Here is a 57,039-nt window from a genome sequence, read left to right as displayed (position 1 = left end):
CCTCAAAGTTTCGAATCACGGGGAGATTGAGTGGGAAATTCTTGTAGGATTGGATCTTTTCACGTTTTAAATCAATGGAACGTATATACTGGGTCTGGCTATTTAATTTTGTCATTCTACCACCTCTAGAGATAAGTGTTTCGTCCTATTCTAATCCATAATTCTAAAAGGACAATCACCGCCATAGAAACGAAAAACATAAGAACCATGGTTTCCGTTGATCCACGAACAGCACCTATGTTCACTAGGCTCATGCCTGTATATAAGATATATTTCAGCACATGAATCCTCTCCTTTACTTCCTTACCTGTCGATCCGTCGGCATAACGATCGCAGCCACAATGTAAATAAGCCACGTCAAACCACCTGTAAAAAATCCCGATACAACCACGATGATCCTCAGGATGCTTACGTCTATGTTAAAAATTTCGCTAAGTCCACCGAGTACTCCAGACAGTTGGCTATCATTCGTGGAGCGATATAATTTCACCACTACTCTTCCCCTCTTTCATTTTTATTCAAAAATCCATTCAAAAAATGTAGTCACATAGTAGAGGCTGTAAAAATGCAACACTTGCAGCCCTAAAAATAAAAGCAATACAGCTACCGCCCGTTTCAGCGTAGGTTGTTTCAACTGAATGAAATATCCGAGTCCCCAGATCACATAGACCAATAGAATACTAAGGTTTTCACCTACATACGGATCATCCTGTTCTACGAAGTGAGTACCGAAATAAAGAAGAAATCCCCACGCTAACAAAAGCACGAATAAAATCAGATTAGTCATATGAATCTTCTGACGAATGGTCACCACTCCTTTCCTTAAGGTTCGCTGATCCCCATCGCAAGAAGAAGAAAACCCATAACAATCAAAACGCCGCCGTTCAATACGAATCCAGCCGTACCTGCGATGATTTTTTTAGATAGCACCGCACAGACGAGGCCTATGATAGAAAGAGAACTTTCAACGGCCACCACCAATGGCAGATCGACGTTTGGACCACGGAACATAAAAAATAAAAGGACATTAACGATTACCGTACCCAATGACATCCAAGCCCATTTGTTCATAGAACTTCTCTCCTCTACAAATTATCATCACTTCATCCTTTTAAAATTTCTAATGAAGCAATGTAATAAAAAGCCATTTCTTCTTTTATACGGTTGATCCTCCGCATGGGTTTCATCATTCCTCAATAAAAAAAGTACCTCCCTAAAAATGGGAGATACTCTCACCTTTTCTCATCAGACCATTCGGCAAAAAGATTTTCTTTCATGGCATAAATCGCCGCCTGTGTGCGGTCATGGACCTGCAGCTTGCTTAAAAGATTACTCACATGCGTTTTGACCGTTTTTTCTGTTATGTACAAGTCGCTCGCAATTTCTTTGTTGCTTTTACCAAGCGTGATTTGATAGAGCACATCTTTCTCCCTGTTCGTCAGCTTGAAATGGACGCCAGGTTCTTTCTTTTCCCCTCCATTACTCATTTGTTCCAAGAGTAGATTCGTTGCTTTCGGGTGCAGAAGTTTTTCCCCTTTGAACGCGGCTCTGATTGTTTTTACAAGTTCATCGGGATCGACATCTTTCAGCTGATAGCCGACAGCCCCGGCCTGCAGTGCCGGAATAACATGATCCTGATCAGAATAGCTTGTCAGGACGACCACCTTTGCTTCCGGATGGGCTGCGCGTAATTTTTTCGTCGCTTCTACTCCATCCATGACAGGCATCATCAAATCCATCAGAACAACATCCGGATTCCATTCTTTATAGGCGTTCAGTGCTTTCTCCCCATTTTCCACTTCACCGATGACCTCGATATCCTCCTGCGTATTCAGAAAAAATTTCAGCCCTCTTAACACGACGAGATGATCATCCACGAGCATCACTCTAATTTTCATCCTCATTCCTCCTCTCCATCCGGTACGGTAAAAAGACATCAATGGTCGTTCCTGCTCCCGGTTCGCTTCTCACAGCAAGTTTTCCACCTAATAGTTCCGCCCGTTCTCTCATACTGATTAGTCCGAGCGTCTGTCGCTCGTCATCCGCATCTATTTGAAATCCACTCCCATGATCCATCACAGTCATGCCCGCTCCTCCATTTGTATCAAAAAGGCGGACCGTGACCTCTTTCGTATTCGCGTGCTTCGCCACATTGTTCATCGCTTCCTGACTAATTCGCCACAGCGTTTCTTCTGCCTGGCGTGACCAGTCGGGGAGACGTTCCATTTCAAACTGAACACAGAGGCCGAGATGCTCTCCATATTTTTTCATGGCAGAAAGCAGCCCCTCTTCCAGTCCCACCGGTCGCAGCTGCCAAATCAATGAACGCATCTCTTTCAAAGATTGCTGGGACATGGACAACATGTCATCCATCAATTCTCCGAGTGACGAGTCATACTTGGACACGATTTCCTTTGCGCCCTTAGCCGTCAACGATAAGGAGAAAAGTTTCTGATTCACAGAATCATGCAGATCGCGGGCCAGGCGTTTCCGCTCTTCATGAAGCAGCAACTCCTGCCGTTTCTCTTTTAGGGTGATGCTTTCATAAACGAGCGTCAAATGCCGACCCAATGCCATGAGGAATTCACGGTCACTAGGCTGGAACGAGGTGCCCGCTGGTTCGATCCAAACTGCTCCTGTTACAACCTGTTGTCTTGTAATTGGTATGACCGCAAGACATTCTTCGACTCTGACTTCTTCCGCCAACGCAAAAGCAGGTTTCTTGCCCATTTGATTTTCTATGTAACAACCAACCGAAGACCAGCCAAAAATTTCCCGCCCGTCCTTCTCTAAAATCTCTTGCAAATCATAAAAATCATCCGCTGACCATAAAAACCCGGCAAGCTGATTTAATGCTTCAAAGCTTTCCGCTCGCCTCCGCTCATCTTGATACAAACGTGTCCTGCGTATGGCTGTCCCGATTTGAAAACCGAGCGATTGAAGCAAAGTTAATTCTTCCTGTGAAAATTTTTCCTTCCGAGGAGAAGCGACGTTCAACAACCCGAAAGATTCCTCCCCGTCCCCAAGAGGGATTGTCGCATGGTGGGTGATGCCATTCGTATCCCCCCAAGCGTGCTGAATCGCTTCATTCAGCCGCTTACATTCAATGATGTTGACCGGCTCCGTCAGCTTCCCATTGCGATAACGGCTCAAGCAGTAACAATCCCCACTGCACATCGGCTTGTACGCCCCCCACGATAAAGCTGGAGGAAGCCCATGATGAGCAGCGAGCACATACTCCTCAGGGCTGTCGATGAGAAATATCCATCCGGCTTCAAGCTTTGTCAGCTCGAGCAATTTTTCCAACACGGTCTGAAGCATCATCGTCATGTCATTACAACGGTTAAGCGTTTCGGCGATCACTTTCATAATGTTCAATTCTTCGACGCGTTCATATCCACTCATGGCTCTACCTCCTTCCGCTTAGTTGTGTCGAATTCTAAAATTAGTTTGTCGAATTCCTTAATAACCCGCTCAGATTCTTAAATAACGGAGTCGAATACTTAAATAACTTTGTCGAATTCTCAAGTAACACCCATTCAACTGCTCTTTACGTCCAAAAAGCGATCCGCCATAAATTCCGCTAACAACAAATCCAGCTTTTCTTCTATTTCCAATCTCAAACGATTCCCCTCAAAGTGTTCCGGATCAAAGATCAGCTGCCCGGGAGCGACGGCTGCGTAGAGTCCGCGTCCGACCGTGCGCATTTGATTCAGTGCATTGATGCCGCCTTTCCCACCTCCGGAAACAGCAAGCAGCAACGTCGGTTTCCTTTTAAAATGCGCCCCACTCAAAAACTCCAACGCATTTTTCAAAGCACCACTCATACCATTATGATATTCCGGCGACACCCAAATAAAACCGTCCGCTTCTGCGACAACCCTTCGCAGCCACTGGACCGATGGATGATCTCCCTGCGTTTCTTCTCCATTGAATAATGGAAGATCAAGCTTGCTTAAGTCGACCAACGTCCCATTCAATTTATGTTCTAAAGTCTGAGCGACAATCTTTGTCCGTCCATTCTTCCTCGGTGTTCCACTAAAAATCACGATACTCATTTTTCATAACCTCCTTACTTCTTAGGTTATGGGAAAAGGCATCGACTTGAATCCGAGAATGGAAGGAATATCATCTACACCATTGGTCTGAAAACGTACGTTCGTTCATAAAGGAAGGAAGTCATCTGGTTGAACGGTTTTGCCCGGCGGAAGTGGTTGAACATCCCCACCTTCACCTGGAGGAAGCGGGCGACTGTGAATGGAAGAATAAAAGAGATCGAAAAAGTCTTTTCTGGACATGGACATCGTTTCTTCGTCTACAAGCAAATAGACATTTTCCCGCTCCTCACCATAATAAATGTGAATCAGTTCTTCATTTCCAAAATCCAGCGTCCCTAGTTTCTCCCTTTTCGCCCATTCTCCTTTAATAGGTGAGGCTCCCTGTATCCCTTCAGTAATCGTCATGATCTCCTTAATGGATTCGACCTCTATCTTTCTTTGCATCTCTGAATCATAAAGAATGAGGTTTGATGGAAGTTGGGTGACGTCTAGGTGTTTCGATTTCTCCACCTCTATAGTGTCCTCTTTGACGACATAAGCATCCACAGGCATGGCACCAATCAGCACAAGCATCATGACGAGGGTCAACCTCTTCATCCACTCACCCTTCCTAGGATTTTATACAAAAAACACTTGAACCTTCACTGGATTCAAGCGTCTCTCGCTGCTATTTTTTGAATAAGGACATGATTTTACCAAGCGTTCCACGGGAATGTTTGACCGAATGTTCCAACCGTTCATTGAACTCACTTTGGGAGCGCCACACTTTCTTCTGTTCTTCCCGCATTTCCTGGAGCTCTTTTTGCAGATACTCTGATTTTTCCTGCTCCTGACGCAGTAATTCATCGTACTGTTCTTTCTGCTGCTGCATCATCTTATCCATTTTCGTATGCGTCTTTTGTGAAAAGTTTCCGACTCCGGAGCTGATGACATGGTGATCCTGTTTTAAACGGGATACGGTCGTTTTCAATTCATCCATATCATTTTTCAACTGGACGTTCATTTCTCTTGAGGCCGCAAGCTCACTGGCTAGAAAACGGAACATCTCTTTCATCTGATCAGAATCTTGCAAATCTGTTCCGTCATATGTATCCGAAAGTGCGAGTTCCCGAGACTCATAGCCTGCAAGAAGCTCCTGCTGTTCTTCTACAATTTCTTTTATTTTATCTTCTTTCGGCAATTCCGAATCGCGGATTTTTTTGAGAACCTCGACATCTGACCTTACAAAAATCCGCCGGTCGCCATCTTTGAAAAACTCATACCCGTTCTGTTCCAAAAGCTGCCCATACCGTCTGACCGTCGTTGTGGCGATCCCGACTTCTTCGGCTACTTCCTTCGTAGAGAAAGCGCGTTCGTTCGGTTGTATATCGTGTCGCATATCGGGCCTCCTTTTCTTTCTATATAATCGTATACAAACTTCACTACTTCTATTATAAGAGTTTTTCGACTTTCTGCCCATCCACATTCCGTTTTATTTTTGCTCTATTAAACTTCCGTGTTTGTTTCTCTTCACAAAAACTTCTCCATACGGATGTCGGCCCACTTGCTTCCGTTCCAATACGTAAAATCCGGGATTCTTGCAATCTCTTCATACCCGAGTTTCCTGTACAGCTTCTGTGCCTTCTCATTGAATTCGAACACCCCAAGCTCAACACGGTCCAACCCAGCCTCTTTGATCCGACCTTCCAGATAACGGATGGCTTCGAATCCGATTCCTTTCCCTCGACCGGCTGCCTCACCAATGGTAATTCCGATCCAGGCTGTATCTTGTTTTTTGCTATGTAGATGACCAGGGTTGATCATGTAATTCATTTCTCCAACAAGTTCACCATCCATATAAATAAGGAAAATCTCATGGTTCTTTAATCGTTGTTTCAAACTTTCCGCTGTCACTTCATACCTTTTTTCCAATGCGTCCTGATCAGGGTTTGGTCGGACCATCGGAATGAGCGATGTATCATTTTCCCATCGGTGGTATGCGGATGCGATTTGTGTCGTTGGCTCTGTCAGTTTTTCAAATGTAACCCCCATGACTGCTTCCCCTTTCACTACATAACCTGAATGATTTTCTCCGCCAAATTTCCCATGCTATAGTTTTCGGAATGTTTTCTATATATATGGGAGTCTCCATCTAATCGTTGTCCTTCTATTAAAACATATTCCATCCCTTTCAAGCATATATTTGTTGCTTTATACTTAGAAGAGTTTGAACTTCAGGAGGTTACATGTGAGGAAAACAATCATCGTGATCATCGTACTTCTCCCCTTGTTCGCCGGGTGCATGAATGAATCATCAAACAAGGAAGAAACGAAAGAAGAAAATAATAGAGCATACACAGCGGATAACGTCTACCAATGGCTCGACGAATCAAACCTGTTGGAAGGTGAGAAAGAGCCTTTATCTGAAAGTGTCCAGTCACATGAACAATTCGTAAACGGATACTCTACAGGAGATATCGACATCATCGAATACGAAACAGCTGAAGGAACTGAGCAACTCAAAGATCATCCGACCGCCCTTGTCCATGAAAATATCGTCCTCATGTTCCTCGGTCAGATGTCACAAAAAGATAGCTTCAAAGCCGTCCTTGACGATAGAAAGCCCCTTGAAGGACTCTATAGAGGCTACTTTAACTCTGCAGAACAACAGTCTTTTGTCCACCAATTCCGTGATGAGAAATTCAATGGATTCGAAGAAACGGTCGCCCATTTTTACAAGCTGGAAGATTCATTGAAGTCTGATACGTTCACAAGGTTCATGTATCAAAAAGAGGTGACATGGAAAGGCAGGCTCGTCCAAACGTTTCCTGACTTTCTCGTCGTCTATGCGGGCGGCACTTACAATGGAGAGAATTGGCTGAATATCGAGACTAACAGCACAGATATGCTGCCCTACACCTTTATCGTCGAAACCCAGAACCTCGAGGGACAATCATTGGATTTGAATTTGCAGAAAGGAGACTCCATTACTGTCAAAGGACAGATCCATAAACAAGGATCATTAGACAAGGAGACACATTGGGGGCTAGAAAACGGTCTGGTCATTCAATAAAGGGAATTCAGGCAATTTTCGAACTGGTTTATACTAACCCATTCGACTTAAAAATGAAGATGATGGTCAGGGTTTATTACTTGGTTACAATCCTATCCATCACCTTTTTCACGGAATAGGCACAGGGACGATCTCAAATAAATACGCGAAAAACAAAACACATGCCACCAAAGAAACGACTAGTTTCCGCTTTTTGAATTCAATGATTGCAAAAACTGCTATCGCGATAATCGTCAAACCATAAAAAACAAAATCAAACCAACGTGCCTCTATGAAGAAGGTTTTGGCTGTATATAAAAGCCAGTAGAACACAACTACATAAAGGTACCATTTATTTTGTTCAGGCTCTCTTTTCTCGTCTTTCGCTATCCTCCACCTCAACAACCATACGTTATAAAATGAAACTCATATAATCTACATAATGACCTTCCACTTTCAAGGCTCTCCGTTCTTTCTTTCATTTGGAATGACTTAATTTCAGGACTCATTCGTGTACTTGCGAAAACGCGGCTTGCTGAAATAAGCACCTGTTAGTAAGAACACCAAAGCTGCAAGGACCCCTGCGGCCGCCTGGTCAACAAATAAAGAAACAGGAACAATGATAGATGATAAAAGAAAAAAGAATTTCATCAATGTTATCCCTCCAATAAAATTTTCTTATGTGAAAAACACCTAAAAGGAAGCACGGTCAGCATCCATCGTATTGGCAAGAAGGATGTAAAGGAAGAGGGAGAAAGGAAGTGTAACGATAAACAAAAGGCGAATGGCCATAGGATAAAGACCAAGATGATGAGCTATCCCTGCACAAACCCCATGCAGGGAATGGTTCGTCACAGATCTTTTCATTTTTCATCCCTCCTTTCACTTCGAAAAGTCTTTAAAGCTCCACCCTCAAAGGGAAGGGAGTCTCATAGTTTTAATCATAACAACAAACCTGAAGACGATTCCCATCCAAATCATAGAAATCAAAATAATAGTTTTCCACGTCTCTATGCTTGTCCCCGACCTTCACCTTCTTCTCTTTCAATTGGTCATACGTTCCATCCAAATCCGTCGTGAAGAAGATTGGATAGTTCTGACTCGATGACTCCACGTTTCCTGTCTCTTCAATAGTCAAGGGTACCGGATGACTGCCGATGGACAGCACCCGGTACCCATCCCCTTTAAAAGAAACGGTAAATCCAAGCTTTTCCTCATACCATGTACCGGCTTTTTCTACGTCCTTCACCGCCAGACACATCGTATCGATCTTTTCAATCATAGCGAACTTTCCCCCTGCTCATATATTTTCCTCGCATTCGCCTTTTTCTGCGCCTGCCACGTTCGAATCATATTGGGAACCCCGACGCTCAAACTGACTAATAAACTCCACATCACGTAACGCCACTCCCCTGTAAATAAAGCGACGACAATAAAAAAAGCGAGCTGTCCCACAAGGGCAAACCATGAAGCAATCCAGGCAAACGTCAGGTTTTCTTTCATCCCATCCCCACTCTCTTATGGTAAATGATTCCTTTTACTCATCGTATCACAAAAGTGGTCAGACAGAACAAAAAAGCCACTGAATCTTTTCAGTGACTTTACTGGTGTTTACCACCAATATGAATATGGATAATAATACGGCCACCACCTGCGGATTCCCCAAAACGGAAAGCCAAAAAGCCCGAACGGCCCAAAGAACGGGAAAAACAGACGGCTGTCTTCCTCGTTGATGCCCCTATTCTGCCCCTGCTGGCTGGTGGGCATGATCAAATTCATTTGATTTTGATCATAGCTGTGCAATAGTCCGGTGTGTGTCTGCCCATCAGCCATTTCAATCTGTACCATTTGATAAAGGTGTTGTCTGCAGAAATCATGGACATTTTGAGGCTGGCTGCCGCTTCCCTGCATCTGTGGATTCCCTGTATTGTTCACCCCATCACCCTCCTCCGACTCCTCACATTTTATGCAACGCGCCCAGGAAGGTGATTAAAAAACGTTTACATTCACCTTTTTATCCTTCATCAGTTAATAACCTATATGGCAGAATTGTGGAAGACTCAGTTTCGAGACTTTTCGGGGTTCGTTTGACGTGTTGAGCGTTAGGGGTGGCTGGGAAGCTACTCGCTTTCCTGTGGGGGAGTGGCAAGCTTCCTCGGACTTCGTCCTGCGGGATCTCGCCTATCTCCTTTCTCCCACGGGAGTCTCGCAGCTTCCCAACCACCCCATTCGTCGTATGCGGGTAACGAACCTCTACACCGGGGGAGACTGTCTTCCATTGTCCTGGTATTATATGCATAAAACGCCCTATAGCAAGCTTTACGCACCCTAAATAGCCACCATGAGAGTTAGTTTTTCTTCTATTTTCACTGGGATAAAAGCTGCTTATTCTGGATGTGGTTTCGATGCACTTATGTGGTAAAGGGGCGGAGGGAAACGGTGAGACTCCTATGGGACGTGTGGGACAGGTGAGACCCCGGAAGGCGTAGCCTGAGGAGGCTCACCGCCCGCCCCATGGAAAGCGAACTGTTTCCCGGAGCCCCTAAACTCCAACAAAAGTCTCGAAACTGAGTCTTCCAGAATAGGGAGCTTTATTTACACTAGTTATTTTATTAAAAGTTTCCCGACTTTTCCTATAGGAGGCTGGCTGTCTAGAATTTCACCCTCGATCCATATGCTATACTCTCGGCCTTTTTCAAGAGATTCTTTTTCAACAGTCACGATGATTTCTTGTACTTTCATCTGTCCTTCTTCATTCCTCACAAGGACTTGATTGGAGGATAGTATATCAACTACAGGACCTTGAATGTCTGGAGGACGATTATCATTGACTGCAGGACTTCCACACGAGGTTAACAGTATAACGAGTAACAACAGCGTCGATAACCGCATATGTCTCCCCCTACAGAAAAAGATTTCTCAAGTACAAAATACCATAAATGACTCCACCCAGAAGCCCAATAAATAACCCGACCATAATAAATCCATAGGTAAACCCTTTGATCATCGAGATGAAATCAAGGGCCATGTTTTTTAATGTGCGTAAAATAAAACTCATGTGACGACTCCTTCTCTACTGCCATTTCTTAAATGCTTTCCAAAGTTTCTTCCACTTCTGCTCCACAGGCTTTTCTGATTCCGAGCGTTGTTTCTGCCATTCATTGTAACTTGCTATTCCGATCAGAACGAGCCCGGCAATCAATAGATAAACCCACCAAGGGACATTGCCCCAGTACGGTCGTGTCTGGTAGATGATGTTGAAAATGAGGACACCCATCCCGACAAGGAAGTACGATTTGATCCGGAGCTGCATACCGGCGACCATCGAAGCGAGCGATAAGCCCCCGATAATCCAGGCATCCCAAATGGTGTGGCTCTGGATGGCATCAACGACAAGGTAGCCTGAGATCAAAAGCAATGCAGCGAACTGAACATAACTCATCATCTCTGCAGACGCAGACCAGATGTTTTTTCTTAAAAAAGCGAGGACAATCAGAACCGGTAAAGCTTGAACCTCTGCAATGATCAAGTCAGGGATGTATTCACTATACGATGCAGTGATCATCAAGTAAGCTCCATACAAACTGACTGCCGCACCTGTATAAAAGACGCTCTGAAGAAATTTTTCGGAACATTTCTTTCCGCCAAGATAAAACCACAAGCTGAGCAGCACAACAGGGAGAATGCGTATCCAGACACTTTCATCCCACAAGGTGTACAAATTCAAATAACCGATATACAAGAGTGCTGTCCACGTATAGGCATCAGCATCGATCCCAGGGCCAAACAGTCTTTTTTGCAAAAGCTTGCCTGATCCAAGAAGAACGAGGATACCTAAAACAAGGACAAGGATCATGTCCATATCGGTCCAAAACACCCGCAGCTTTTCCCATAACCCGAAGGTCAAGATCAATGGAACGAAGCGGACGAGCGACCATGACCTCTGATGAAGGAAGAAAAGGTTGAAGACAATGTAGCCGATCACCAGCAGCCATTCTCGTTCCGCCTCTAAAGGAACGTCACTGATCACGACGAACAGACCTAAAATGGAAAATGGAATGATGTACCACTCTATGCGCTTTTTCCACTCGGCAGAGACGAAGAACCAGAGAACTGCATACAAGAAACTGCTGGCCAAAAACGCATATTCATAAGGGACCTCACCCCATCCGAGTTCTTTCGGTAGTGCGGCAACAAAAAGGTACCCAGTCGTCAGAGCAGCATACAGCATCGTTTTTGTTCCCGATTCTCTTCCTGCTTTCAAAGCACTGAAGACGTACACCGCTAATGGAATCATCAAAACAGCGGGGTGAACATTTTCCCGCCCCAGCTGATTCAGAAGAATGAGAAGGACAAGGAACGGCTGAACGATATGTCCCAGCATATAGAAATGCGGCCGCATCCCTTTGGATTTCTTTTCTCCCCATTCTCCAATGGCGATCAAGACCACAGGAGCGAAGATCATATACATCAGTACGTTAGAAAATGAATCGATTCGCAATGGGTCGATCAATGATGTATAAAAAGCGAGTGACGCGACAGATACGAAACTCCAGTAGTACGTCTTTTTTGAATAGCGGACAAGCAGGTACACCATCCCGATGCCTGTGAGCAACAAGAGCGGCCGGACAAGAATCGGGTCCACTCCGTCATCTACGAGCAGAATCAGCATGGCAGCCACGTAGGTGCCCTCGGCGATATAAAACGTCGACATCGCAAAATCGTCTTCTTCCGGCTTTTTCCATACATAGTGGAGACCGAGTAGAAGGACGCCTGTCAAAGCGATATGGAATGAAATCGAATACCCTTCGCTGTAGGCAGGTACCCATTCGAGAAGCTTTTGATAAAAGATGGCGGAAGCAGCCACCAAGCCTGACGGAAGCACCCAGACCGCCGTACTCTTCATATCGGCATGGGCGGAACTCTTTTTCACAAAATAAGAAAGCACACTGACGATGAGCAGCATGATGGCACTATACCCATATTGCAGGTCATATAGGGCGTAATATAAACATCCCGTCAACACAAATAAAGACGTGTAAAGATTGCTATCCTTCAATACCTGCAGCCACTTGACTTTTGTCCAGATTCCTCCGTATAGAAAAAGGAGAGATGCAGCTGTGAACAAGAAGAAGAACCAGGGGCCCGATTGAATCAAATCCCATAGCTGGGCCATGGAAACAAAAAAGAACACAGGAGCTAAATACGTAAAAATCACATATTTTGTCACATTAGAAAGGACGAGATAATTGACCATAATGACAACATAGGCGGCAAGCAAGAGCCATGAGCTGCTTTGCTCCTGGATAGAAATGCTTTCATAAGTGATATAGATGAATGCTGAAAAAGAAACAATCCCGCTCGTCAATCGGAACACCTTTTCAATGAATGTATGGTTCCGGAACGCATACGCAAACCCGATGTAAAGCACGCCGACAAGCGCATATACGAGTGAATCGACGGCATACAACGGCGTATTCTCAACGAGTTGGTACACCGCATACACGAGCATCACAGAAAAAACAAACTGATATTCTTTCGTTTTGTAAACAAAAACCATCGCCATATAGACACTGGCTGTCAGCAGCAGGTTGAAACTGTAAAACACTTCATTTTCAAAGAAAAACAGCATCAACAAGGTGGAAATGACTAGATTCAACTGGGCGAATAATGGCACCTCTTTGATAAATAACTGGAGGTGATTCCTATTTTTAAACCGGATATAAGCGACAAGCAACCCGGCATTGTACAACATCAATCCAAGATAAAAAGCATCAAGGGATAACGGGAGCGCTCCAAGCATGAACCCTACAGAAAGCGATAGAAACAAAAGTGCAATCCATACATAAAGGCGCGAACGATGGACGAACGCATGCCTTACGTATAAAGGAAGCGGAATCGCCGTTCCCATCAAACCGAGCAGGTGCCTCCCTTCTCCATCAAGTGATAGATAGGGCCCGAAAAGCTCAAAGTAACCAATAGCAACAATGATAATCGGAATGAGCAGACTTCCGAGTGTCAAAAAGGCAAAAGCTGTCTGCTTGATTTTTAAGAATCGGCCGGTGCCATAGCTCAACGCAAAGAAAAACAGCGAAACAAAAGAAATAGAAACGACCTTCGTCGCCGCTCCCATCTGGTCCCACTGACTTGTCGCAACGATCAAGCCTGTGATGAGCAGGATGGAAACACCTAAGATAAGCGTCCATGTTATGTTCCTTTCACGGATTTGTTCTGGAGAGCGTTCTTTTTTCTTTTTGACAGGCTTCGGTTTTGGTGCTGGTTTCGGCTTATGAACTGGTTCTGATTGTGCTTTTTTCTGGTACACCTCTTGTTCTTTATCTAAAGATTCATAGTCTGCAAGATACGCCCCCTGCGCCTGCAGTAGTCGTTTGTACTCCTGATCTGTTATGTATCCATTTTCCTTCAGGTGATTCAACTGTTCACGGAAAACCCTCTGTTTCTCTTCCTTGGATAAAGCGGCCATTTCTTTTCCCTCCTCCATTGTTTCAATAGTGTAATTTTACACCTTATTTTATATTCATTCAACATTTTTCCATTCATGTCCCAGCAGGTACGTAAATTTCCCCATCGATGATGGATAACTTCATGAATAAACCTTATAACATATCCATTCTAAGGAGTCTGAACACATTTGTACAATTTTTCCAATTAAGTGACCGCACTCATCATACCACTCACCCTCTCCACTTTGCCACTTACCTGCCTTTTCATGACAGAAATCACACGCACGTCTATACTGACAATAGAAAGACAGACGGGAGGGAGGGAAAGGGGAAATGAAACTGATCGTGGATATTAATGACTTGCATGAAGAAACAAAGGTGACCGTCGAGTGTAAGGAAGTTGATTCATCCATTAGGAAAATTCTGGATGCTTTGGAGGAGGAAAAACATGATTTGGTGATTGGTTATAAAGAAGAACGGCAGCATCTTCTTAAACCTCGGGACATTGAGTATTTCTACACGGAAAAAGAAATCGTCTACGCCGCTCATAAAGAAGGAAAGTACAGATTGAGAGAAAAGCTTTATGAGCTGGTCGAAACTCTACCATCTGACCAGTTTATCCGTATCTCGAAATCTGCCATTGCCAACTTATATAAAATCAGTCATTTTGAGCCGTCGTTTCACGGTACGCTGGTCGTTCATTTTCAGACAGGAAGCAAAGAATATGCGTCGAGGCATTATGTTAAGGAAATCAAAAATATGTTAAAAATGAACAGGAGGAAAGAAAAGTGAAAACATTTTTATTCAGAAGCATGATCGGAATCTTCTTCGGCGCTTTTCTCGCCATTGTTATGACTTACGCCGTCATTTGGTTTGGGGATGTAGAAACACTTTCGAGTGAAGCCTTCGTTCGTAACTCGCTTGGCAGTATGTTTTGTGGCTGGTTTTTCTCCGTGACACCTTTGTATTTTGAAATCACAACGCTCAAACTATGGCAGCAAACCCTCTTACATTTCATCACGGTCTCCCTGCTTTATTTCATCATCAGCTTCGGCATCGGATGGATTCCTTTTCAAATGACCACGGCTTTGCTCTCTATTCTGTCGTTCTTGTTCATCTATTTCATCATATGGATCGGCTTCTACCTTTATTTCAAATCCGAATCCAGGAAGCTCAATGAAGAACTGAATCACCTATAATAAAAAAATCGACTCGAACCTTTCTTAGGTTCGAGTCGATTTTTTATGCCTTATCAGGAAGAGGATGCAATTAGATCCCCATCTTCCTCATAATGGTCAAGCACGGCATCGACATAGTATATATCGCCGTAACAAGCATCATACTGTTCGGCTTCTTCACGAATACAGCTGTATTTACCTGTATGTTTTAATTCTTCATATTTCTTCGATGAAAATTCGATGGCCAGGTCCTGCGTATATTCCCCACCATTGTTCATCACAAAATCAATGAACCCTGCACCAAAATTGTACGATTGAAGAGCTAGTTTCACATCCCCGTCGGACCGTTCCAACGTTTTTGCGAAATAAGCGACCCCCTGTTCTATGGATTGTTCAGGATTTCCAATACAGCCCACTTCCCCACAATGGGATTCAGACGCCTGCATCGGATCGTCCCCACGTCCACCAGACTCCTGCATCATCAAAGCCAACAATATATCCTTGTATTCACCGATGCCTTCCTGCTCGGCGTACGTTTCGATTTCATCTTCATACTGCAGCACCTGCTGAGGAAGATCAGGTTCATTTTCTTCGACCGTTGTCCAGCTGCTCATGATTCCGTCTCCAAGCTGACTTTTCATCGTAAAAAAAACGAGTCCAAGTAGAAAGATGGGGAGAAGGAAGGCTCCCCATGAGCGGTTTTTGTTTCTATGATTCTTTTTATTCACCCTTCTCCCCCCTCTCTTCGACGTGATTCTATCAATATCTTACCATGTTCCAAGTCAAATGGCTTTGAACTTGCATGAAATGGGCAGATTCAGGAAGAGGTTTCAAAACTACTTTTATAAAAGGAATAGATCCATAAAATCAATTCATAAATCAGGGCAATGGCTACGACCCAGCCCCAGAGATATAGAAACCATTGTTGGAAGTCGTAAAAGACGGATGTGTACACAGGACTCTCCAGCATAACCATCGTAAAAGCATAAAACATCCCAAACGTAAAATTCCTGGACCACTGACTCACATGGTATGTGCACACACCTTTATGCCATCCTAGTTTCTTCACACGAAGGTAAGCTCTTAGCAGCTCCATCCCTTCTACTACTAATAAAATTCCTAATACAAACCACCAGAGAGAAGTAACAAGAAAAGAGGAAAAGACTCCTGTCGAAACAGCAGCCAGGCCTGTAATCGAAAGTGCTCCATGTAAAATGCAATTGGTATTTGTCCAATCATCTGTGATTGCCCACGTTTTGTTTCTGTATCGAACGAACAAGAGAGCTGAACAATTTAAATAAAGCACAACCCCCATGGTGATCAAACTTGCGACCATGGTTGTAGGGATTCCAGGAAACAGGTTTGTCCACATAATAACGAGCGATTGGATGGACACCGTCGACAACAGAATGACTCCATGGATATGGTGAAATGTTGGACGAAGCCAAAGCTTTTTGAAGTTGAAGAGGCATAGGAAGAAAAAGAATAAACAAAGCAGTGTATTAAGCCCCGCTATTCCAATAACTAAAAACTGCAGACGTTCCAAATACTTGAAGATCACTTGGGATAACACAGATAAACCGGCCACCCACGAACCAATGACGAAGGAGTTGACAGGATTGGATAGGAATGGCTTCCAAAAACCTTTTTGCAGACTTTGCCTGATGAGCATAAGATAAATGATGAGAGTCAGCAGCAAATAGAGACCAGAAACTACAGCTCCATGGGTGAAAAATTGCCGCCATGCCCCATAAAGAAAGATACCGATGGCCATAACGATGGCACCGGCGGATGGATTGATGATTTTTTCCTCTTCGTATATCATATATTTCTACCTTTCCATCAAACGACATCTATCCATTGTAAGTCGATTGATCGAATATGGAAAGGAGAGCAACAAAAAACCGCCACGAAATGTGACGGCTATTTCTTTTCATCTAAATAAATAAATTCCGGTTCAGGATGGCTCAAAAATTCATGATGGGATATCGTCCAAGCATAAGCACCAGCATAGTCAAAAATCACAACATCCCCAGCTCTTAGTTCTTCCACATATTCACTTTTCACAAGGACATCATTAGGCGTACACAGTTCTCCGGCAATGGTCACTTCCGCATCCTTCATCCCTGGCCTTTCGTAAGGGGGGGCCCATTCTTCGACCGGGTGAATACGGAAAGGATGGCTCATTTTCCAGGCAGCAGGCAGTCTGAGGTGGTGCGACCCTCCTCGGATGAGGGCGAAATGATGATCATGGTTGACTTTCACATCTAACACCTCGGTCACGTACGAGCCGGAAGCGGCCGTCATGAACCTTCCAAGTTCAAGCACTAAACTCAGCCCGTCCATTTGGCCTTCCAGTTGATGAAGTCCGGAAGCGAACGTGTCCCACTCAAACCCATCGTCCGGATCCCAATAATTGATGCCAATACCTCCACCGATATCGACAGTTCGGATGTCCAATCCAAAATGGTTCCGCCAACTTTTTGCTTTTTCCAAGCACATAGCCACAAATTGCACATGTGCTTCAGCATTCAGATTGTTAGACATCGCGTGGAAGTGGAATCCGTGCACACTCACATGATTCATTTGAAGAGCTTTTTTTAAAATCTCCGGGATATCACGTTCATCAATACCGAATTGAGTCGGGACGCCGGACATCATATGATGACTTTCAGGCACATCACGACTCAAATTGACGCGGATCAATATTGGAGTAACGACATCTTTTTGTTTGGATAGCCATTCGATGCGGTTCAAATCATGGAAGCTTTCAACGTTGATGGCTTCCACTCCTGCATCGATCGCTTCCTCTATTTCGGCTTGCTTTTTTGCGGGAGCCCCAAACAGCACGTGGTTATCATGGGGAACTTTCTTCAATTCCCCACCAGAAGCGACTTCGAATCCATCGACCATCGTGGCGAGAGTTCCTAAAATCCGCGGATCAGGATTCGCTTTCACCGCATAAAAAAGCCGGCAAAAATCCGGGAGACTCCTTTTCAATGTATCCACATGCTTCCGTAACTGACCTAAATCATAAACATAAGCACAAATAGGCCCATCATGCTTTCGTTTTTTATTTTCAATATATTGTTCAATTCTCATGGCTACATCCTCACACTTTCTTCAAGCTAAAGGGTTCGGCACTTCCGTGTAAGCGTCCCCTTTACTATTGCTCAGCCTCATTTGGGTCAATGACTTATGCATGACGGTCGGCTGGAATAGGAACATTCGATCTTCTGCTACTTGGACGGCTAAATCATCCATCAGAGACAATCGATCCAACTCTTCCTTTACCACTCTTTTTACTTCCATCCAAAATGTTTCTTCCGGCAGTCCGGAATATTTGACGAGCTGACGGATGATCTCTCCCAAATGGTTTTGAAAAACGGTGTAATACAACTTGTTATGCACCTGAGAACGATCATTCGTCACACTGACCGAATCAGCGGCGAACTTCGGAGAAATCCCTTGATTCCGAAGACGTTCTGCATAAACCCTCGCTCCTCCCCAGTCCCGGAAAAAGAATCGGGTCAATCGTCCATTCTTGAACACAGGCAGGCTGTTCTGCAGATGCCCTTCCAATGCCACTCCATACTTGACCATCATCGTCATATAACCCGGGAGCACCTTTTGTATATAATGACAAAAAAACTCTTTGGCCGCTTCGGTCCGACTGAGATGATGTTTCGTCTCAAATTCCTTTACAAGCTCATGAAGGATCGTCAAACCACTGATCGGGGATTGCGCGTACAAGCTCATCCCAGCAACAGCCACTTCCCCTTCTTCCAGATGCGGATGAAGAGATTCACGGATTAACATCGTCAAATTACGGCTTTTCAACCGTTCCTCAGATCGGAAAGCGGCCCCGCCCCATTCATTTAAGGGGACAAAGGAATGCAAATGAGGCTCTCTATCTTTGATTTCCTGCATCATTTTTGAAAAAACGGTGGAATTCATCGCTGTCTGTGTGGAAATCGAACGGACGGTCGACGTCATCTGGCTGTTCACAGCAAGCTTCAACACAGGCGCTTCTTTCCTTTTAGGAGCCACCGTCCGGAACGAAGAAGTCGCCTCTGCACCCATAGGTCTTGAAGATAACAGAATCACTTCTTCATCTTCGATTTCCTTTTGATAAATCTCAGGGATCGCATGTTCGAACTGCCAGGGGTGCACAGGTAAAATCGTATACAGACCCTCCACGTATCCACAATCCTTTAACTCCTTTTTCCCTGTCTCAGCGGTTTCTGGAAAACTGGATTCGAACGTTGTTCCAGTGCTCAATACCAATGTCTTCTTAACGGCAGCCAAACGGATGGGAAACGTCTGATGAAATTCCGGGGAGTACCGGAATGTATCTTCATAGGTTAATCCGATTTTCGTCTTAGCCCCAGGATGAAGATGGTGCCCTTCAACGACAAGCTGTTCGAAAAATAAATGGGCGTCCTCCCCTTTTTCCAACACATAATCAATAGATGTTTCCACCTCAAGGTTCGCAGCTTCCGTGCGTACTGCCTGTTTCCATTCCTCATGAAAAGTTAGAGCGAGCGCAAGGTTTGCCGTTCCATTGTTCAATTCCTGTACAAATGTTTCCCGATTTGGGTAGTCTTCCTTTTGAAACAAAAGAAACACAAGCTCTGACCCAGAAGATACAGGACGGACGCCTCGCCCCTCAACCAGCAATGGCACATCCACTTCAACAAAGCGGAAAGCCGATCTGTTTAAAACTGGGAATAAGATTTTGTTTCCCTGCTTTTGTACCAGCAAATACGTTCGGTCTTTCTCAAGTGGCGAATCTCCATCTTCAAAAATAGTTCTACCTAAATATGAATTTTCACCATCCATAGGAACAGCACCGGAATAAAGATCATCAATATTTTCACGAATAATGGAATTGGCAAGCTTCAACAGGATGCCTTTTCTTGCTTCAGCCCGGCATTCAAAGAAGCGTGCAGTATAAGCAGGATAAGCGCTTTTCAAGAATTGATATGCGTGCTCTTCTTCTTTATGCAAACCAGAATTTCGCGAGTTCATACGTTCAGTTAAGGGCAAGATCATTTTGTTTCACCTCTTTTCTTTCAGCAAAAGGATGAGGGATTTCCACATAAAGAATTTCCGTATATTGATCAGATAACCGCATATTCACGAGGGCCTTCATCTTCGTCGGTTTCATGAGAATCTCCTCTTTATCTAACAGGGCTTCCGTTAGAATTTGTTTATCCTCTTTCATATGTTCATACGTTTCGTGGATCACCTGCTCAACTTTACTCCACATCACTTTCTCATTGACAGCTGTTCGTCTAGCGAGCGCGACGATAATCTCCCCTAAATGATTATGGAAAAGCGCATGGGAGAACACATCCAATAACTCAGACCGATCTTTTGTCAGTAGATTCGTACTTGGGTCGATCGGCTGTTGGTCAAAATACTGTTCTAAGCGTTCGTTCATGATCCGGATGCCTCCGTAATCACGGAGGACCGCCTTTTTCGGCTTCCCTTTTTCAAAAATAACGACACAATTCTGGAGATGGGCCTCCATGCTGATGCCATATTTCGTAATCAACGTAAGCACACCGGGCAGTACCGTCTTGGCATAGTCATAGATGAATGCTTCAGGTGAAGGATAGTCTGCCGCCACTTCTTCTACGACCAGCTTTCCTGAAAATGGCGAAGGCGCAAGCAAAGAAGCTGCTGGCAGCGCTACTTCATCCACTCCTAAGTCTCTCTCTGGATTTTCTCGTAAAATCGCCGCCGCATTTTTCTCCAGGAAATTCCGGTTCTCTTCGTGATGGGGTTCATAATGAATACCGACTTCCTCTCCCATGACGGAAAGTGAGCGTGATAGATCCTCATCACGACAGAAGATCGTTTGCAAGAGTCGGGATAATGTGGGACCGTTTTTAGTCGATGCCGCTGAAACGGTTCGAACCGCGCTCGTCATCTGTACATTGACAGCCGTTTTAATGTGATGCTTGGTCCGATCGTCCAGAGGTGCAAGCGACCGGAAAGAAATCAGTGCGGATGTCGGGATCGTGAATTCATTGACCGGAATTAGTAATTTTTCTTCCAAATCATCCTTATAATATTTTGTGATGGTGTGTTCCCATTGCCATGGATGGATCGGAATAATTTCATAGTCTTCCGCAACTACATCATGAGTTTCACAGACGTGTTGGAATGCTTCTTTAAGCTGCGGGTATTCCTGCAAAAGGATGGACTTCGTGCTTTCATCATTTTTTGAAGTCATATGATATCGATCTTTATGAACAAGCAGTGGCAGTACGTCTGGTTTCCCTTCCCATTCTGGAGCGTACCGGGCGACATCCTCAGGTGTCAGGCCCATTCTTGTTCGACTGCATGGGTGAATGGTATGCCCTTGAATGACCCACTGTTCAAAAAAAGTCAGCGGGCTCTTTTGAGAAGCTGCATAAGAAAACGCATCTTCTGCCAGGTTTCCGATTTGTCTTCTTCTATGCTCCGCTACTGTAAGTGCCAGGGCCAGGTTTGTCACACTGTTCAGGATTTCTTTATAAAAATCAGATCGATTATTTCCCGGGAAAAGCAGTTCTAAGCAAGTTTCGGACTTATCGACCAAGGATTGATTTTCTTCTTGATTATCCACAAACCTTATGTCTCCATCAATATCAATGTGTTGAAATATGTAAAGATTAGAAACAGGTACGTGAAGTTCTCCATCGTTTACTAGAAGAACCAATGTATTTCTACGGTCCCTCCATTCATAGGGAACGACACGCTCCCGAAAAATCGCTTGAATCAGTTGATGTAAAGTAAGAATATCTGCTTTTTTAACATTATCTAAAAATATTGATTCATAACCCGGTAATTTCTTTTGTATTAGATTCATGGCTTCCATCTTGTTCACCTCCGTGGAGGAATGATATTGTATTGTAGATCTGTCTATTCCCTAAAACAACGAATCATAATCGGACCTATTTGTGTTCATAACCTTAGCTTACTCCCAAGTCCATGTCCATTATGCTTCTTAAGTTGTTGTATGATTGGTTTTATTTTATAATTGAAAACAGTTATCAGCAAAAATAAAGCTTACAAACGGGAGACATCGATATGAAACGAGTATTCGAACAAATTCAGAACGATCATCGCATCTTTGTTGGTTCTGAGTACAAGGACCGTTCTCATTACAAAGTCGATGATCTCATTCAAAATAAAAAAGCGGTGAAAGAGTTACTGACGAAGCAAAAGGACCAGCTGGATGCCCCGAACTTGGCCATCACTGGTTTGCTGTTCGGAAAAATGTATTCCGTTCTCACCATGGGGTTGTTTGAGACGATGATCAGACATGGGGTCGTCATTGATGCAAGTCCTGAAAATATCTGCATTGAACTAAAAGAAAAAAATGCAATGAATTATATCGTAGACGAGGATGCCGTTCACAAAATCGCGGACTTGCCTGAAGAAGAAGTAAAAGAATCTATTTACACGTTCATTACTCAACATTTGCAACCATTGTTCCAAACCGTCGCACAAGTGTCCAAGTGTAAGACGACACACATGCGTTCCATCGTCTCTCACAACCTCCATCAACGAAAATGCGTCCTTGTGAAAGACCAGGCAGATGAATGGACAGAGACCGTCTTCCGCTGGTTCACCACCCATGAATTGTTCAAGGAAAACAAGCGAAACCCGCTGCATTTCAAATTCCGCTTTTACCAGGCGGACAACGGAAAAGAAACCTATGTCAGACGTCATTGCTGCATGAAGTACATGCTCCATGACGCAGACAAAGCCAAATGCTGCCCCACCTGCCCCCTCATCCCCGACGAAGAGCGCGACGACCGCATCAAATAAAGCCCGAGCTTATCAGAAAAGCTCAGGGCTTCTTTTTTCTGTGTAAATGGAATAAACTACTTATTCAAAAACTAGCCATTAGTAGATAACAAAAGATCCCCACAGGATTTCCTGTGGGGATTATGGTTCGTTAGTTCATCTCTTTATACTGCTGTTCTACCAATTGGACTAAGCGGTGATGATCATTTAGTTCGGAGATATCCTTAAAAGCAGCTGTAGGGCCATGGTCTAAGACTTTCCCCTGCAGCTCTTTCGCTTCAGAGTCTGCTTCATTTTTGTAACTTAATGCAGCTGCAATCACTTCTACTAAATAATGCGGGTCCTCTTCTACTCGTTCTAAATATTCGACAGCTGGACGTACAAGACGATCTTTCGGTCCAAGCTTACGGATCGGGCCACGTCCTACACGTGTAACTTCATCCGACAAGTCCGGGTTCAAGAAACGAGTGATGATCTTGTCCACATAGCCTTCATGCTGCGCCTTGTCAAATCCATACTTTTCTATGAGCACAGCACCTGTTTCCCTCAACGCGCCTTCCACTTTCTCCTTAACTATAGGGTCATCCATCGCTTCTTTGATTGTGGAATGTCCATAATAGCTTCCAAGATAGGCGGTGGCTGCGTGACCTGTATTGACCGTGAACAACTTTCGTTCAATATACGGAGTAAGATCCTCTACATAGGTGATTCCTTCCACTTCCGGCTGCACCCCTTTGATGGCAGGCGTTTCTACTACCCATTCATAATAAGGTTCAACTTTAACGGTCAAAGGATCTTCATTGTGCTGGTCGGGGACTATCCTGTCCACGGCTGCATTTGGAAATCCGATCAAGCCTTCCAATTGATCATGCAAGGACTCATCCATGTTTTCAAGCACATGCTGTTTCAACGCTTCGGATCCACCGATCATGTTTTCACAAGCGATGACATTCAAAGGTCCCACTTGTTCCTTTATGCGCTCTTCTAATCCTTCTGCAAGAAGCTTTGAAATGACAGAAAGGATGTTAGGTCCAACAGCGGTCGTCACAAGATCCGCATGAACGATCGCTTCCACCACCTCTTGTGGCTGTTTCATACTATTCAATCCACTAACATTCTTAACCTCAATTGTAGAATCGGCGCCAGCCAATTCCACATAGTACTGATTGCGTTCATTCAATAGATCAATCAGCGCTTCATTCACATCAACAAAAACTGTCTCATAGCCGGACTGATCGAGAAGCGCGCCAATAAAACCTCGCCCTATATTTCCTGCTCCGAAATGAACAGCTTTCATCTTATTCCACCTCACTGAACGTTTGAAGAACTTCTTCCTTCGTTTCCGCTGCAATCAACTTTTCAACATTTTCTTCTTCAGAACAAACGATAGCGATTTGAGAAAGGATTTCCAAATGCTCATCCCCTTTACCAGCAATCCCGATCAGAAGCTTGACGATATTGCCACCTCCGAAATCGACGCCTTCCGGTACAGTGACAACAGAAATTCCTGTTTCGTTAACGGACTTTTTCGCATCCTCTGTCCCGTGAGGAATGGCTACGAAGTTCCCCATGAATGTAGAAGTGATTTCTTCACGCTTCAGCATTTCTTCAATGTATGCTCCATCCACATACCCTTGTTCGTTCAAAATACCACCAACATAGCGGATCGCTTCTTCTTTCGTTGCTAGACTTCTGTTCAGTTCGATGTTTTCCTTTTTCAAAATGTTTGTAGACATTATAAAAACTCCCTTATCTTTTAGATTTTAAAAATGTATAAAGTTGGTTTGCTAAATAATGAAGGATGTTCTCTTCATTTTCAGATTCTAAGATCGACGTGCACTCTTCATCTTCTATAATGAGAGAACTAATGAAGCTCAACGTTTCCAGCCCTTCTTGACTCGGCGCTTCAGGTGCGAGCATGAGCAGCATCGTTTTGATGATCATCTCCTCGCCATCCATGCCTTCAACCTTCAAGGGTTCATCCAAAATATGAACAGAAAAGGAAGGTTGGTCGATGGAAGAGCTTCTCGCATGATAAAGCGCAAGGCTTGTCTCCGGAATTCCTAGTCCTCCGATTTTTTCCCGTTCCAGCAAATGGTCAACAATGTCGTCCACTTCAGAAACAGCCCCGACCTCTTTCAAATGGTGAACCGCCTGACCCAGCGCACCATCCACTTGAGTAGCTTCTATATTCGTCACATGCAGGTGGTTGAGAACCTTACTAATGTTACGGGCATAGCGTTCATAAGCCCCTACCTTCTCTTGAATGGCTTGGAACGACTTTTCATCTTCATCCTTCGGTTCCATAACCGGCTTCTTCATCTGCTTCGTCACACGTACCCTTCTGATCGCATGCTCGATTTTGTGAATATCCTTTTGAGGTAACACAGGACTCACTTGGACGTACGCCTCTACATCAACAAGACGGATGGTTGATACGATCAAATCGTATTGCGAAATATCCATTCCCTTAAGATCAAACAGAGAATGATGTTCAATCTGTTCAATGTCGTTGAACTTCTTCTGCAGTTTGGCAGCCAGAATTTTAGCCGTGCCGATTCCACTGGAACAGACGACAAGGACATTGATTCCAGCCACACCTTCCATGTTCAGAAGCGCAGATGCAAAATGCATCACGATAAAAGCGGTTTCTTCACGGGGAAAATGCAATCCTGGAAATACTTCCTGAAGCGACTTTTCCACTTCTTCGAACAAAACAGGATAATCTTCTTCCATTTGATCAGTAAATGAGTTTTCGATATCCATGTTATGCTGTAAACGGTAAACACTAGGTTTCAAGTGAACGACAAGATCATTCAATAAACGATCATACTCGTTGAAGTCCATCCCTACACGCCGGGAGACTTTAGCGATCAGCTGTTTCGCTTTAAACGCGATGCTCATACTTGATTCTTCGAGCAAAGAATCACGATTGTACCTCGCCTTCGCCCCCATTAAATGCATCGTAATATGCCCTGTTTCAGCTTCTGGTATAGAAAGTTGAAACGTACCTGCTAATTGTTCGATCAAATCTTCTGCAAAAGAATACTCTTTCGTAGCACGGAGCTTTTCCAACTGTGTTTCATCGATATGAATCTTTTCCCCTTGCTGCATGCGTTCAATCGCTAAAGCAAGGTGCACGACCAACGCAATGTAAGCACTATCCGCCAGAGGGTACGATAAATCCTTCCGCAACTCATCGACGTGATGTTCAATAAGCGCAAGAGTTTCTTTATTAACGATATCCAGCAGCTGTCCGGATAAAGAATCTTCAACCACTTGATTCCCTTCCTGGATGTTCTGCCTCACCATTGTGAAAAAATCGAGCTCATTCATATGGGTCATAATTAATTGACTAATGGCTTCTCGTATGCCCGATTCTTCTCCGACTACTTCAACGCCATAGCCCCTTTTTCTAACAAGTTTCAACTGAAAGTCCTTGAGGTGATCTTCAATTTTATCGAGGTCATGACTGATCGTTGCTACCGTAACCCCAAGATCATTCGCAATCGCCACCAGCTTGACAGGTTCACGAGTTTCCAAAAGCTTAGATAAAATCAAAACGTGCCGTTCTTCCGGCGTATAGTCCACCGAGGCCTGCTGACTTAACTCCATCTTGAGCGTTTTCTTCTGATCTACGAGCCCTTTTACCAAAAGGACGCCCCCGGATTCTTTCTCAAGCAACAATCCCCTTTCGGCCAGGATATCTTCAATCCCTTTCAAATCCCGATGCACCGTTCTTGTACTGATATATAGCTCTTTGGCCAATTGTTTCACCGTCACTTGATCATCCTGACCAAGCAGGCGATCTAAGATCTTCCTTTCACGACCTGTCACATACATTCATGACCCACCTCCTTCAAGGACAAGATTTAATAACTATTGTTTCTATATTTCCATGATAGGTTTCATCGTAAGGGTTTTCAATGATTAGAAAAGTCATCTTCGTCACACTAGGCGCGACAAAATTTAATAAGCTATGCTTCATTAAATTTTGTAAGTGATCAACGTCTTAGGAGCATATATCAGTGGGTTTTGAACATTAATCAATGACTTTTAGACTTTTATCAGTGTCTTTCGATCATTTATCGGCGTCTTTAAACTTTTATCAGTATCTTCCTGGACACCTATTAGCGGTTTCAGTATTTTTATTAGCAGCTTTTGAACGGATATTAGCGACTTGAAGGTTTTTATTAGCACCTTTTGAACATTTATTAGCGACTTTTAAGCTTTTATTATCATTTTCGGAATGTTTCCCAACCCTCTACATTTTCCTTGCTCTTTTAATTGCACCGCAGAAAAGGTCTCATCTGCTCAAGCTCCCACAACTAACTGCAAAAGTCTCGAAACTGAGTCTAGAGGGGCCATATTCAGATAAACAAAGGCCTGATCGGAGTGATCAGGCCTCTAAGGGACTTATTCAGATTTAAGTTCGTTTACGAGTTCATCATACTTCGGACTGTTCAAGAAATTTTCGACAGAGATGTGGTGAGCATTTGGTACTCTCTGAACCGCGCGTTCCGTCAAGTCTTTGTGAGTTATGACGATATCTACATCACTTGGCAGATCATTGATCGCCATGTTTGTGACATCAATTTGGATCCCTGCTTTTTTGAACTTGTTCTTCAATAGAGAAGCTCCCATCGCACTGGATCCCATTCCCGCATCACAAGCAAAGATGATTTTATCGACATTACTCCGGTCTACGGAAGGAACGACGTCAGTGTTTCTATCTGAAACCTCTTCATTCGCCTCTTCTTTTTGCTCTTCTTGCTGAGAATTCAACTGTCCAGAAACAGAGCTCTTCTTCCCTTTCATTTCTTCCATTTTAGCTGTAGCTTCATTCAAATCTTCTTCTTCCTCGTTCTTACTGAATTTAAGAATCAAGGAAGCGACAATGAATGATGCCAGTGTCGCAAGAAGAACACCTGCAATCACACCGAGGTGATCACCTCTTGCTGTGAGTGGCATAAGCGCGACAATACTTCCTGGAGAAGGAGTGGCTGTCAAACCGACACCGAAAGCTACGAACGTTGTCGTTCCGGTTACACCACCGGCAATAGCTGCCAAAATCAAGGAAGGCTTAGATAAGATGTAAGGGAAATATATTTCGTGAATACCACCAAAGAAGTGAATGATGGCAGCTCCTGGTGCCGTCTGGCGGGAAATTCCTTTTCCAAAGATACTGAATGCCAGAAGAATTCCTAAACCAGGACCCGGGTTTGTTTCAAGTAAGAATAAAATCGATTTTCCTAATTCCTGTGTCTGATCCACAGCAATCGGACTTAGAATTCCGTGGTTGATCGCATTGTTTAAGAATAAAATTTTCGCTGGTTCTATGAAAATGTTAACAAGCGGCAATAATCCCGCATTCACTAACGCTTCAACAGCAGAACCTAAAATGTTCGTCAGTCCTGACATAATCGGGCCGATAACATAATACCCGATCATCGCAAGGATCGCTCCAACAATTCCAGCAGAGAAGTTGTTGATAAGCATCTCAAATCCAGACTTGATCTTGCCTTCAAAAAGTTTATCCACCCATTTGATCGCTAGACCGCCTAGGGGACCAATCAGCATCGCACCAAGGAACATCGGGATGTCCGCTCCGACGATGACACCCATCGTAGCTGTCGCACCTACGACACCTCCGCGAAGTCCGTGGACCAATCGTCCACCTGTAAAACCAATCAGTAATGGCAGCAGGTAGGTGATCATCGGACCGACCATTTCTGCTAAATCTTCATTAGGAATGTATCCATCTGGAATAAATAAAGCCGTTATAATACCCCATGCAATGAAAGCCCCAATGTTCGGCATAATCATTCCGCTCAAAAAGCTTCCGAACCGCTGAACACGAGCTCTTGCACCTGTTTGTTTTTTCTCACTCATGAGATTTCCTCCTCGTCTCGTTTGTTCTCTTTTTCTGTACTTTCATGATAAAGCGGTTACAACCCTATTCTCAAGACAATCTAAATGCAGCTTTGTCAAACGGAATGTGACAAATCTAAAATATGCTCTTGATCCCTTGCTAAATAGGAATCCTTTTTCTCATAAGTTAGGTCGTCATAACGCAAAATAAGAGCGACAAGGAGGAAAAGACATGAACGTTGCGCAACTATTGATCAAATGCTTAGAAAACGAAGGCGTCGAATATGTTTTCGGTGTCCCGGGTGAAGAAAACATCGACGTAATGGATGCCCTTCTGGATTCTTCCATCGAATTTATTACAACCAGGCACGAAACAAGTGCTGCTTTTATGGCCGGCACCTACGGAAGGTTGACGGGTAAACCTGGTGTCTGCCTGGCCACACTCGGACCAGGAGCTACCAACCTTTTGACCGGTGTAGCCAATGCGAATATGGACCACTGCCCACTGATCGCGATTACGGGGCAGGCGGGATTGAACCGCCAGCATAAAATTTCCCACCAGTACTATGATCTCGTTGACATTTACGCCCCTGTGACGAAGTGGAATGCACAAATCAAAACTGGCGAGATTGTTCCTGAAGTCGTAAGAAAAGCGTATCAACTGGCGATGCAGGAAAAACCAGGAGCGACTCATATTGATTTACCTGAGGATGTGGCGAGCATGGAAGTGACAGCCCAACCACTCCCGATCACCGGCCATTCTCTCCCGCAAGCCGACGAAAAAGTCATCAAGGAAGCGGCTGACCTGCTTTCCAAGGCAGAAAAGCCTCTGATTTTAGCAGGGAACGGAATTACTAGGGAACAGGCAACAGACGAGCTCCAAGCGTTAGCAGAAAAAGCGAACATTCCTGTCGTTCACTCGTTTATGGGGAAAGGCGCTCTGTCCTGGAAGCATGAACTTAGCCTCCTCACGGCAGGTTTAAGCGGGAAAGATCATATTACATGTGGATTTCAACAGTCTGACTTGATCATCCCGATTGGTTTCGATATGGCTGAGACGCCACCTCAAAACTGGAACCCGACCGGAGAGACACCCATTTTGCATATCGATACAGAAGAAGCTGAAATTGACGCTTATTACCCGGTCGCTTTGAACGTGGTCGGGAATATCAAAGAGAACTTGAAGCAATTAATCGAAGCAGTACCGGCAAAAGAAAGAAACATTGACTGGGCGACATCCATCCGGAAAAATATCCTCGATGAGTATGAGCAATATCAACAGGATGAGGCCTTCCCGCTTAAACCGCAAAAAATCATTGCGGACTTGAGAAATGCCATGGGAGATGATGATATCGTCATTTCCGATGTCGGCGCCCACAAAATGTGGATGGCTCGCATGTACCATACATCTAAGCCGAACACCTGCCTCATCTCGAACGGCCTTGCTTCCATGGGAGTAGCGGTTCCGGGTGCGATTGCAGCTAAAATGGCCGCTCCGGATCGGAACGTAGTCGCCGTCTGCGGGGATGGTTCTTTTCTAATGACAGGAGCAGAGCTCGAAACCGCGGTCAGACTGAACCTGCCGATCATTATTCTCCTTTGGAGGGATGATGGCTACGGGTTGATTGAATGGCATCAGATGAAAAAATTCGAGCGTCCATCCTACATTGAATTCGGCAATCCGGACTTTATCAAATTGGCCCAGTCTTTCGGCATGGAAGCTTTACGTGTTGATCAATCGACAGACCTGAAAAAAGCCCTGGATCAGGCCGTTTCCATGAACAAACCTGTGTTGATCGACTGCCCTGTGGATTACAGCGAAAACATGAAGCTAACGGAAAAACTAAAAAATATCACATGCGAATGAGGTGAACACATGAAAATCGGCTCTATTATCAATGGTGAAGAATACCGGGAAGAAACAAGGGAAACCATCACGGTAAAAAACCCTTACAACGAGGAAATGGTTGCTGAGCTGGCCTTAGCTAAAGAAGATGACTTAAACAGAGCCATCGATATTAGTTACGACACTTTTCATCAGACCATGAAGAAAATGCCTGCGCATGACCGGGCAGACATTCTTTTAAAAGCATCGAAACTTTTAGAGGAACGTAAGAATGAGTTCGCTGAAACCATCACCAAAGAAGCCGGGAAACCTCTTCAATTCAGCCTGGGTGAAGTGCAGCGTTCGGTCCAAGTCCTGCGCTTTGCGGCGGAAGAAGCGAAACACATTGAAGGGAAAGTCATTCCGATGGATGCAGCGATTGGCGGGGAAAACCGGATTGGATTCACAAAACGCGTGCCGCTCGGGGTTGTGGCAGCGATTACACCTTTCAATTTCCCTTTAAACTTAACGCTGCATAAAGTGGCTCCTGCCATTGCCGCGGGCAACACGATCGTATTGAAACCAGCGGAAAAAACACCGGTTTCCGCCTACAAACTCGTCCAGCTTCTTCATGAGTCCGGACTCCCGAAAGGCGCCCTTAACTTTCTCCTTGGAACAGGAAAAGAAATTGGAGACCCTCTTGTGAAACACGATAAGATCCATAAGGTCACGTTTACAGGAAGCCTGCCTGTCGGACGAACGATCCGTGAGAATGCCGGATTTAAAAAAGTGACGCTCGAACTCGGCTCAAACAGTCCTAACATTCTTTTTGAAGATGCAGACCTGGACTATGCGGTTTCGAGTTTAGTCAAAGGCGCTTTTGCTTTTTCAGGACAAGTCTGTATATCGGCCCAGCGCATCTATGTGCACCAGAATATCTACGATCGTTTTCTAACAGCGTTTATTGAGAAAACAGAAGCACTGAAGATTGGTGATCCGATGAGCGAGGAAACGGAATTCGGACCGATGATCAATGAAGATGAAGCGAAACGCGCAAAAACGTGGATTGATGATGCGGTTGACAATGGCGCAAAAGTGGAAACCGGCGGTGAACGGGATGGGACGTTATTAAAACCGACCATCATGACAAACGTCAAAAGCGATATGAAAATTATTGCAGAAGAAGTGTTCGCACCCATTGTTTCTGTTATTCCATTCTCATCAGAAAACCAGGTCGTCCATCAGTCCAATGACTCCATATATGGACTTCAGGCCGGCATTTTTACAAGAGATATTGATCGAGCTTTTCGAGTCGCTGATCAACTCGAAATGGGTGGGGTTTGGATCAATGAAATGTCCACCTACCGTCAAGACAACCATCCATATGGTGGGGTGAAAAAGAGTGGCATCGGACGGGAAGGCGTCCAATATGCACTTGAGGATATGACGGAATTGAAGTTTTATGGCATAAGGCTGAACGGGTAAAACAAAAGCTGCTGTCCGACAATATGGACAGCAGCTTTTTTATGATTCAAGCTCTTTTTCTCCGATCCAACCACGAGCATCCATCGCTTTCACGAGATGACTAATGCCGACCATATACGCCGCATCACGCATCCGACAGCCTTTTTCTTCTTTCATCTGAATGACCTTTTCAAAGCCTGTCAACATTTTTTCTTCCAACTGTTTATTGATTTCATCGACTTTCCAGTAGTAATTCATATTGTTCTGAACCCATTCAAAGTACGAAACCGTCACACCGCCAGCATTGCAGAGAATGTCTGGGATGACGAAAATCCCTTTTTCCTCAAGGATTTGATCACCTGCCGGTGTCGTTGGTCCATTCGCCGCTTCGGCAAGGATTTTCGCTTGAATCGTCGGGGCTGTTTCTTCTGTCACCTGATTTTCAATTGCAGCCGGGATGAGAATATCAACAGGAAGGCTGAACATCTTTTCGTTCGTGATCGGTTCTGCTTTTTCATAGGAAGAAGCATAATTTTCTCCATTGTTTGTGAAGGCCAATAAATCCGGAATATCCAGGCCACCTTCTTTATAGATGCCGCCTTTAGCGTCCGTGACTGCTACGATTTTCACACCAAGTTCGTACAAAAATTTAGCCGTCATGCTCCCTACATTTCCGAAGCCTTGTATAGCTGCCGTGGCCTCTGTCATCTCAATCCCGAGCACTTTACAAGCTTCACGGATTGTGAATACAACCCCACGCCCCGTCGCTTGCAGGCGTCCAAGCGAACCGCCTAGCACAACAGGTTTTCCTGTCAGCATCCCGGGGATATTATACCCACGAAGCTGATCGAACTCATCGATCATCCACCCCATGACTTTCGGATTTGTATTTACGTCCGGGGCCGGGATGTCTTTCTGAGGTCCGATGATTGGTGTGATTTTCTTAATGTAATTTCGACTCAAGAGTTCCAATTCGTTTTCAGATAATTGGTCGGGATCAACAATCACCCCGCCTTTTCCTCCCCCTAAAGGAAGATCGATAATCGCTGACTTCAAAGACATCCAGATGGATAGTGCCTTCACTTCATCTAAATTGACATCCGGATGAAAGCGGATCCCACCCTTTGTCGGACCCAGGATATCCATATGCTGAGACCGGTATCCCGTGAAATTTTCAATCCTTCCATCGTCCATCCGCACAGGAATGGATACTTCAAACACCCGCATCGGTTTCTTAAGAAGATGATAAATGTTTTCGTGAAGGCCAAGCCTCTCCACAGATTCCTTCAGTAACCCTTTCACAATCTCATAAGGATTATGCCCATGCGTCATAATATCCGACTCCACCTTATCGTACCTTTCCTTACCCATACTCCCACCTCATCCTTCCATACTTTTCTACACCAGGTCATACATTTTCTTCCAGACCAGGCCATCCAGTAATTTCCAAATGATTACACTTCATTCTTTTCTGGATCCCACGATAATTGATCATCATCTTTATCTGATTCAATGATGACTTCTGTTACACCGCGCTGGTTAAGGATTTTTTTCTCAATTCCATCGAGCACGTGGTCGATCGTTTCTATGGACATTTCCGGATCGAACTCCAATTTCAATTCCACATGCAGCTCTTCTCCCTCTTTCATAACCATCAGTTTTTTGATATCCCGCACTTCAGGGTGCTCAAAAACAAATTCGCCAATTCTCTTTTCCATTTCTTCATCCGCTACCCCTAACACACCAGCTGCATTGTCTAAGAAAATACGACCGACAACATAAAACAGCATCACACCGATGATGACGGAAGCATATCCTTCAGCTGTATGAAAAGGCGTATAGGTGGCAATAAGGATGGAAATCATCGCAATGAGTGCACCCGCGGTCGCGACCATATCTTCAAGGAAAACCAGCTTTGTTGCCGGTTTTGCTCCTCCGAGATTTGCGAGGCTCACTTTTACAACCTCCATCCCTTTGACATTCTCCTGACCGATATCTTTGACAACTTCTTTCATTGCTTTGTACAACACAAAAGACTCAAGAATCGCAGCAATGCCAAGGACCGTCAAGTTCAGCCAAAGCCAGGAACCTGCTTCTGGTGGATGAAGGATGTGATGGATCCCTTCTTTGATCGTTTCATAAGCCAATATCCCAACGATAATGACAGCACCAAGCAATACAAGGTTTACAAGCCGGGCAAACCCATTCGGAAATTTATCGGTCGGTGTTTTTTTACTTAGTGCCGAACCAATAAACACAAAGAATTGGTTGGCCATGTCACCAATGCTGTGCATCATTTCCGCAAACATCGCCACATTCCCAGTAATGAAGTAAGCAATGCCTTTGATCAAAGAAATCGTGGCGTTTATGATGCTTGCCCACAATGCCGGTTTGTTACCTTTCTTCAACAAGACGAATAACTCTCTCATCCCTTACCCCTTTCCGTCCCCAGCTTCTCCCCATAGTTTCCCAAGATCAAGCGGAAATCATTCCATAAAATGTCTGACCAGGTCTTACATATTCTTCCGTACCAGGTCATACATTTTCTTCCATCTAATTCCGAACACAAAAAAAGCACCCCATTGGGATGCTTTTTTGAGGTGAATTAGAATGACGCAGCTGCAGATGCAGCTTCTTCCAGTCCATTCTCGATAATTTTTTCTGCGCGATCAGGGAACTGGTTATGACCTTCGACCACGAGAGTCGTAATATCTTCGATTCCCCAGAAGTCCAGGATGTTTTCTACATAATTAACGGCCATCTCTGCGGATTTCGCAGGACCTTCAGAGTAGACGCCGCCACGGGCATTCAAGATGGCTACCTTCTTATCAGGAAGCAAGCCGACAGGTCCTTCTTCTGTATAGCGGAACGTCTGGCCAGCCTGTGCCAGGTAATCGAAGTACGTGTGCAGAACAGCTGGAATGGTGAAATTCCATAGCGGGAATGCAAATACGACTTTGTCTGCAGCAAGGAACTGATCCAAGTATGCTGTTACTGTATTCGTCGCTTCGATTTCAGCTTCAGTAAGTTCCATACCTTTAGAAAGCTTAAACATGCCATTGATTTTGTCATTGTCATAGTAATCCAGGTTTTCCTCAAACAAGTCGAGCTCTTCTATCTCGTGATCCGGGTGGACCTTTTTATAGTTATCCAAGAAAGTATGGTAAAGTTTGACGCTCACAGACTGCTCCATAGGTCTGGAATTTGCTTTTACGAAAAGTACTTTTGTCATCGTGTGAACCTCCATTTATATAAATTAGTTGTTGTAGCAACCACAGATTATAAAAATAAGCCTAATAATAGCTGTTCGGACGTAGGATTGGTTTTATATCCGTAATTCAAGATGTTGCTACACAAACTATTCAACGTTGTATATATTAATAACTTATCTTCTACTTGTCAAACTACAAGTCTTAGAAAATGGAAACTCCTTCAAATGTAACATTTTTACAAAAATAGGTTTTCACTTTGGCGTATGCGGTTATATAGCTTATGTGCGCACAACTAAAACAAATTCGAAAGGATGGTTTTCTCAATGGCTGATCGTTACAAAACAGGTGAACAAGCTCCAGAAGCAGGTACTTACGAATTTGATGGTTTAGTGGATGGTCGTAAAAAAGACAATGTGACAGAGGATGAGAAACATATCGAGTTGAGCAATGGCGATACGTTCCCACCTCTACGTTCCAGTAAAGAAGCTGCATACTGGAAAAAAGCATAATCATACGCACTTCAACACATAGAAAAGTCCTGGACATCCCCCTGCCCAGGACTTTTCGTCATTTTTTCTTTCCATTAATCACCTTAAATACGGGTGCTTGTTTTTCATCAGGCTGGCGTTCAAATGACGTGATCGTCGCTCCAATCCCGATCGTAAGTGAACCATCTGTCTCCACACGGAACAACGTGCCGGGTTCTTTGACGCGGATGGATTGGACATTGTGTCTGGCAAACACCTGCTGCAAGTCACCAATCAGTTCATCTTTTCCATATGTGAAACCCATTTTGTCACTCCCTATGTGATCCTCTATTACTAGTAGGATATGTAAAAAGAGAGACAAACATGCCCAAGAATTGTGCAAACCCTTTAAAGTCGCTATCCTTTGAATTGCTCACTCATAGAACTGTACCATCACGCGTTTTATATAATTCCAGAGCGTGAAGATGTGTGACTTTCGCTCTATGTTGCGTTCTCTCCTTCACATCAGGGAACTCTTCTGCTTCTACATAATCGGCAAGCACATCAATAACGTCATCTAATAATTTCGCCTTAAAATAAAGTCCCATCCGTTCAACCACGTGATCTCCTGCAAGTACTCTTACTTTTTCCTCCCACATCGACCATTCCTGCGTATAAACCCAAGGCCAAAGCAACGATGCATAATCTGCTGCGCCATCTCCAAGAGTAAGGTCATCCCAATCAATCATGCAAAACCCGTCCGCATTCACTAAAATATTCTGCTGATTCAAGTCATTATGAACAACATCATCAGCTGGACGATCAAAATGAGGGGAATGTCGCACTTCCTTTTCCAACTGATCCGTCACTTCATGAAACCACTCAAAGGTTTCCTTATCTACAAAAGAAAGGATTTCTCTATTGGCATCAATAATTTTCATATCTTCCCTGAACCGACGAATATATGTCTCGATGAAAGCATCTGTGCACCTTTTTTCTGCTGCTCCAAGCATACGTTTAAGCTTTTGATCACCGTGTAACTGAGATACCTTCGAAAAAATTTCATCCGTCCAAGCTTGATTTTCCCATACCTCTCCAGAAAAAAATTCGAACACAAGACCATAAGGGTGATCAGGAATCACCGATTCATGAATGTCCATAACCAACATTGGTGCTTGATAATGTTCCGTCAAATATTTGTGATGAAGCGCCCATTGTTGTAACTTCGGTTGATGGTCCCGCTTTGCAAACTTCACATGCCAGTGTTTCTTCTCATCAGAAATATGATAGGACTGATTGACAAAACCGCCTGGATTCCATATGTACTGTATGTTGGTATCTTCTATATCCAATCCTAGATCAGCTTTATGTGCCCATTCTATCAAACGACTTTTCACCCGTTTTTGATCCATTCAATCATCCTCCTATCACTACATTCTTTTTTAAACCTATCCCTTCCTGCAGATATTTCTCCTATATATCAAAATCATCTCCCTCTAACTTTTAATAACAGGCCATTCATTCTTTCTGAAAAAATGAATGACCTTCTTATCCGACATCTTGTACAAAAAATCCTTCCCTGTCCAATATTCCCCCCTATGATTTAACGTTTTGTCAATTGTCAGACAATTATGAACTTGATATAGTTAGTAAAACAAGGAGGAGATCCAACTTGAAGATCAATCGAAAAAGATTCCAGGAACACATCGAAACCTTAGCCAAAATAGGAAAGATTGGAGAAACCGGTGTCTGTCGACTCGCTCATTCGAAAGAAGACAGGGAAGCCGTTGATGTTGTACGCCTTTGGATGGAAGAAGCCGGTCTTGATACACATATTGACGGATTCGGGAACTTAGTTGGTCGTGTCGAAGGAAAAGAAAAAGACAAACCAATTCTCATGTTAGGTTCCCATATTGACTCCCAGCCCTATGGCGGTCGTTTTGATGGAACATTAGGTGCTTTAGGCGCCATTGAAGTGGTACATACGATGAAAGAAGAAGGCATCACCCCCAACCGCTCCATAGAGGTGATCTGCTTTGCAGACGAAGAGGGTTCCAGATTCAATAAAGGTGTCTTCGGTGTCCGCGGAATCATTGGTCAATTGGAAGAAGGCGAACTCGAACGCAAAGATAAAAATGGGGTGACCCGATTAGAAGCACTTAGAGAATTCGGCGTAGAACCAGATTTGAGTCAAAGTCCTGTCTACAAGCCTGGCGACATTGAAGCCTTTCTTGAGCTCCACATCGAGCAGGGTCCTGTACTCGAATCGCAAAACAAACCCGTCGGAATCGTATCCGCCATTTCCGGTCCAATCTGGCTTACAGTGACATTGGAAGGATTTGCGGGACACGCAGGATCTGTTCCAATGAACTTAAGACAGGATGCGTTTCTAGGAGCCTCAATCATTACAAAAGAATTCAATGAACTTATCCTTAACGAAGGCACGCCGAATACTGTAGGAACGGTCGGCAGTGTCCAAACCTTCCCGAACTCCCGCAATATCATCCCTGAAAAAGTCGAGTTCACGATCGACCTTCGTGATATCGATTTGGATGCCCGCACAAAACTCGAAAAGAAACTCTATGAAATCATTGAACGTACAAGCAAAGAACATAACCTTGAATACTCCATCAGTGAAGATACACGCAGTGATCCCCGCTACTGTGCCGATTGGATCAAAGACATCATGAAAAAGGAAGACGAACAGCTCGGTTATGACTCCCCAACCTTGATGAGCGGGCCTTTTCACGATGCCCTATTCATGTCCTACATCAGTGATTACGGGATGATTTTCGTCCGGTGTGAAAAAGGGATCAGCCACAACCCATTGGAATATGCCGAAATGGAAGACATGCTAAAAGGAGTCGAACTCCTTTACCACACCGCGTTAAAAATCGCTCAGTCCTAAATGGAGGGAGAAGAAATGGAAGCAACAACCGTATTCATCAACGGAGAAGTTATAACCGCAGATCAACAGGGCACCATCCACGAAGCCCTTGCTGTCAAAGGGAAGCGGATTCTTCAAGTAGGATCGACGGCTGAAATCATGGAACGGTGCAGTTCTCACACAGAGGTCATTGATCTGAATGGAAGAAGTCTGCTGCCAGGATTTAATGATGCCCACGCCCACCTCGAGTTGTATGGAACCAATCAGCTTGGCGTCAATCTTAAAGATGTGGATTCTATAGATTCGATCATAGAAAAACTTCATGCACGGGCAGAAGAAACCCCGCCGGGAGAGTGGGTCCGCGGCTGGGGGTACAATCAAAACGCCCTGCTTGAGAAGCGCCATCTGACAAAATGGGATTTGGACAAAGTGTCCACTTCCCATCCGATTATTGTCGTAAGGACTTGTGGTCATATTTCATGTGTGAACAGCAAAGCACTGGAATTGGCAGGTCTCACTTCACAAACACCAAATCCACCCGGGGGAACCTATCACAGGGATGGTGACGATCTTACCGGATTATTGTTGGAAGCCGCCCATATGGAGATGTTCCAGCTTGCCGATTATTCAGAGGCAGAAGTGATGCTTGGATTGCAAATGGCCTCGAGTCACTTTTTGCAAAAAGGGATAACGAGTGTCCATGATGCCGGAGGATACGGCACGAAACACATCCGTTATTTACAAAAGGCTGCTCAGAGAGGAAAAATCAGACAGCGTCTTTACGTCATGTATGGTTCTCTCTACGATTCTCCATCCGTAGTCAAAGCAGGTGTGGAAAGCGGGATCATGACAGGACTAGGCGACGATTGGTTTAAAATCGGTCCTGCGAAAGTTTTTATTGATGGAAGCAGCAGCGGGCCCACATGCAAAACCCGGAAGCCATACACGAGTAATCCAGATGATTCAGGTATTCTATATATGGATCAAAAAGAACTGGATCAGCACCTCCTCCCTGCACACAAACAAGGGTGGCAAATTACCGCTCATGCCATGGGAGATGAAGCCGTACATATGCTGCTGACCACCATTGAGCGAGCGCTCAATCATAGGACAGGTATCGACCAACGTCACAGGCTTGAGCATGCAGGAATCACTCCCCCTGACCTTGTAGAAAGGATAAAAGCCACCCATTCCGTTCCGATTCCGAACCCTGCTTTTCTTTACGAATTCGGGGACGGCTATATCAACGATTACGGGGACAGAGTCCACCACTTTTTCCCGTTAAAAAGTTATCTGGAACAGAACATTCCGTTTGCCATCGGTTCCGATAGCCCCATTACATCGGTGAATCCGCTGATTGGCATCCACGCAGCCGTCAATCGAACAAGTAAAAACGGACAATCCGTCGGACCAGATCAGGCTATTACGGTCGAAGAAGCGATCCGAGCTTATACGTGGGCAGGGGCTTACGCAAGCGGCGATGAACATTTGAAAGGAACAATAGAACCAGAAAAGTACGCAGATCTTGTCATACTCGACCAATCGATCCTGCGTTGTCCCTCTCATCAATTAAAGGACATCCAAGTAGAAATGACGATTCTCAATGGAGATCTCGTGTATGAAAAACAAAAGGAGGATGCTCATTGACCAAACAAAAGTTCGTTAAAATTTATTGCCTTTCTTTAACCATCCCTTTTTTACTTCTCATCTTTCCGTTGTTTTCCATCGCCAACAGGGAAACGCCATTCATTATCGGTTTGCCTTTTTCGGTATTCTGGGTCATTTTTTGGATCGTAGTCACATTCATCATCGTCCTATTCCTGTACAAAATCGATCCTGACAAAGACGAAAAGGAGGTCCACTAAATGGCACAATGGCAAATTGCAATGATCATGATGATTGGTTATCTTGTCGTCGCTTTATTCATCGGGGTTTTAGCCGGCCGTAACCAGGACAAAAGTTCACTGGAAGAGTTCACAACAGCAAAAGGGAATCTCGGTCTGTTCGTCATGTGGTTCCTCATGGGTGGAGCGGTCTTCAGCGCCTTCTCTTTCCTTGGCGCTCCGGGATGGGCCTTTTCCCGCGGTGCTCCAGCTTTGTACATCATCACCTATACAGCCTTCGCCATCTTACCTTGGTATATCATTGGACCGAAAATCGGAGCTATCGGCCGGAAGCACAACATCTATACGGTCGCCGGATTTTTACAGCTGCGCTACTCCAGCCGTGTGATCGCCATGATCATCGGAATTGTCGCTTTACTGGCCTCTATCCAGTACTTGGCCACACAAATGAAAGGGATGGCCTATATTTTCAACATCATGACAGAAGGACGGATCCCCTTCTGGCTTGGTGCCCTGCTTTCTTACGGAATTGTTGTCGTTTACGTAGCTACTGGCGGGCTGCGGGCTGCAGCCTGGTCTGATGTGTTTCAAGGGATTCTCATGATCGTCATTTCCTGGACGGTCGGTCTGACCATCGTTAATCAGCTTCATGACAGTGTCCCCAACATGTTCCGTAATTTGACACAGGACAACCCAGGCTTTCTGCAGATCGGTGCAGAAGGTTCAACGATGTCCACGATGGCCTACACCACGACTATACTCGTATCGACCATCGGGTTTCTCATGTGGCCGCACTTGTTTTCAAAATCCTATGCTACAAAAGCACGCACAATTAAGAAAACCGTGCTCGTCTATCCAATGTTCGCCTTGTTCTTAATTCCGCTCCTGTTTGTCGGATTCTCCGCCGTCAACGTCATCCAATCCGACCAAATCGGTTCACCTGATGAAATTCTGCCATACCTGATTACCACCGTTCTCACTTTGCCGGGCTGGGTGTATGGCCTTGTCGGTGCTGGTGCCCTGGCAGCCGCCATGAGTACCGCGGATGCCATCACACACAGCGCTTCCCTTGAATTCACGGACGGATTGATCCGCAACGTGAAAAGGGACCTTTCAAAGAAAGCGACGCTTTTAATCATGAGAATCGGCGTGTTCGTAATCGGTGGGCTGGCCTATTTCATCACTGTGTTTGGGGGACAGGGGTTGATCGCCCTCCTCCTCGGAGCCTACGGATCAATCGTCCAATTCGCACCCGGGGTATATGGTGCATTGTATTCGAAAAAAATCACCGCACCAGCTGTCATTACAGGATTAATCTCAGGAACCGTCGTCAACTACTACTTCCAGCTTGTCGCGGAGTCCACACCTTTGGATATTAATCCAGGAATCCTCGGCTTGATCGTTAACGTAGGACTTGTCGTTCTAATCAGTGCTTTTACTCAAGGAAAAGAGATGCCGATGGCAGAGGAATATAGAAAAATAGGGTCATAAGCAAAAAGGCACAGCGTTTAGTAAATGCTGTGCCTTTTCAATGAAAAAACACATGGACGATGAGTGCAGAAAGAAGCATAAGAAATTATGACACCCGTAACCTAAATCGAAAAAGGCAGCCTTCCTTTCGCACCTGAACGATGACTCTCCACGTGTTGTTTATGTTTTATAACATCATTGAAGGGCTTCTTCATTCCACCTTCACCCTTACCCATCCCGTCTCTTTCGGAAAGTCCCCCCGGGTCAATGTTTTCCCTTCGATCCATTGCCTGTAGGCTGTCATCGTACCATCATGTGTAACGACAAAAACACGGTCTTTCCCTTGTTGCTTACACCAATGAATCAGTTCAGAAGCAACGTCCACGAATTCCTTTTCAGGGATATCATTGATCCCCTCTTCCCATCGTTCACCAATTAAATGAAAGTCCTGGAATTCAGCAGAAACCCGGTCTTTACCCAATGCTCGGTCACACGGTAAAGTTTTCCATTCCTTTTTCTGTGGAAACATGCGGGGGCCAACGGCAGGAGACACAACTCTCCTGCATGAAATGTCTTCAGTCCACCGTTCAGCCGTTTGTAAAGTTCTTATTGTCGGACTGACGATGAGTAGATCTTCAGAGGATAGGGACCACGTTTCTTGTAATTTTATTGCCTGTCTTTCTCCGCGGGTTGTCAATGCTGGGTGGAGGGTATGTAATCCATCAGGCGTTGCCGTATGTTCTCCTTCCCCATGACGCACAAATACAAGCTCCATCATTGTCCTCCTTCCATTATCCTTTCACTCCCATTTTTCTTACATAACTAAGAACCGTAAGTACAAGGAAGTACAACCAAGCACACCCGATGATAAAAGCCGAAACCACAAGCTCTTCTCCCCTTCCTAGAGAGGAAGTAAACAAAACGACACCACTTAACCCCAAACCTATGAGCGTATAATAAGGAAAGGTTTGCCACCATTTTCGCGTAGGCCATACACGATCGATGAAAATAGACAGGGAAATTCCTAAAAAGAGGTAAACAGGAAATATGTACAAAAATATAAGAGCTGAAACATCCCCACCACCGGGAGATAAGACGTTCACCGTGATTGATACGATGATGGATGAAAAGAAGGCGGCTATCATTCCCGTATATATTTTCATCATACGTTCACCCTCCGTCCTGAACTTTTGAACCTAAAGTTATTTCCCGAGCAATATTCATTCATACCGTAACACATTTTATGATTTGTTTACTAACAAAAAAAGGATGGAGCATCCTCCACCCTTTTTGCTATTTAAGCACTCCATAACTTTTGGAACACCTGCTCCTGAATGGCCTCATGCCGTTTCACCGTCAATAAGCTAAACAGGATATAAGCAAGCAGACTCAAAAGCACGGGTAGTACTACTGTATGCATACCCAGCGCTTGAGGCATAAAACTATGAAATATAATATAGCTTCCTACCCCTGTTAAAATAGAAGCAATGGCTCCACTGGCATTGCCTTTTTTCCAATATAACCCCATGATGACAGGCCAAATGAAAGCTGCTTCCAGACCGCCGAAAGCAAATAAGTTCAACCAAATCAATAAGTCCGGCGGCTGAATCGCCATGGCAAATACGAGAATGCCAATGACAGTGGTGACGGAAATACTCAGCCGCTTCACCTTCTCCGCACTTGCCTCACGGTTGACATAGTTCATATACACATCTTTTACCACAGCTGAACTGACAAGCAGAAGGAGTGAATCGACGGTCGACATGATTGCGGCCATCGGGGCTGCAAGTACAATGCCTGCCAGCCATGCCGGCAGCACCTCCATCGCGATTCGCGGCATCACTGTATCTCCGACTTCAATTCCAGGAAGGACAGGTCTTGCAAAGACGCCTGTCAAGTGCATGCCGAGCATGATGACACCGACCACAACAGTACCGATAATCAAAGCCCTGTGCATCCCGCGTGAGCTTTTATAGCTCATGGCACGGACAGCGACTTGCGGCAGACCGACGACACCTACACCGACAAGGATCCAAAAGGACGATACATAGACCGGCGTAAGGGAACGGTCCGCTCCATACGGCGAAATTAGATCCGGGTTCTCTGCTGCAAGATCGGAGATAATGTTCTCAATCCCGCCCCCTGCGATAATCGTACCGATCAAAATGGTCATCGTCCCGAAAAACATGATGACCCCCTGCACAGTATCCGTAATTGCTACAGCACGGAATCCTCCGATAATGACATAAACAAGCACGGAAACAGCGAAAATGAACAAGGCTGCCGTATAGGAAAGACCTGTAAAGGATTCAATCAGGCGCGCACCCCCGACCCACTGGGCCGCCATCGCGGAGAATAAGAAAATGATGATGCTTGCCGCCGAAAGAATGACCACCCATTTACTTTGATAGCGTTCCCTTAAGAAATCCACAAGTGTGACAGCACGAATCTTCCTAGCCATGATGGCAAATTTCTTTCCAAGTACCGACAGTACAAAATAGCCCGTCGCAAGCTGTGTCATGGAAAGCAAAACCCAGCCGAGTCCAACTGTGTAAGCGACTCCGGGACCGCCGACGAAGCTGCTCGCACTTCCATAAGTGGCGACCATCGTCATCGCTAAAATGAAACCACCAAGCTGACGGCTTCCTAAAAAATATTCCTGAAGAAAATCCGCACTCGACTTTAAGTATTTCGAAGCATAAAAGCCGATGAAGAAAATGATCACTAAAAATAATAGCAGTGGTATAACAACGCCCCAATTCATTTTTCAACCTCCTCATCCAGCGGTACTTCCTTAAATAAAAACTTGACCGCAAAAATCACGAGAAGGAAGATGAATACCGTGACGGCGATACAACTATAAAAAAACCAAGCAGGAAAGCCGAAAATGTAGTCGTACTCCTCCACTGGCCCTGACCCGAGACCATAGGCAAAGCCATACCAAAGAATGAAGTTCACAACAACCAGTGCTACCCCGATCAACGCTTCTTTATTAGCAATTTTGTATCGCGGATCTTCCATACGCTTTTCTTGTTGATTCATAGAATATTCCCCCTTAACCAACCGAACGTCTACTTATCTCTGTATTTGTTCTTTGCTGCATTCTTGTTTTCTTCTTTTCCAAGCTTACCGAAAAATCACTCGTCTGTCTGCACCCTTTTTTCACAAAAACGTGCTACTCCACCCCTTCCAGACATAAAGTATGAATATCCTTTTTTGAAGATAAGCTCCCGTTTGTGGAAGACTCAGTTTCGAGACTCTTTCGGGTTTCGTTGCTGGGTTGAGCGTCAGGGGTGGTTGGAAAGCGAGCCATTCCCCGCAGCCCCCATCCACTCAACAAAAGTCTCGAAATCGAGTCTTCAAGAATACTGCCATATAGTTTAATAATTAATAGTCAAGATTATCGATAAAGCAGAAAAACTTTTACTTGCGTAGCCGGCTGCATCATGTAGAATGGATATATTCATAGATACAAAGGGAGTGCGCCGAATGAAAAGACACTCAGCCTTGTTCATAGTCATCCTGCTTCTCAGTTTTGCATTGCCGTTTACATACGGCGAACACCAAAGCGGCTATTTCAAAGGCGACGTCCAGGAAAGCACTCTACTTGAAACAACGTCCTCAAACGATGATCAAACAGACAAAACGTTTGTCCTTCCAGCTTTGTTTGGTTTTCTGTTGATCGTACGCTTATGTACAAAAATTACATCAACATCCATGAGGGCCTTTCGCAAGTTATTCTTTCTGAACCCTGTATTCTATCAATCCAATTATGTGATTCAATACCTTTGATGTTGCTCCAGTCAGCCAACAATCAAAGGAGGGTTCACCTATGTTATGGTTTAGAATGATCATGATCGGTATGTTCTCATTGACAGCTTTGTCTCTCTTATCTTATCAGGGAACAGAGATCTATCATGCTTTCCTCGAGTTCTTTAACAAAAAATAACCTTACACCCATACGCAGTTTCATGCGTATGGGTCTTTTTATAGAGGGAATTCCAGTTGAATGTCTCTAGGTTCACGCGAAAAAATAATAGGATTGACTTCCTGAGCGAGCACACAACCCATCTTCTGATAAAACTTCTGGGTGTCGACAGAGGGATGGGCACCAATATACAGTTTCTCCGCTCCCAATGCTTTCGCAACCGCTCCCGCTTTCTGGAAAAGCAATCTCCCTATCCCAGTTCCTCTAAGGTTCCGGCTCACGTGTATGTACGACAATTCTCGGTACATGGCTTTTTCCCCAAAAGTAGTCGCTTCAATGACAGCGAACCCGTAGACTTTCTGCTCCTTCACAGCTGCTACTACGCCTCCGCCATTTTCTATCACCAATCGAAAGTGATGAATGATCGTCTGTTTGTTTTCTTCGGTCCAATCCTCTTCAAAAGAATCGCGTTCTTCATTAAATACGCCTGATTTCAACACCCATACGCGGTCCGTTTTTTGATATCGATCAAAAGCATCCAGCATGCGATTGTCAAGATCAAAATATTTCAATGGAATGATGTTCATTTCTTTCCTCCAGTCTTCACGTCAAAAAGGAGCCCCTTAATGGCGGCCCCATCGCGCTTATTTGTAAAGAAGGTTTAAGCGTTCTTCCTCTTCTTTTTTATCATGATACTCATAAAAACCTACCCCGTTGCCCCAAGGATCTTCAAAAGTCCCCCACTTGACGGGTACCTCTTCACGCGAATGGATGTCAAAAGGGGCAATGCCTAATTCTTCAATCAGAAAGTCTTTTGTCGCTTCAAGGTCTGTAACGCCAATACGGAAAGGTCCACTGTTTTCAGCTGGCGTTCCCTCCGCCAGCTGCAGCCAGAATCCAGGGATGACCTCCCACTCGACAAAACCTTCATGAGGGATGAAATCAGGCTTCTTCCCAAGTAGTTTTTCATACCATTGCTGCCCTTCTACAAGGTCGGGGACACGTATTTGATTGGTCACTTCGAATAACACGAGCGTTCCTCCTTAGTATTCAACTTTTGTAAAAGCGGTGGGAGTTCAGTCAAATGAAAGATAGAATAGCGAGCCAATGATTTTTCCTCTTGTCTATCCTTTTTCCAAACGGATGTCATCCCAATATTTTCTGCTGCTTGCACATCTTTTTCCATATGATCTCCGACATATACACATGCTTCGGGCGGCTGATTCATCCGTTCCATCGCTCGTTCAAAAATCGCCGGGTCAGGTTTTTTCACCCCCTCCAACTCTGAGATGAGGATGGTTTTGAAAAAAGATTGAATGCCTAAGGCCTTCATGTTGTCCATTTGGAAACGACTTTTTCCATTTGTGATGAGACCCAGATGGTATTTGTTCGCTTTTAATTGCAGCAATACTTCCTGTAGTCCTTGAAAAGGAATACAATGATGTTTAAAAGAGTCCTGATAATCTTGATAGAGCTCTACCTCCATGCCTTTCCCTAAAGCCAGTTCATGTACAAGTTGTTGATAAACTTGATCCTTAGGCCGATACCCTTGCTCATCCAATTCAATGAATCTTGAGGTGAAAGCTTCTCTTGATACAGAATGGAGAGACTTCTCGAATCGAGCGAATTGATCGTTAATAAAATGCTCAACAGAAGCATCGCGGTCCAAAAGCGTCCGGTCCAAGTCGAAAATAACAGCCTTGATCATATTCGATGCCCTTCTTCTCTCGCTTTTCGATAGCCGTAAAAGGAACAGTTTTCCTCTACTTGAAAACCACAAGACTCATAGAATGAGAAATTCTCTTTCGATGTATGCGCAAACCAATCCCCATGCGGCAGCTTTTCCATACATAGAGAAAACAGCTTATGAGCAAGTCCTTTTCCACGATACGGTTCTGAAACGAGCAAGTCCATGATCGTCGCCATCATGATTTGATCAGAAACGACTCGAACCATTCCTACCATTTCTTCTTGATCCCATACGGTAAACGCCCATGTAGAGTTCTCAAAGATGAGAGAAAATTTTTCTTCCTGCCACGAAGGAACACCTTGTGACCATCCGACCTCTTCAAACAGCTGTTTTGCACGTTTGGAAGGTACTCCCTTTGTGCCTTCACGAATCGTCAATCCTTGGAAATACTGATACATCTTTTATTCCTCCGTATACGTCTGCTGCAAGAAGGTGACAGATTGAAGGATGAGTTCTTTTAAAACCTCTTCATCAATGTCATCCACCTTGTTGATATACACACACGCTTTTCCACTCTTGTGTTTCCCGAACTTCTCAAGAAGCTCTTCACGTGCCGGATCACCCGTTGCAAAATAAAGGCTGATATTCGCTTTGCGTGGAGAAAAGCCTACAAGTGGAGCATCCCCTTCATGGCCCGTCTTATATTTATAATGATAAGAACCGAAGCCAATGATGGACGGTCCCCACATTTTGGCTTCATACCCTGTGGTTTCAGTGAAAATGTCCAACAACCGAGAGGCATCTTCCCGCTTTTTCGGATGGTCCACTTCTTCAATGAATGCAATCACGCTACGATCGTTCTGCTTAGTTTTTTGTTCATAAGCCATCTCTCCCACTCCTTTCCCCTGTGTTCTATACTAGTTCCACTATCCCGCCTTCATTTCCTTTTAAAACCCAAAAGAAAAAAGGAGCACCTGCAACGGAACCTCCTTTTCTTCATCATAAAAAAATAAACCTCCTAATGGGGAGGTTTATCATGAACCTTTAAGTTCTTCGTATATTTCTGTGACCCAAAAGTGCCGAGGAAAAATGAATAGTGTCCAATAATCCTGCCAGTCCGACTTTTCGACCTCTGTCTTTTCCACAGGAGGTTTCGCTTCTTTCTTCACCTTTTCCATCTGTGCTGAAAATATCTCTTTTCCATCTGAATTGGTTACAGAAAGCATCCCTTCCCCGTCCATTTCCGCGTTAACAGGATCTCCTTTTAGGTGAGTGTAGGAAATCTCCTCAGGGAGTTGATAGTCTTCTTTTACACCTGGAAATTCTTCGTTGGGTTTTAAAACCGATGTTTCATAGAATTCAAATCCATAGTCCAGCATCTTCTTCGTATCTTCATAAGACAAATCTTTCGTGCGGCTTTTCATTGTAATTACAATCAAATCCATATTCTCCCGGCTCGCACTCGTTGCCAACGTGAAACCAGACTGAGGGACATATCCTGTCTTCCCACCTGTCACACCTTCATACGGATCTTCTCTCATTAAACGGTGATGAGTGTACAGCGTAGCATCCCACTTCTCCCCATCCCAATCCAGGGTCTCTAACCCATAAATCTCTTTGAACGTCTCATTTTCTTGTGCATACTTCGTAATTTCAGCCAAGTCTTTCGCTGTCGTCCGATGCTCCGAGTCGAACAAACCATGAGGATTCTTGAAATCCGTCTGCTCCACACCGGCTTTTTCTTCAAGGTAAGCATTCAAGTCCTCAGAGAACTGCTCGACACTCCCACTTAAATGCTCGGCAATCGCAACACCAGCATCATTCCCGGAGTTTAAAAGCAGCCCTTGGACGAGCTCTTTTAAGGTTGCCTGGTCTCCCTCTTCAAGAAATACACTGGAACCTCCTGTTTCATAAGCCTTTTCACTAACTGTTACAGTCTCATTAAGGTCCCCGTTTTCAATGGCATAGATCGCTGTTGCAATCTTCGTCAAACTGGCCGGGTACATGCTCGTCTCAGCATTCTTCTCATATAAAACTTTTCCTGTATTCGCCTCAAGAACGATGGCCGCCTCACTATTGATCAACGGTGAATCCGGTTTGGAAATGGCCATCACTATGTTTGAATTCATATAAAACGTGGTATATAGAACTACAATGATTATCATAAGTTTCTTCATTTAAATGACGACTCCCTGTACACAGTTATTGATCTTATACATTCGCTCTTTTTAACCATGTATCAGTATATACATAATTGTCGCAATTTGAAGAAAACCCACGAATTCTTAAATAAATTGTAATACCCTTGTAAACTATTTGGATATTTCCTGAAAATCTTCCAACTGCTGTTTCTTTAATAATATGGAAGAAGTCAAGGTCCTACGGGAAAAGGTTCGCTTTCCCAACCACCATCCAACCATACAAAAGCTCCAAAACAGCCCCTCAGGAATAGGCAGCTTTTACAGTAAAAAGAGGGCCTCTACATTAAGAGACCCTCTTTTTACTTGTGTTTTTTCCTATGTGATTGTCACTTTCAAGACAACTTCGCCCCACATGACTTCTCCTGTTCTTTCAAAACCAAGAGATTCATAAAGCCCGATGGCACCTTCATTCTCGGGTTCTGCACTTGTGTAGAAGTCTACAGGACCATACGTTTCCTTAATAAGAGCAAGCAAAGCGGTCATCGATGCTTTTCCGTACCCTTTTCCCTGATGATTTTGATCGATCATGAAACGACTTACTTCCAAACGTTTCGTTTCAGGATCACGGTCGTACATAAGAAAACCAATCATCATGTCGCCATCATAAATACAAGTAGGAAAAAACTCCTTTTCAAATGAAGCTTCAATGATCGAATACCAATTCTCAGCAACAAAGCCTTTTTGGCTTTCATCGACCTTCAGGCTGACACATGTTTCCCAATTTTCTTTTGTTACCGGCTTGAATAATAGATTCATTTCCAGCACCTCCGCTTTCTATTATATAGAGGGATAAGGAAGATAAACAGAATAGTGAGATGAAGCTTTCTAATATTGATCTGTTTTAAATGGCGGAGACCGGGAATATTCTTCATAACATAAAAAAAGGGGTTTTTATTCAAATGTCACTCTATATCGAAGTGGATCATGACCGCCATATTGACTTATTCGTACAAGATATCGGAGAAGGACAGCCGATCGTATTCCTTCATGGCTGGCCTCTGAACCATCAAATGTTCGAATATCAAATGAACACATTACCCCAAAATGGCTACCGCTTCATCGGCATCGACCTGCGGGGATTCGGAAAATCAGACAAACCGGCTTTCGGCTATGATTACGATACACTTGCTCATGATGTGAAAACCGTTGTGGAATACCTTCAACTGGAAAACTTCTATTTAACCGGTTTTTCCATGGGCGGGCCGATTGCGATCCGCTATGCTACGAAATTTGCAAACAAAGAATTGGCGCAGTTGATTCTGGCAGGACCGGCCGCTCCAAGTTTCACTCAAAGAGAAGGCTACAACCATGGCATGAAGAAAGAAGAAGTCGATGGCCTGATCGAAGCGCTCCAAAGCGACCGCCCAGCTGCATTGAAAGATTTCGGCGAAGGATTCTACCATTCTGATATCTCGGAACCTTTCGGAGAATGGTTCCACAGCCTCGGCCTTGAAGCATCAGCTCACGCCACCATTGCTTGCGCAGAGTCACTAAGAGATGAAGATTTACGAGAGGAAGTCAGTCAGATTGAAGTACCTACCCTCCTCCTTCATGGAAAACACGATGAAATCTGTGATTATGCATTTTCAGAGATTTTGAATGAAAAAATTCCGAACAGCACTCTCCTCCCTTTTGAAAACAGCGGCCACGGAATGGTTTATGATGAAAAAGAAAAATTCAACCAAACGCTGCTTGAATTGTTGAAATAATAGAAAAGGAGAGCCGGCCACATGTGCCGGCTCTCCTTTTCTTTTCCCTGAATGAATATCCGAAGATCATAATAATAGTTCCAAAGGTGCTAAGAAGTTTCCGGAAGAATATTGAGGTTACACCGATAAAAGCATCGAACTCGCTGATTAATGATTAAAAGCCACTGATAAATCCATCAAAGTCACCGTTAAATATTCAAAAGCTACCGATAAAAGTCCCAAACCGACTGATAAATCCTCATAAGACAGTTACAAACTTAAACTCTAATGCCAACTTTTACACCCTTTAATGATACAGCTATATCCCTCTATAACTATCACCCCCAACAAAAAAAGCCAGGAAGAGCACAAACACTCTTCCTGGCTGGCATCTTAAGCGATGACCACTTTCTTCGGATTGGCTAGCTTCTGGATCAGCGGCAATCGGGATAGATCCATGTTTCCTCCACTCAAGACAACACCGCATTGCTGTTGTTCAAACGTGTCACACGTGCTGAGGAGACCGGCAAGCGCAGTGGCTCCCGCTCCTTCAACCAGTGTTTTTTCACGTTCAAGCAGCATCAGCATGGCTTTTGCGATTTCATGTTCTTCCACCGTAATCACTTGATCCACGTATTTTTGGATACACGTGTAGGTGAGCCTTCCTCTTTCCTTCACGGCGATTCCGTCAGCAATTGTCGAGACAGATGTCAGTTTTTCAGGTCCTTTTTTGTACAAAGCATTGTACATGGAAGGGGCTTTCGCTGATTGGACACCGATGACTTTAATGTCCGGCTTCAGCTGTTTAGCTGCGAACGCAATACCTGCGATCAGCCCGCCACCGCCGATCGGTACGAACAGACGGTTCAAATCCGGCTGTTGCTGCAGCATTTCAACGGCGACTGTCGCTTGTCCTGCCATCACATCATAGTCGTCAAACGGATGAAGAAAAGTAGCACCTGTTCTTTCCTGCTCAAGCAAAGCGGCCTGGTAAGCTTCCTGGAAGGACTCGCCGGTAAGAACGACTTTCGCTCCGTACCCTTGTGTCGCTTCTACTTTCGCTCTCGGTGTTCCTTCCGGCATGAAAATTTGTGCCTGGATGCCACGCTTCGCTGCAGCAAGAGCGACGCCCTGGGCATGGTTCCCGGCAGATGCTGCGATCACACCGCGGGACGCTTCTACTTCCGTCAGGCATGCCACCTTATAGGAGGCTCCCCGCACTTTGAAAGCACCTGTTTTCTGCTGATTCTCCATCTTCAAATAGACGTGCTGTCCGGTTTTTTCATTGAAGGTTGTTGATGTTTGCAGCGGGGTGCGGTGCACCACCTCCTGCAACTGTTCCTGTGCATCCATGACTTTAGCTAGCGTTAAGAAATCCCCAACGTCTTCACTCCTTTGTTTTGTTTTTCGTACTGGTCGATTTTGTCTTCATACGTCAAAGTGACGGCAATTTCGTCCCAGCCATTCAAAAGCATTTCTTTATGGTAGGACTGGATGTCGAAGGACACTTCTAAGTCCCCGTCATCAATGATCTGCTTTTCCAAATCGACCTTCACTTCATACTTTTCTTTCGTAGCCTTTTCCATCAGCTGATCCACAACCGGCTTCGGTAACTGAATCGGAAGGATTCCGTTTTTGAAGCAGTTGTTGTAAAAAATGTCGGCGAAACTCGGGGCAATAACCACTTTAAAGCCATAGTCCTGAATCGCCCATGGTGCGTGTTCCCTGGAGGAACCGCACCCGAAGTTTTCACCGCCGACAAGAACAGAAGCACCATCATACTTGGGGTCATTTAAAGAGAAATCTTCCCGTAGTGTTCCATCCTCGTCGAATCGCCAGTTGTAGAAGAGAAACTGGCCGAATCCCTGTCGTTCAATCCTTTTCAAAAATTGCTTCGGAATGATCTGGTCGGTATCGACATTCGATCGATCCAATGGGTAGACCAGACCACTGTGTTGTTTGATCGGTTCCATCTCTTCACCCTCCTACTGTACTGGCGTATTTTCTGACATCGACAAAATGACCTTCCAATGCAGCCGCTGCTGCCATTTCCGGACTGACGAGATGGGTACGGGCACCATTTCCCTGACGCCCCTCGAAGTTCCGGTTGGAAGTGGAAGCACAGCGTTCCCCAGGTGGGACGATGTCATCGTTCATCGCAAGACACATGCTGCAGCCGGCATCGCGCCATTCAAATCCTGCGGTCAAGAATATCGTATCCAGCCCTTCCGCTTCTGCTGCATCTTTCACAGATTTAGAACCAGGGACGACAAGAGCTCTTACTCCTTCATGGACCCGGCCTCCACGAACGATTTCTGCCGCTTTACGCAAATCGCTCAACCTGGAGTTTGTGCAGGAACCGATGAACACGTGCTCGACAGGGATTGATTCAATACTCTGGTTCGCTTCAAGACCCATATACTCAATCGCTCGTTCAATACCGTCACGATCATCTTCCACCGATTCTGGATCGGGTACACGACCGCCGACAGGAACACATTGAGAAGGGTTCGTTCCCCATGTGACCTGCGGTTCAATTTCATCCGCATGAATCGTAAGCGTCTGGTCATATTCTGCTCCTTCATCGGAAGCTAAAGCGAGCCACTGTTCAGCCGCTTCATCAAAAGCTTCTCCTTCCGGTACATAGCGCTTGCCCCGCATGTAGTCGATCGTCGTTGCATCAGGACTGATCAACCCGGCTCTTGCTCCTGCTTCAATGGACATGTTGCATACCGTCATCCGTTCCTCCATCGAAAGATTACGGACAGCCTCCCCGGTGTACTCGATGACATGACCTGTACCGAAGCGGACCCCGTATTTACCAATGATCGCGAGGATTAAGTCCTTCGCTGTGACGCCTGTTCCAAGCACCCCATCGACGTTGACTTGAAGAGTTTTCGGAGGTGCCTGCCATAAGGATTGGGTGGCAAGCACGTGCTCCACTTCACTCGTTCCGATTCCAAATGCCAATGCTCCAAAAGCGCCGTGTGTAGAGGTATGGCTATCCCCGCAAACGATTGTTTTACCCGGCTGTGTCAGACCAAGTTCCGGTCCGATGACGTGAACGATCCCTTGATCCGGGTGGTTGATGTCCGCGAGGCGGACGCCGAACTCTTCACAGTTTGCCTTCAAAGTCTCCATCTGCTTTTTGGAAACTTCATCTTTAATGACGTTACGATGGATAGTCGGGACGTTATGGTCCATCGTCGCATACGTACGATCCGGTCTTCTCACTTTCCTTCCGGCCATTCGCAATCCTTCAAACGCCTGGGGAGAGGTCACCTCATGAATCAGATGCAGGTCGATGTAGAGGAGGTTCGGCTTCCCTTCTTCTTCATGGACGACATGCTGATCCCAAATTTTTTCTACAATGGTTTTTGGATGACTCATTCCGTTCCGCTCCCTTCGTGTTTATACGTAACAACGCATGATATTTTCTGTTGTATCACTTGTGCTGATTTGATCAACCACTCTTCGGGCCAATTCACTTCCACTGACGACAGTACCACCTACGAGATCGATGTCTGCGGTATGGTAGCCTTCGTCCAACACTTCCTGCACAGCCGCTTCCACCTGTTCTGCTTCTTCTTCCATGCCGAATGAATGCTTGAGCATCATGGCAACAGATAGAATACTTGCGAGTGGATTCGCTTTATCTTCCCCTGCGATATCTGGGGCAGAACCGTGAACCGGTTCATAAAGTCCGACACCTGTTTCGTTTAAGCTGGCGGATGGCAGCATACCGAGTGATCCTGTCAGTACAGACGCTTCATCACTCAAGATGTCCCCGAACATGTTTTCTGTCACGATGACATCAAAGTAAGAAGGATTCGTAACAAGCTTCATCGCAGCGGCATCCACAAGCATATGTTCCACCCTTACATCCGGGTACTTCTCCTTTTTCTCCTCGACGACTTCCCGCCACATACGGCTCGATTCGAGAACATTCGCTTTATCAACTGAAGTAAGCTGCTTCCTTCGCACCTGTGCACTTTGGAAAGCCTGCTCTACGATTCTTTCAATCTCACGACGTTCGTATGCCAGCGTATCGACGACAGCTTTACCGTTGTTGCGTCGTTCTCTCGGTTCTCCAAAGTACAACCCGCCAGTCAACTCACGTACGATCAATAGATCGCTTGCCGCGACGACCTCGTGTTTCAAAGGTGATGCATGGAGCAACTGTTGAAACGCTTTGACAGGACGGAGATTCGCAAACAAGCCGAGTTGTTTGCGGATCCCAAGCAGCCCTTTTTCCGGCCTCATATGACCGGGAAGCTGATCCCATTTCGGTCCACCGACCGCTCCAAGGAAGATGGCATCCGCTTTTCTTGCTGCTTCGACCGTATCCTCCGGGAGGGGCGTTTCGTGATTGTCGATCGCCACTCCTCCGATGTCATGACTCTCAAAAGTGAAGGTGTGCTGAAATCGATCCGCGACCGACTGCAACACGTTTTTAGCGGCTTTAGTCACTTCTGGACCGATCCCGTCTCCTGGCAAAAGTACGATATGTTTTTCCATGTGCATCCCCCTTTAGTTATACTTGCACTTTTTGATAATTCTCCAATTTGCTTCTATATAATGTGCGGTTTACAGCGTTCAAGAAGGCATGAGCGGAGGCTTCCAGGACATCCTGGGCAGATCCTCGGCCGGACGCTTTGATCCCATCGACGGTCAACTGAACGTGGACCTCTGCTAAAGCGTCGCGCCCTTTACCAATCGAACTCAATTGATAATCCTGCAGATGAACATCGGCATCAATCAAGTCATCCAGCGTGTTATAGATCGCTTCGACGCTTCCTTCCCCGGTATTGGCCTTCTCCACTTCTTCTCCATCCGGACGTGTCAGAAGAACGGTCGCTGTCGGACGGTTGATGCTGCCGTATTGAACCTGGAAGGCTTTCAACTCGTATTTAGGCTGATCTTCGTCTTCCGTCTGAGTGTCTGTCAAAATGGCGAATAGATCATCATCCGTCACTTCTTTCTTCTTGCCTGTCAGTGTCTTAAATGATTCAAAAGCTTCCTTCAGCTTGTTTTCGCTGAGTTCGAACCCAAGTTCTTCCGCTTTTTGTTTGAACGCATGCCGTCCGGAATGTTTCCCTAACACCATTCGATTGGAATCGATGCCAACCATCGCTGGGGTGATAATTTCATAGGTTGTCGACTCCTTCAACATGCCGTCCTGATGGATCCCGGATTCATGGGCAAAAGCGTTGCGTCCTACAACGGCTTTGTTGCCTGGCACCTGCATCCCTGTCAGGCGGCTGACGAGATCACTGGTCCGCTTGATTTCTTTCAAAACAAGGCCTGTTTCAAAATCAAAACGATCTTGGCGGATCTTCAATGCGACAGCGATTTCCTCAAGCGCTGCGTTTCCGGCACGCTCGCCAATGCCATTGATCGTCCCTTCGATTTGCCTTGCTCCGTTTTCAATCGCAGCGAGGGAGTTGCTTACAGCCATTCCCAAATCATCATGATTGTGCGTAGACAAAATCGCCTTGTCGATGTTCGGAACGTTCTCTCTTACATATCGGAAAAGCCGGCCGATTTCGTCAGGAGTTGTGAACCCTACGGTATCCGGAAGGTTGATGACACTCGCTCCAGCGTCAATCACTTTTTCGATAATGTGTACGAGAAAGTCTTGATCGGACCTGAGCGCATCTTCCGCGGAAAACTGGACGTATGGAAATTTCTCCTTCGCATAGGCGACCATTTCCACAGCTTTTTCTACCACCTCATCCGGTGTCTTCTTCAGCTTGTGTGTCATATGAATCGGGGAGGTAGCGATGAATACGTGCAGCCTCGGCTCCGCTCCGCCTTTCAATGCTTCCCACGCAATGTCAATGTCACGTTTGTTAGCTCGCGCTAAGCCTGTGACCGAACAACCGCGGACGGTATCAGCGATCTCTTTGACCGCTTCAAAATCGGCTTGAGAGGAAGCGGGAAAACCCGCCTCCA

At 44.9% G+C, this 57,039-nt stretch carries 61 protein-coding genes (2 of these 61 running past the window's edge); 13 read left to right on the top strand and 48 right to left on the bottom strand.

Going from position 1 to position 57,039, the window contains the following annotated elements:
• The 10 genes from DYE48_RS00570 to DYE48_RS00525 all read right to left on the bottom strand — a co-directional run.
• Nucleotides 1-115 carry the start of an AAA family ATPase gene (locus DYE48_RS00570; protein ID WP_115821924.1) on the bottom strand. Its footprint begins 641 nt before the window's first position, so 115 of the gene's 756 nt are visible here — the first part of the coding sequence; it begins with the start codon at nt 113-115; its stop codon lies off the left edge, out of view.
• A 180-nt stretch (nt 116-295) separates the two neighbouring features.
• Complete coding sequence (locus tag DYE48_RS00565; protein WP_115821923.1) at nt 296-493, bottom strand: PspC domain-containing protein; 198 nt, start codon at nt 491-493, stop codon at nt 296-298.
• Nucleotides 494-514: 21 nt separating this feature from the next.
• Complete coding sequence (locus DYE48_RS00560) at nt 515-787, bottom strand: hypothetical protein (protein ID WP_147299260.1); 273 nt, start codon at nt 785-787, stop codon at nt 515-517.
• A 35-nt stretch (nt 788-822) separates the two neighbouring features.
• Nucleotides 823-1,071: a hypothetical protein gene (locus tag DYE48_RS00555; RefSeq protein ID WP_115821921.1), complete on the bottom strand. Its 249-nt coding sequence runs from the start codon at nt 1,069-1,071 to the stop codon at nt 823-825.
• 161 nt (nt 1,072-1,232) lie between these two features.
• Nucleotides 1,233-1,898, bottom strand: a complete 666-nt coding sequence (locus DYE48_RS00550) for a response regulator (RefSeq protein WP_115821920.1) — start codon at nt 1,896-1,898, stop codon at nt 1,233-1,235.
• Nucleotides 1,888-3,405 carry a GAF domain-containing sensor histidine kinase gene (locus DYE48_RS00545; RefSeq protein ID WP_115821919.1) on the bottom strand — a complete coding sequence of 506 codons (1,518 nt, stop codon included), beginning with the start codon at nt 3,403-3,405 and terminating at the stop codon, nt 1,888-1,890. Before DYE48_RS00545 ends, DYE48_RS00550 begins: the two co-directional genes overlap by 11 nt.
• A 134-nt stretch (nt 3,406-3,539) precedes the next feature.
• Complete coding sequence (locus DYE48_RS00540; RefSeq protein WP_115821918.1) at nt 3,540-4,058, bottom strand: NADPH-dependent FMN reductase; 519 nt, start codon at nt 4,056-4,058, stop codon at nt 3,540-3,542.
• 105 nt (nt 4,059-4,163) lie between these two features.
• Nucleotides 4,164-4,655: a hypothetical protein gene (locus tag DYE48_RS00535; protein ID WP_115821917.1), complete on the bottom strand. Its 492-nt coding sequence runs from the start codon at nt 4,653-4,655 to the stop codon at nt 4,164-4,166.
• Nucleotides 4,656-4,725: 70 nt separating this feature from the next.
• Nucleotides 4,726-5,436 (bottom strand): MerR family transcriptional regulator, encoded by a 711-nt coding sequence (locus DYE48_RS00530; protein WP_115821916.1) that lies wholly within the window; start codon nt 5,434-5,436, stop codon nt 4,726-4,728.
• Between the two features lie 131 nt (nt 5,437-5,567).
• Nucleotides 5,568-6,089, bottom strand: coding sequence for a GNAT family N-acetyltransferase (locus DYE48_RS00525; RefSeq protein ID WP_115821915.1), 522 nt, complete (start codon nt 6,087-6,089; stop codon nt 5,568-5,570).
• A 196-nt stretch (nt 6,090-6,285) separates the two neighbouring features.
• Between DYE48_RS00525 and DYE48_RS00520 the strand changes: the two genes are divergently transcribed.
• On the top strand, nt 6,286-7,110 hold the full coding sequence (locus DYE48_RS00520; RefSeq protein ID WP_115821914.1) for a hypothetical protein: 825 nt from the start codon (nt 6,286-6,288) through the stop codon (nt 7,108-7,110).
• A gap of 477 nt (nt 7,111-7,587) precedes the next feature.
• Here DYE48_RS00520 and DYE48_RS21025 read toward each other — a convergent pair whose 3' ends face one another.
• From DYE48_RS21025 to DYE48_RS00485, 8 genes are all read right to left on the bottom strand, one after another.
• The gene (locus DYE48_RS21025; RefSeq protein WP_167449403.1) at nt 7,588-7,743 is read right to left on the bottom strand and encodes a hypothetical protein; all 156 of its coding nucleotides are present in this window, start codon (nt 7,741-7,743) and stop codon (nt 7,588-7,590) included.
• Between the two features lie 39 nt (nt 7,744-7,782).
• Entirely contained in the window at nt 7,783-7,956 is a 174-nt protein-coding gene (locus DYE48_RS00510) for a PspC domain-containing protein (RefSeq protein ID WP_115821912.1), read from the bottom strand.
• Between the two features lie 70 nt (nt 7,957-8,026).
• Nucleotides 8,027-8,371, bottom strand: a complete 345-nt coding sequence (locus DYE48_RS00505) for a VOC family protein (protein ID WP_115821911.1) — start codon at nt 8,369-8,371, stop codon at nt 8,027-8,029.
• Nucleotides 8,368-8,592 (bottom strand): hypothetical protein, encoded by a 225-nt coding sequence (locus DYE48_RS00500; protein WP_115821910.1) that lies wholly within the window; start codon nt 8,590-8,592, stop codon nt 8,368-8,370. Before DYE48_RS00500 ends, DYE48_RS00505 begins: the two co-directional genes overlap by 4 nt.
• 108 nt (nt 8,593-8,700) lie before the next feature.
• A complete protein-coding gene (locus tag DYE48_RS00495) occupies nt 8,701-9,024 on the bottom strand; it encodes an LSm family protein (RefSeq protein ID WP_115821909.1) in 324 nt (107 codons plus the stop codon).
• A 669-nt stretch (nt 9,025-9,693) separates the two neighbouring features.
• Nucleotides 9,694-9,981: a hypothetical protein gene (locus tag DYE48_RS00490; RefSeq protein ID WP_115821908.1), complete on the bottom strand. Its 288-nt coding sequence runs from the start codon at nt 9,979-9,981 to the stop codon at nt 9,694-9,696.
• 10 nt (nt 9,982-9,991) lie between these two features.
• Entirely contained in the window at nt 9,992-10,147 is a 156-nt protein-coding gene (locus DYE48_RS21020; protein ID WP_167449402.1) for a hypothetical protein, read from the bottom strand.
• 15 nt (nt 10,148-10,162) lie between these two features.
• The gene (locus tag DYE48_RS00485; protein ID WP_115821907.1) at nt 10,163-13,573 is read right to left on the bottom strand and encodes a hypothetical protein; all 3,411 of its coding nucleotides are present in this window, start codon (nt 13,571-13,573) and stop codon (nt 10,163-10,165) included.
• A 313-nt stretch (nt 13,574-13,886) separates the two neighbouring features.
• Between DYE48_RS00485 and DYE48_RS00480 the strand changes: the two genes are divergently transcribed.
• Together DYE48_RS00480 and DYE48_RS00475 are read left to right on the top strand one after the other, a co-directional pair.
• A complete protein-coding gene (locus tag DYE48_RS00480) occupies nt 13,887-14,345 on the top strand; it encodes a LytTR family DNA-binding domain-containing protein (protein WP_115821906.1) in 459 nt (152 codons plus the stop codon).
• Nucleotides 14,342-14,752 (top strand): DUF3021 domain-containing protein, encoded by a 411-nt coding sequence (locus DYE48_RS00475; RefSeq protein WP_115821905.1) that lies wholly within the window; start codon nt 14,342-14,344, stop codon nt 14,750-14,752. Before DYE48_RS00480 ends, DYE48_RS00475 begins: the two co-directional genes overlap by 4 nt.
• Before the next feature lie 53 nt (nt 14,753-14,805).
• Here the strand turns inward: DYE48_RS00475 and DYE48_RS00470 are convergent, their stop codons facing one another.
• From DYE48_RS00470 to DYE48_RS00450, 5 genes are all read right to left on the bottom strand, one after another.
• Nucleotides 14,806-15,459, bottom strand: a complete 654-nt coding sequence (locus DYE48_RS00470; protein WP_244199333.1) for a lysozyme family protein — start codon at nt 15,457-15,459, stop codon at nt 14,806-14,808.
• Between the two features lie 89 nt (nt 15,460-15,548).
• Complete coding sequence (locus DYE48_RS00465; protein WP_115821904.1) at nt 15,549-16,556, bottom strand: TDT family transporter; 1,008 nt, start codon at nt 16,554-16,556, stop codon at nt 15,549-15,551.
• Between the two features lie 98 nt (nt 16,557-16,654).
• Nucleotides 16,655-17,833, bottom strand: coding sequence for a type III PLP-dependent enzyme (locus DYE48_RS00460; protein WP_115821903.1), 1,179 nt, complete (start codon nt 17,831-17,833; stop codon nt 16,655-16,657).
• A gap of 21 nt (nt 17,834-17,854) precedes the next feature.
• Complete coding sequence (locus DYE48_RS00455; RefSeq protein ID WP_115821902.1) at nt 17,855-19,786, bottom strand: IucA/IucC family protein; 1,932 nt, start codon at nt 19,784-19,786, stop codon at nt 17,855-17,857.
• Complete coding sequence (locus tag DYE48_RS00450; protein WP_115821901.1) at nt 19,767-21,602, bottom strand: IucA/IucC family protein; 1,836 nt, start codon at nt 21,600-21,602, stop codon at nt 19,767-19,769. The genes DYE48_RS00455 and DYE48_RS00450 overlap by 20 nt, the downstream gene beginning before the upstream one ends.
• Nucleotides 21,603-21,814: 212 nt before the next feature.
• Here DYE48_RS00450 and DYE48_RS00445 point away from each other — a divergent pair, with 212 nt between their 5' ends.
• Complete coding sequence (locus DYE48_RS00445; RefSeq protein WP_115821900.1) at nt 21,815-22,558, top strand: IucA/IucC family C-terminal-domain containing protein; 744 nt, start codon at nt 21,815-21,817, stop codon at nt 22,556-22,558.
• Between the two features lie 130 nt (nt 22,559-22,688).
• On the opposite strand, the gene DYE48_RS00440 is transcribed toward DYE48_RS00445, so the two are convergent.
• From DYE48_RS00440 to DYE48_RS00425, 4 genes are all read right to left on the bottom strand, one after another.
• The gene (locus DYE48_RS00440) at nt 22,689-23,834 is read right to left on the bottom strand and encodes a mannitol-1-phosphate 5-dehydrogenase (protein ID WP_115821899.1); all 1,146 of its coding nucleotides are present in this window, start codon (nt 23,832-23,834) and stop codon (nt 22,689-22,691) included.
• 1 nt (nt 23,835) lies between these two features.
• On the bottom strand, nt 23,836-24,273 hold the full coding sequence (locus DYE48_RS00435) for a PTS mannitol transporter subunit IIA (RefSeq protein WP_115821898.1): 438 nt from the start codon (nt 24,271-24,273) through the stop codon (nt 23,836-23,838).
• A 13-nt stretch (nt 24,274-24,286) separates the two neighbouring features.
• Nucleotides 24,287-26,380, bottom strand: coding sequence for a BglG family transcription antiterminator (locus DYE48_RS00430; RefSeq protein ID WP_115821897.1), 2,094 nt, complete (start codon nt 26,378-26,380; stop codon nt 24,287-24,289).
• A 573-nt stretch (nt 26,381-26,953) separates the two neighbouring features.
• Complete coding sequence (locus DYE48_RS00425; protein WP_115821896.1) at nt 26,954-28,429, bottom strand: PTS mannitol transporter subunit IIBC; 1,476 nt, start codon at nt 28,427-28,429, stop codon at nt 26,954-26,956.
• Nucleotides 28,430-28,640: 211 nt separating this feature from the next.
• Between DYE48_RS00425 and DYE48_RS00420 the strand changes: the two genes are divergently transcribed.
• Nucleotides 28,641-30,275, top strand: a complete 1,635-nt coding sequence (locus DYE48_RS00420; protein WP_115821895.1) for an acetolactate synthase large subunit — start codon at nt 28,641-28,643, stop codon at nt 30,273-30,275.
• Between the two features lie 9 nt (nt 30,276-30,284).
• Nucleotides 30,285-31,718, top strand: a complete 1,434-nt coding sequence (locus tag DYE48_RS00415; protein WP_115821894.1) for an aldehyde dehydrogenase family protein — start codon at nt 30,285-30,287, stop codon at nt 31,716-31,718.
• A gap of 39 nt (nt 31,719-31,757) precedes the next feature.
• Here the strand turns inward: DYE48_RS00415 and DYE48_RS00410 are convergent, their stop codons facing one another.
• The 3 genes from DYE48_RS00410 to DYE48_RS00400 all read right to left on the bottom strand — a co-directional run bounded on the left by DYE48_RS00410 (nt 31,758) and on the right by DYE48_RS00400 (nt 34,929).
• Complete coding sequence (locus DYE48_RS00410; RefSeq protein WP_279629287.1) at nt 31,758-33,068, bottom strand: Glu/Leu/Phe/Val family dehydrogenase; 1,311 nt, start codon at nt 33,066-33,068, stop codon at nt 31,758-31,760.
• 83 nt (nt 33,069-33,151) lie between these two features.
• Nucleotides 33,152-34,126 carry a cation diffusion facilitator family transporter gene (locus DYE48_RS00405; protein WP_115821893.1) on the bottom strand — a complete coding sequence of 325 codons (975 nt, stop codon included), beginning with the start codon at nt 34,124-34,126 and terminating at the stop codon, nt 33,152-33,154.
• Between the two features lie 176 nt (nt 34,127-34,302).
• Nucleotides 34,303-34,929, bottom strand: coding sequence for an FMN-dependent NADH-azoreductase (locus DYE48_RS00400; RefSeq protein ID WP_115821892.1), 627 nt, complete (start codon nt 34,927-34,929; stop codon nt 34,303-34,305).
• Nucleotides 34,930-35,232: 303 nt separating this feature from the next.
• Between DYE48_RS00400 and DYE48_RS00395 the strand changes: the two genes are divergently transcribed.
• Nucleotides 35,233-35,418 (top strand): YjzC family protein, encoded by a 186-nt coding sequence (locus tag DYE48_RS00395; RefSeq protein ID WP_115821891.1) that lies wholly within the window; start codon nt 35,233-35,235, stop codon nt 35,416-35,418.
• 58 nt (nt 35,419-35,476) lie between these two features.
• On the opposite strand, the gene DYE48_RS00390 is transcribed toward DYE48_RS00395, so the two are convergent.
• Together DYE48_RS00390 and DYE48_RS00385 are read right to left on the bottom strand one after the other, a co-directional pair.
• The gene (locus tag DYE48_RS00390; RefSeq protein WP_089650816.1) at nt 35,477-35,701 is read right to left on the bottom strand and encodes a hypothetical protein; all 225 of its coding nucleotides are present in this window, start codon (nt 35,699-35,701) and stop codon (nt 35,477-35,479) included.
• Nucleotides 35,702-35,813: 112 nt separating this feature from the next.
• A complete protein-coding gene (locus DYE48_RS00385) occupies nt 35,814-36,788 on the bottom strand; it encodes a phosphotransferase (RefSeq protein ID WP_115821890.1) in 975 nt (324 codons plus the stop codon).
• A gap of 260 nt (nt 36,789-37,048) precedes the next feature.
• Between DYE48_RS00385 and DYE48_RS00380 the strand changes: the two genes are divergently transcribed.
• Genes DYE48_RS00380 through DYE48_RS00365 form a run of 4 tightly spaced genes read left to right on the top strand, consistent with a single transcriptional unit; the run spans nt 37,049 to nt 41,598 of the window.
• Nucleotides 37,049-38,284 carry a Zn-dependent hydrolase gene (locus tag DYE48_RS00380; RefSeq protein ID WP_115821889.1) on the top strand — a complete coding sequence of 412 codons (1,236 nt, stop codon included), beginning with the start codon at nt 37,049-37,051 and terminating at the stop codon, nt 38,282-38,284.
• 15 nt (nt 38,285-38,299) lie between these two features.
• Entirely contained in the window at nt 38,300-39,910 is a 1,611-nt protein-coding gene (locus DYE48_RS00375) for an amidohydrolase (RefSeq protein ID WP_115821888.1), read from the top strand.
• Nucleotides 39,907-40,128: a DUF3311 domain-containing protein gene (locus DYE48_RS00370; RefSeq protein ID WP_115821887.1), complete on the top strand. Its 222-nt coding sequence runs from the start codon at nt 39,907-39,909 to the stop codon at nt 40,126-40,128. The genes DYE48_RS00375 and DYE48_RS00370 overlap by 4 nt, the downstream gene beginning before the upstream one ends.
• Nucleotides 40,129-41,598: a sodium:solute symporter family protein gene (locus tag DYE48_RS00365; protein WP_089650810.1), complete on the top strand. Its 1,470-nt coding sequence runs from the start codon at nt 40,129-40,131 to the stop codon at nt 41,596-41,598.
• Nucleotides 41,599-41,788: 190 nt separating this feature from the next.
• Here DYE48_RS00365 and DYE48_RS00360 read toward each other — a convergent pair whose 3' ends face one another.
• From DYE48_RS00360 to DYE48_RS00345, 4 genes are all read right to left on the bottom strand, one after another.
• Nucleotides 41,789-42,352: a histidine phosphatase family protein gene (locus tag DYE48_RS00360; protein WP_115821886.1), complete on the bottom strand. Its 564-nt coding sequence runs from the start codon at nt 42,350-42,352 to the stop codon at nt 41,789-41,791.
• 16 nt (nt 42,353-42,368) lie between these two features.
• Entirely contained in the window at nt 42,369-42,743 is a 375-nt protein-coding gene (locus DYE48_RS00355; protein ID WP_115821885.1) for a hypothetical protein, read from the bottom strand.
• A 131-nt stretch (nt 42,744-42,874) separates the two neighbouring features.
• On the bottom strand, nt 42,875-44,341 hold the full coding sequence (panF, locus tag DYE48_RS00350) for a sodium/pantothenate symporter (RefSeq protein ID WP_115821884.1): 1,467 nt from the start codon (nt 44,339-44,341) through the stop codon (nt 42,875-42,877).
• Nucleotides 44,338-44,598, bottom strand: a complete 261-nt coding sequence (locus DYE48_RS00345) for a YhdT family protein (RefSeq protein WP_115822251.1) — start codon at nt 44,596-44,598, stop codon at nt 44,338-44,340. The genes panF and DYE48_RS00345 overlap by 4 nt, the downstream gene beginning before the upstream one ends.
• Before the next feature lie 468 nt (nt 44,599-45,066).
• Between DYE48_RS00345 and DYE48_RS00340 the strand changes: the two genes are divergently transcribed.
• Complete coding sequence (locus tag DYE48_RS00340) at nt 45,067-45,369, top strand: hypothetical protein (protein WP_115821883.1); 303 nt, start codon at nt 45,067-45,069, stop codon at nt 45,367-45,369.
• Nucleotides 45,370-45,564: 195 nt separating this feature from the next.
• Here the strand turns inward: DYE48_RS00340 and DYE48_RS00335 are convergent, their stop codons facing one another.
• From DYE48_RS00335 to DYE48_RS00305, 7 genes are all read right to left on the bottom strand, one after another.
• Nucleotides 45,565-46,092, bottom strand: coding sequence for a GNAT family N-acetyltransferase (locus DYE48_RS00335; protein ID WP_115821882.1), 528 nt, complete (start codon nt 46,090-46,092; stop codon nt 45,565-45,567).
• Nucleotides 46,093-46,149: 57 nt separating this feature from the next.
• Nucleotides 46,150-46,536, bottom strand: a complete 387-nt coding sequence (locus DYE48_RS00330; protein ID WP_115821881.1) for a VOC family protein — start codon at nt 46,534-46,536, stop codon at nt 46,150-46,152.
• Nucleotides 46,521-47,213, bottom strand: a complete 693-nt coding sequence (locus tag DYE48_RS00325; RefSeq protein WP_115821880.1) for an HAD family hydrolase — start codon at nt 47,211-47,213, stop codon at nt 46,521-46,523. The genes DYE48_RS00330 and DYE48_RS00325 overlap by 16 nt, the downstream gene beginning before the upstream one ends.
• Entirely contained in the window at nt 47,210-47,653 is a 444-nt protein-coding gene (locus tag DYE48_RS00320; RefSeq protein ID WP_115821879.1) for a GNAT family N-acetyltransferase, read from the bottom strand. Before DYE48_RS00320 ends, DYE48_RS00325 begins: the two co-directional genes overlap by 4 nt.
• Before the next feature lie 3 nt (nt 47,654-47,656).
• Entirely contained in the window at nt 47,657-48,082 is a 426-nt protein-coding gene (locus DYE48_RS00315; protein WP_115821878.1) for a DUF1801 domain-containing protein, read from the bottom strand.
• 147 nt (nt 48,083-48,229) lie between these two features.
• Nucleotides 48,230-49,372: a D-alanyl-D-alanine carboxypeptidase family protein gene (locus tag DYE48_RS00310; protein WP_115821877.1), complete on the bottom strand. Its 1,143-nt coding sequence runs from the start codon at nt 49,370-49,372 to the stop codon at nt 48,230-48,232.
• 339 nt (nt 49,373-49,711) lie between these two features.
• Nucleotides 49,712-50,152 carry a GNAT family N-acetyltransferase gene (locus DYE48_RS00305; protein WP_115821876.1) on the bottom strand — a complete coding sequence of 147 codons (441 nt, stop codon included), beginning with the start codon at nt 50,150-50,152 and terminating at the stop codon, nt 49,712-49,714.
• Nucleotides 50,153-50,295: 143 nt separating this feature from the next.
• Between DYE48_RS00305 and DYE48_RS00300 the strand changes: the two genes are divergently transcribed.
• Complete coding sequence (locus DYE48_RS00300) at nt 50,296-51,105, top strand: alpha/beta fold hydrolase (protein ID WP_115821875.1); 810 nt, start codon at nt 50,296-50,298, stop codon at nt 51,103-51,105.
• A gap of 372 nt (nt 51,106-51,477) precedes the next feature.
• Here the strand turns inward: DYE48_RS00300 and ilvA are convergent, their stop codons facing one another.
• The 5 genes in view from ilvA to DYE48_RS00275 are tightly spaced (at most 21 nt apart) and all read right to left on the bottom strand, a layout consistent with a single transcriptional unit that may run on beyond the window.
• Nucleotides 51,478-52,437, bottom strand: coding sequence for a threonine ammonia-lyase (gene ilvA, locus DYE48_RS00295; protein WP_089654009.1), 960 nt, complete (start codon nt 52,435-52,437; stop codon nt 51,478-51,480).
• A 14-nt stretch (nt 52,438-52,451) separates the two neighbouring features.
• Nucleotides 52,452-53,057: a 3-isopropylmalate dehydratase small subunit gene (gene leuD / locus DYE48_RS00290; RefSeq protein WP_115821874.1), complete on the bottom strand. Its 606-nt coding sequence runs from the start codon at nt 53,055-53,057 to the stop codon at nt 52,452-52,454.
• Nucleotides 53,058-53,061: 4 nt separating this feature from the next.
• On the bottom strand, nt 53,062-54,474 hold the full coding sequence (gene leuC, locus DYE48_RS00285) for a 3-isopropylmalate dehydratase large subunit (RefSeq protein WP_089654007.1): 1,413 nt from the start codon (nt 54,472-54,474) through the stop codon (nt 53,062-53,064).
• Nucleotides 54,475-54,495: 21 nt separating this feature from the next.
• Nucleotides 54,496-55,602 (bottom strand): 3-isopropylmalate dehydrogenase, encoded by a 1,107-nt coding sequence (gene leuB / locus DYE48_RS00280; RefSeq protein WP_089654006.1) that lies wholly within the window; start codon nt 55,600-55,602, stop codon nt 54,496-54,498.
• A gap of 16 nt (nt 55,603-55,618) precedes the next feature.
• Nucleotides 55,619-57,039, bottom strand: the 3' portion of a protein-coding gene (locus DYE48_RS00275) for a 2-isopropylmalate synthase (RefSeq protein ID WP_115821873.1). 124 nt of this gene lie beyond the right edge of the window; only the last 1,421 of its 1,545 coding nucleotides appear in the window; the start codon falls outside the window, past its right edge — the gene reads right to left on this strand; its stop codon occupies nt 55,619-55,621.

The sequence above is a fragment of the Halobacillus trueperi genome (assembly GCF_003386945.1).
Lineage (GTDB): Bacteria > Bacillota > Bacilli > Bacillales > Halobacillaceae > Halobacillus > Halobacillus aidingensis.
This window is presented reverse-complemented; position numbering and strand designations above follow the sequence as displayed.

Excerpts from the sequence above, each read along its gene's own strand:
- DYE48_RS00560 (WP_147299260.1), bottom strand. The coding sequence starts at position 787 with ATGACTAATCTGATTTTATTCGTGCTTTTGTTAGCGTGGGGATTTCTT.
- DYE48_RS00555 (WP_115821921.1), bottom strand. The coding sequence starts at position 1,071 with ATGAACAAATGGGCTTGGATGTCATTGGGTACGGTAATCGTTAATGTC.
- DYE48_RS00550 (WP_115821920.1), bottom strand. The coding sequence starts at position 1,898 with ATGAAAATTAGAGTGATGCTCGTGGATGATCATCTCGTCGTGTTAAGA.
- DYE48_RS00545 (WP_115821919.1), bottom strand. The coding sequence starts at position 3,405 with ATGAGTGGATATGAACGCGTCGAAGAATTGAACATTATGAAAGTGATC.
- DYE48_RS00540 (WP_115821918.1), bottom strand. The coding sequence starts at position 4,058 with ATGAGTATCGTGATTTTTAGTGGAACACCGAGGAAGAATGGACGGACA.
- DYE48_RS00535 (WP_115821917.1), bottom strand. The coding sequence starts at position 4,655 with ATGAAGAGGTTGACCCTCGTCATGATGCTTGTGCTGATTGGTGCCATG.
- DYE48_RS00530 (WP_115821916.1), bottom strand. The coding sequence starts at position 5,436 with ATGCGACACGATATACAACCGAACGAACGCGCTTTCTCTACGAAGGAA.
- DYE48_RS00525 (WP_115821915.1), bottom strand. The coding sequence starts at position 6,089 with ATGGGGGTTACATTTGAAAAACTGACAGAGCCAACGACACAAATCGCA.
- DYE48_RS00510 (WP_115821912.1), bottom strand. The coding sequence starts at position 7,956 with ATGAAAAGATCTGTGACGAACCATTCCCTGCATGGGGTTTGTGCAGGG.
- DYE48_RS00505 (WP_115821911.1), bottom strand. The coding sequence starts at position 8,371 with ATGATTGAAAAGATCGATACGATGTGTCTGGCGGTGAAGGACGTAGAA.
- DYE48_RS00500 (WP_115821910.1), bottom strand. The coding sequence starts at position 8,592 with ATGAAAGAAAACCTGACGTTTGCCTGGATTGCTTCATGGTTTGCCCTT.
- DYE48_RS00490 (WP_115821908.1), bottom strand. The coding sequence starts at position 9,981 with ATGCGGTTATCGACGCTGTTGTTACTCGTTATACTGTTAACCTCGTGT.
- DYE48_RS21020 (WP_167449402.1), bottom strand. The coding sequence starts at position 10,147 with ATGAGTTTTATTTTACGCACATTAAAAAACATGGCCCTTGATTTCATC.
- DYE48_RS00485 (WP_115821907.1), bottom strand. The coding sequence starts at position 13,573 with ATGGCCGCTTTATCCAAGGAAGAGAAACAGAGGGTTTTCCGTGAACAG.
- DYE48_RS00480 (WP_115821906.1), top strand. The coding sequence starts at position 13,887 with ATGAAACTGATCGTGGATATTAATGACTTGCATGAAGAAACAAAGGTG.
- DYE48_RS00465 (WP_115821904.1), bottom strand. The coding sequence starts at position 16,556 with ATGATATACGAAGAGGAAAAAATCATCAATCCATCCGCCGGTGCCATC.
- DYE48_RS00460 (WP_115821903.1), bottom strand. The coding sequence starts at position 17,833 with ATGAGAATTGAACAATATATTGAAAATAAAAAACGAAAGCATGATGGG.
- DYE48_RS00455 (WP_115821902.1), bottom strand. The coding sequence starts at position 19,786 with ATGATCTTGCCCTTAACTGAACGTATGAACTCGCGAAATTCTGGTTTG.
- DYE48_RS00450 (WP_115821901.1), bottom strand. The coding sequence starts at position 21,602 with ATGGAAGCCATGAATCTAATACAAAAGAAATTACCGGGTTATGAATCA.
- DYE48_RS00445 (WP_115821900.1), top strand. The coding sequence starts at position 21,815 with ATGAAACGAGTATTCGAACAAATTCAGAACGATCATCGCATCTTTGTT.
- DYE48_RS00440 (WP_115821899.1), bottom strand. The coding sequence starts at position 23,834 with ATGAAAGCTGTTCATTTCGGAGCAGGAAATATAGGGCGAGGTTTTATT.
- DYE48_RS00435 (WP_115821898.1), bottom strand. The coding sequence starts at position 24,273 with ATGTCTACAAACATTTTGAAAAAGGAAAACATCGAACTGAACAGAAGT.
- DYE48_RS00430 (WP_115821897.1), bottom strand. The coding sequence starts at position 26,380 with ATGTATGTGACAGGTCGTGAAAGGAAGATCTTAGATCGCCTGCTTGGT.
- DYE48_RS00425 (WP_115821896.1), bottom strand. The coding sequence starts at position 28,429 with ATGAGTGAGAAAAAACAAACAGGTGCAAGAGCTCGTGTTCAGCGGTTC.
- DYE48_RS00420 (WP_115821895.1), top strand. The coding sequence starts at position 28,641 with ATGAACGTTGCGCAACTATTGATCAAATGCTTAGAAAACGAAGGCGTC.
- DYE48_RS00415 (WP_115821894.1), top strand. The coding sequence starts at position 30,285 with ATGAAAATCGGCTCTATTATCAATGGTGAAGAATACCGGGAAGAAACA.
- DYE48_RS00410 (WP_279629287.1), bottom strand. The coding sequence starts at position 33,068 with ATGGGTAAGGAAAGGTACGATAAGGTGGAGTCGGATATTATGACGCAT.
- DYE48_RS00405 (WP_115821893.1), bottom strand. The coding sequence starts at position 34,126 with ATGAGAGAGTTATTCGTCTTGTTGAAGAAAGGTAACAAACCGGCATTG.
- DYE48_RS00400 (WP_115821892.1), bottom strand. The coding sequence starts at position 34,929 with ATGACAAAAGTACTTTTCGTAAAAGCAAATTCCAGACCTATGGAGCAG.
- DYE48_RS00395 (WP_115821891.1), top strand. The coding sequence starts at position 35,233 with ATGGCTGATCGTTACAAAACAGGTGAACAAGCTCCAGAAGCAGGTACT.
- DYE48_RS00390 (WP_089650816.1), bottom strand. The coding sequence starts at position 35,701 with ATGGGTTTCACATATGGAAAAGATGAACTGATTGGTGACTTGCAGCAG.
- DYE48_RS00385 (WP_115821890.1), bottom strand. The coding sequence starts at position 36,788 with ATGGATCAAAAACGGGTGAAAAGTCGTTTGATAGAATGGGCACATAAA.
- DYE48_RS00375 (WP_115821888.1), top strand. The coding sequence starts at position 38,300 with ATGGAAGCAACAACCGTATTCATCAACGGAGAAGTTATAACCGCAGAT.
- DYE48_RS00365 (WP_089650810.1), top strand. The coding sequence starts at position 40,129 with ATGGCACAATGGCAAATTGCAATGATCATGATGATTGGTTATCTTGTC.
- DYE48_RS00360 (WP_115821886.1), bottom strand. The coding sequence starts at position 42,352 with ATGGAGCTTGTATTTGTGCGTCATGGGGAAGGAGAACATACGGCAACG.
- DYE48_RS00355 (WP_115821885.1), bottom strand. The coding sequence starts at position 42,743 with ATGATGAAAATATATACGGGAATGATAGCCGCCTTCTTTTCATCCATC.
- panF (WP_115821884.1), bottom strand. The coding sequence starts at position 44,341 with ATGAATTGGGGCGTTGTTATACCACTGCTATTATTTTTAGTGATCATT.
- DYE48_RS00345 (WP_115822251.1), bottom strand. The coding sequence starts at position 44,598 with ATGGAAGATCCGCGATACAAAATTGCTAATAAAGAAGCGTTGATCGGG.
- DYE48_RS00340 (WP_115821883.1), top strand. The coding sequence starts at position 45,067 with ATGAAAAGACACTCAGCCTTGTTCATAGTCATCCTGCTTCTCAGTTTT.
- DYE48_RS00335 (WP_115821882.1), bottom strand. The coding sequence starts at position 46,092 with ATGAACATCATTCCATTGAAATATTTTGATCTTGACAATCGCATGCTG.
- DYE48_RS00325 (WP_115821880.1), bottom strand. The coding sequence starts at position 47,213 with ATGATCAAGGCTGTTATTTTCGACTTGGACCGGACGCTTTTGGACCGC.
- DYE48_RS00320 (WP_115821879.1), bottom strand. The coding sequence starts at position 47,653 with ATGTATCAGTATTTCCAAGGATTGACGATTCGTGAAGGCACAAAGGGA.
- DYE48_RS00315 (WP_115821878.1), bottom strand. The coding sequence starts at position 48,082 with ATGGCTTATGAACAAAAAACTAAGCAGAACGATCGTAGCGTGATTGCA.
- DYE48_RS00310 (WP_115821877.1), bottom strand. The coding sequence starts at position 49,372 with ATGAAGAAACTTATGATAATCATTGTAGTTCTATATACCACGTTTTAT.
- DYE48_RS00305 (WP_115821876.1), bottom strand. The coding sequence starts at position 50,152 with ATGAATCTATTATTCAAGCCGGTAACAAAAGAAAATTGGGAAACATGT.
- DYE48_RS00300 (WP_115821875.1), top strand. The coding sequence starts at position 50,296 with ATGTCACTCTATATCGAAGTGGATCATGACCGCCATATTGACTTATTC.
- ilvA (WP_089654009.1), bottom strand. The coding sequence starts at position 52,437 with ATGGATGCACAGGAACAGTTGCAGGAGGTGGTGCACCGCACCCCGCTG.
- leuD (WP_115821874.1), bottom strand. The coding sequence starts at position 53,057 with ATGGAACCGATCAAACAACACAGTGGTCTGGTCTACCCATTGGATCGA.
- leuC (WP_089654007.1), bottom strand. The coding sequence starts at position 54,474 with ATGAGTCATCCAAAAACCATTGTAGAAAAAATTTGGGATCAGCATGTC.
- leuB (WP_089654006.1), bottom strand. The coding sequence starts at position 55,602 with ATGGAAAAACATATCGTACTTTTGCCAGGAGACGGGATCGGTCCAGAA.